The organism is Bradyrhizobium sp. BLXBL-01, from assembly GCF_051853025.1.
Classification (GTDB): domain Bacteria; phylum Pseudomonadota; class Alphaproteobacteria; order Rhizobiales; family Xanthobacteraceae; genus Bradyrhizobium.
This window is the reverse complement of record NZ_CP182471.1, coordinates 1468285-1523331: the sequence shown is the minus strand read 5'-3', so window position 1 is coordinate 1523331 and position 55047 is coordinate 1468285. Positions and strand designations below refer to the sequence as shown.

Here is a 55047-nt window from a genome sequence, read left to right as displayed (position 1 = left end):
CATGTTCAGCGGCGCCACGATCCACGCGATCAGCGCCAGCGCGCTCAAGCCGATCACCCCGCCGTCAAATCGTCCGAACGGCACCGGCAGGCGGCCGGGATTGAACTTGACCAGCCAGTTTCGGGTGAAGCTCGGAATGATGCGGCCGCCGATAAGGCCGATCAGCAGAATGACCACGCCGATGCCGACGCGGATGCTGACGTCGGCCGCGCCTTCGTAATGCGTTTCGACGTGGAAGGCGACGTTGCCGGCGAGCAGAACCAGCACCAGCCCCACCACGGGCAGGTTGCGCCAGTTGCCGCCCGCGATGATCTCGCGCGTCGCGGCCGCAACGACCAATGCCAGGAACGCCGCATCAACGACCAGCGCAAACGCCCAGCCGGTATTCGCCGACACCGTCACCACGACGCGCCCGGCAAGCCAGACCGTCAGCAAGGCCGCCAGCGGCCCGCCCTGGATCGGCAGGCGCCCGGTCCAGTTCGGGATTGCGGTGAACAGGAACCCGGTGATGACAGCCGGCAGGAAGCCGTAGAGCATCTCGTGGATGTGCCAGTCGCGCGGCGCGAACGCGGAGCTCACCGACAATTCGCCGTAGAACATCGGCAGCCAGGCCAGGATCGAGAGCGATGCCTGGATTGCGGCGAGCAGGAAAAACGGGCGAAAGCTGTTCGCAAACAGCGGCCAGCCCGCAAAGTTGCGGGATCGGGCGCCAGCCATGGGGTCAACTCCAATCGATTCAGACCGTTACCTTGAAAAATACTGCCGCCGGGCCGCCTCGTTTTGCGCTAACGCAAACTCGTTGACGATTGCAGGTGCCATCACACTCCCTGATGCCAAGGAGGCAGAATGGCCAAGGTCGACACATCGCTGGTTGCGCATTTACCCCTGTTTGCGGGGATGACGCCGGAAGCTCTCGACGAGATCCTGCGTGAGGCCCGCTCGGCGCGCTATCCCAAGAACAGCGCGATCTTCGAGCAGGGGGCGGACGCGCAGTCCTTCTTCCTGCTGCTGCACGGCCATGTCCGCGCGGCCAAGACCACGCCGGCGGGCGAGCAGATCGTGGTGCGCTATGTCGCGCCCGGTGAGACGTTCGGGCTCGCGATGGCGATCGGAGCCGCGCGGTATCCGGCGACGGCGATGGCGGTCGACGACAGCGTGGTGCTGATCTGGCCAAATTCGGCCTGGCCACGCCTGGTCGAGCGTTTTCCGGCGCTTGCCGCCAACACGCTGCAGACCGTCGGCACGCGGCTGCAGGAAAGTCACACCCGCATCCTGGAAATGTCGACGCAGCAGGTCGAGCAACGCATCGCGCACGCGCTGCTGCGCCTCGCCAAGCAGTCCGGCAAGAAGCTCGACCACGGCATCGAGATCGACTTCCCGATCAGCCGCCAGGACATCGCGCAGATGACCGGCACCACGCTGCACACCGTCAGCCGCATCCTGAGCGGCTGGGAGAGCCAGGGCCTCGTCGAGAGCGGCCGCCAGCGCATCATCCTGCGCGAGCCGCACAAGATCGTGGTGCTGGCGGAGCGGAGCGCCGACAGCGGCGCGGCGTGAGAACTGACACCTCTTCCCTGAAGATAGGGATGAGGCGCGCTTCCGCTTACGGCGAAAGCGCGCCCTCATCCGGGAATCAGCGCACACCTGCGCGATTCCTGACCGTTTCACGCCGGCACGCACTCGCTCAGCGCGGCGAGGAACTTCTCACGGTCGATGCCATGCTCGCGGCAGGCGTCATCGACCGTGTGGAAGGTCGCGATCGGACAGCCGACGCAAGCCATCCTGAAGGCGAGAAACACGCGGATCGTGTGCGGCGCCGATTGCATGATGTCGTCGACCAGATCGTTGGATCGGAAAGGCATGGACAACTCCATTCCGATTGACGATAGCGGCGCGGGCGGAAGTCTCTTTGTTGAAGCGCAAGCTGGTGCCAGTTCCTCCGCCGTCATTCCGGGGCGCGCCGCTTGGCGCGAGCCCGGAATCCATTGTGCAGCGGATTACGTGGAAGGATGGATTCCGGGCTCGCGCTTCGCGCGCCCCGGAATGACGGGAGGAGAGACCTCACACCGCCCGACTGTGCAGCTGCTTGCCCGGATCCAGATGCGCATCGAACGCGGCGGCGACGCTGCGGACCAGGAAGCGCGAATCCCCGGCGACGGCGAGCCGCTCGCCGTCCAGCCTCACGACGCCGTCGGAGATCAGCGGCTTCAGACGAGACGCCGCTTTCAGCATGGCGCCGGCCTCCGCGCCATGGCGCGCGCAGATGTCGCCGAGATCGGCACCGAACTCGCACATGATGCGTTCGATGATGTCGGCGCGCAGCCGGTCGTCATCGGTGAGGCCATAACCCTTCGCGGTGGCGAGGCGGCCGGCCGCGATGCTCTGCGCATATGCGCCGATCTGCACCTCGTTCTGGACATAGCCCTGCGGCAGGTGCCCGATCGCGCTGGCGCCGAAGCCGAGCAGGACTTCACTCCGGTCGGTGGTGTAGCCCTGAAAGTTGCGCCGCAGCGTGCCCTGCTCGAACGCCACGGCCATGGCATCGTCGGGCCGGGCGAAATGGTCGAGCCCGATCTGCACGTAACCGGCTTCCTTCAGCGCATTGGCGATGGCGCAGGCCTGGTCGTGGCGCGCAAGGCCATCGGGCAAGACGGCCTCATTGATCATGCGCTGGTGCTTCTTGAACTGTGGCACGTGAGCATAGCCGAACACCGAGAAGCGGCTGGGCGCGAGCGCGAGGCTGCGCCGTACCGTCTCCAGGCACGAGGCCACTGTCTGGTGCGGCAGCCCGTAGATCAGGTCGAAATTGATGCCCTCGATTCCGGCGCCGCGGAGCATCTCGACCACGGACGCCGTCTGCTCGAAGCTCTGCACGCGGTTGATCGCCCGCTGCACCACGGGATCAAAGCTCTGCACGCCGAGGCTTGCGCGGTTGACGCCCGAGAGCCGCATCGCCTCGACCATGTCTGCGGTCAACGTGCGGGGATCGATCTCAACCGCGATTTCGGCCGACGGCAGCACGAAGAATTCCTGGCGCATCGTCGCCATCAGTTCGGCAAAGGCGTCCGGCGCCATGATCGTCGGCGTACCGCCGCCGAAATGGATGTGCTCGACCTTGATGCGGTGGCCGATGGCTTCGGCGGTCAACGCGATCTCGCTGCGCAGCATCCGCTGGTAGCCGGCGACGAGATCGTCGCGGCGGACGATCTGGGTATGGCAGCCGCAATACCAGCACATCTCGCGGCAGAACGGCACGTGCAGATAAAGCGAGGCGCTGGCGGCCACCGGCAGCTCCGCCAGCCAGCGGGCATAGGTGTCCGGACCGATCGCGGGCGTGAAATGCGGTGCGGTCGGATAGCTGGTGTAGCGTGGCAGGCGTTCCTCGCCGTAGATCGCCGCAAGATCAGCTCTCATGAGTTACCCATTCGTAAACGTCCGCCGCGCAAGACAATCGCGGCAAATCACGGAATGAATTCAGATAACCCGGATCCGCGGCAGCGACTTTGCGCTCGCGCAAAGCGCGAGGGCCCCGTCTCGGCCATGGTGAGCGATATTCGCGGCCATCCGGAGCGTTTGCCATGGGGCTTTTCGCACTCGAACTCATTCTCTCCCTGCTCGACGTCCGCGGCCATATCCCGCGTTTCGACGACTTCCGGCCCGCGCCGGCCGCGCCTGCCCCGGTCGGCGTGGTGCGCGCCCTGGCTGCCGCAATCGCCGTCTTCGTCGCGCTGGCGCTGGCGATCTGGGGATTGGTCTGGCTCGCCGTGAATCTGCTCTGACCGGCCGTCCGCCAAGCCTCCTTCGCGATCTCACCCACGCGCGCATGAGCCGGGGCGAGATCGCATCCAACTTGAACATGCAAACGAATTGCCGCTGACGTCGATGCGGTTGCGATGACGCTCGGCCTGGATCGGCATCGCCCCTGCGGACGCGGTCAGCCGGTATCGCCGATTCGCTATTCGAGAACCCAAGTCCTGTTGCGGCGGTGAATCCGGCGGAAGCTTGTCGCAGCGCAAACACGCTTGCCGTAACAGGCGCACACTGCACTCCGTCATCAAAACCATTTCAGATGAAGGATGCTTCCGATGTTCACCCGCAGAGCCGCATTGATCAGCGCCGCCGCGACCGCCTTGATGTTGGCGACGCCGGCTTTCGCTGCCAGCGATCTCAAGCTGCCGCGTCAGAAGGTGGAGCTGGTCGCTCCGCCCTTCGTGCACGCGCACGAGCAGGCCACGACACAGGGGCCCAAGATCGTCGAGTTCAGGATGACGGTCGAGGAGAAGAAGGTCGTCATCGACGACAAGGGCACCACCTTCCAGGCCATGACGTTCAACGGCTCGATGCCGGGCCCGCTCATGGTCGTGCACGAGGGTGACTATGTCGAGCTGACGCTGGTCAATCCCGCGACCAACACCATGCCGCACAACATCGACTTCCATTCCGCGACCGGCGCGCTCGGCGGCGGCGAGCTGACGCTCATCAATCCCGGCGAGCAGGTCGTGCTGCGCTGGAAGGCGACCAAGACCGGCGTGTTCGTCTATCACTGCGCACCGGGCGGCCCGATGATCCCCTGGCACGTCGTCTCCGGCATGAACGGTGCCGTGATGGTGCTGCCGCGCGAGGGACTGAACGACGGCAAGGGCCACGCGCTGAAGTACGACAAGGTCTACTATATCGGCGAGCAGGACATGTACGTGCCGCGCGACGAGAAGGGCAATTTCAAGTCCTACGAATCGCCGGGCGAAGCCTTCACCGACACCGAAGAGGTGATGAAGAAGCTGATCCCGACCCACGTCGTGTTCAACGGCAAGGTCGGCGCACTCACCGGCAAGAACGCGCTGACCGCCAAGGTCGGCGAGAACGTGCTGATCGTGCATTCGCAGGCCAATCGCGACAGCCGCCCGCATCTGATCGGCGGCCACGGCGACTATGTCTGGGAAACCGGCAAGTTCGGCAACGCGCCCGAGGTCGGGCTCGAGACCTGGTTCATCCGCGGCGGATCGGCGGGAGCTGCGCTGTACAAATTCCAGCAGCCCGGCATCTACGCCTATGTCACGCATAACCTGATCGAGGCGGCCGATCTCGGCGCCACCGCGCACTTCAAGGTCGAAGGCAAGTGGAACGACGATCTGATGATGCAAGTGAAGGCACCTGCGGAAATACCGGCCGCCACCAACTAGACGCGACAAGGGGCCGGTCATCACCGGCCCCTTTTTTCCTTCTGCGGAGGATCGACCGTGCTGATCGCGTTCAAGCTCAAACTGGCACTCGCCTGCGCGGCCGGGCTTGCGGGGCCGCTGGCCGTTACGCCTCTGGTCTCTGGAATGACGACGCGCCATGCGGGAGGTGAGCCGGCCTTGGTCGAGGTTGCCGCCGGCAGCTTCTCCTATCGCGAAGCCGGCGATTTCACCCGCGACGGACTGCAGGCGGAAGCGCCGCTGCGCCTCATGCGGATGAACCGGCCGCTGCGCATCATGCGAAATCAGGTCGCCTCATCCGACTATCAGCTCTGCGTGCTGGACGGCGCCTGCCGTTCGCTCGACCGCGACGTCGTGGTCGCGCCCGATCGTCCCGCAGTGCAGGTGAGCTTTCACGATGCCGAAGCCTATGCAGGCTGGCTGTCGCGCAAGACCGGCCACCATTACCGCCTGCCGAGCGACGACGAATGGGCCTTTGCCGCCGGCTCCAGATTCCGGGATGACGGTGTACCGGTCGATGCAAGCGACCCTTCGAAGCGTTGGATCAGCCGCTACGAGCGCGAATCCGAGCGCGACCTCTCCGACACCACGGCCTATCGCTTCGGCAAGTTCGGCCCGAACGAGCACGGCGTCGAAGACCTCGCCGGCAATGTCTGGGAGTGGACTTCGACCTGCTTCGTGCGCTCCCGCGTCGACGTTTCAGGCAATCCCGGCCGCGCGACCGTGAATTGCGGCGTGCGTGTCGCCGAGGGCGCGCACCGCGCCTATGTCACCGACTTCATCCGCGACGCCCGCGCCGGCGGCTGCGCCCAGGGCGTACCGCCCGCCAATCTCGGCTTCCGCCTGGTGCGCGAGGAAACGTCGTGGCTGGCTAGTGTCTCGCAGCGCGCGAGCAAGACGAGGCCGCCAAGATCGTAGGGCGCCAATCGTTTCCGATGACCTTCTGGTATTAGAATGAGTCTAAAAGATACTTTGGAATTGCTCTAAGCTCATGCCGTCGCGACATCGCGTCGCTGACTTTGTTCCAACGCCTGCGCTACTCAATCGGCGTTCAATCGCGCGCCTGGGAGCAGCCCTTATGATCTATCTTCGCGTCCTCGCCGCGTCTGCGGCGGTGTTGAGCCTGACCACGTCTTTCGTGTCGGAGGCAGCCGCCAATGGCGAGGTCAACGTCTATACCTACCGCGAGACCAAGCTGATCCAGCCGCTGTTCGATGCGTTCACCAAGGACACGGGCATCAAGGTCAACGTCGTCTCCGCAAGCTCCGGTCTGGAGCAGCGCATGAAGGCGGAAGGGGCCAACAGTCCGGCCGACGTGCTGCTGACGGTGGACATCGGCCGCATCGACGAGGCCGTGCAGGCCGGCGTCACCCAGCCGATCAAGTCGGAGGCGGTCGACAAGGTCGTCCCGGCGCAGTATCGCGATCCGGACGGACACTGGGCCGGCATCTCCATGCGCGCGCGCGTGATCTATGCCTCGAAGGATCGTGTCAAGCAGGACAAGATCACCTATGAGGAGCTCGCCGATCCCAAGTGGAAGGGCAAGATCTGCATTCGCTCGGGCCAGCACATCTATAACAATGCGCTGTTCGCGGCCTACACGGCCAAGTACGGCGAGGCCAAGGCCGAGGAATGGCTGCGCGGCGTGAAGGCCAACCTCGCGCAGAAGCCGTCGGGCGGCGATCGCGAAGCCGCGCGTGACGTCGCCGCTGGCAAATGCGACATCGGTATCGGCAACACCTATTACTGGGCGCTGATGATGAACAACGATCCCGAGAAGAAGCCGTGGGCGGAGGCGACCCGCGTCATCCTGCCGACCTTCGAGGGCGGCGGCACTCACGTCAACCTCTCCGGCGTGCTGCTCGCCAAGAACGCGCCCAACAAGGCAAACGGCATCAAGCTGATCGAGTGGCTCGTGAGCGAGCAGGCGCAGCAGATGTATGCCGACCAGAACTACGAATATCCGGTTCGGAGCGGTGTCGCCGTCAACGCGACCATCGCGGGCTACGGCAAGCTCGGCCCAGATCCGTTGCCGATCGCAAAGATCGCCGCCAACCGCAAGGCTGCGGCCTCGCTGGTGGACAAGGTCGGCTTTGACAACTGATCTCTGGCGGCCCACGTCTCTTACACTGGGAGAAACTTCGGACGCACGGCCTCGCTCGAGACGTCGTGCCTACGCCGGGCGCGCCGCGACCGCAATCGCGATCGCAACCGCGATCATGGTCGCGGCGCCCGTGATCTCGATCGTTTCGCTGGCTCTGCAGCCGGCGCCCGATGTGTGGCACGACCTGATCAGCTACGTGCTGCCGGCCGCCCTGCTGGATACCGCGCTTCTGCTCGTCGGGGTCGGCGCGGTCACATTACTGATCGGCGCCGGCACTGCATGGGTGATATCGCGCCACGATTTTGCCGGCCGGGGCATGCTCCTGTGGCTGATGCCGCTGCCGCTGGCGATTCCGACCTATCTTGCGGCTTACGTCTATGCCGACCTGTTCGAGCCGCTTGGCCTCGTGCATCGCACCCTGGCGATCTGGCTGCCGCTGCGCGATGCACTCGGCCATCTGCCCAACCTGCGCTCGCTGCCGGGCGCCATCTTCGTGATCGGGCTCGTGCTCTATCCTTACGTCTATCTGTCGGCCCGCGCGACGTTCCAGGTTCAGTCTGCCGAATTCGCCGAAGCGGCTAAGACGCTGGGCGCCGGCCGATGGACCGTTTTCTGGCGCGTTTCACTGCCAATGGCGCGGCCGGCGCTCGCGGTCGGCGTGGCGCTGGTCGCGCTGGAAACACTCAACGACATCGGAGCCAGCGAATATCTCGGCATCCGCACGCTGACGGTCTCGATCTTCACCACCTGGCTCAACCGCGGCAGCCTTGCCGGTGCGGCACAACTGGCATGCCTGATGCTTGCGATCGTCGCCGGCCTGATCGCGATGGAGCGTTACGGCCGTCGCAACGCCAGCACCGAGTTCTCGGCCGAAAGCCCGCATGTGAGGCAGCGAACCCCGCTGTCGGGTGCAAGAGCGTCGATCGCGTTCGCGGTCTGCGCGCTGCCGGTGCTGATCGGCTTCGTGGTACCGCTGCTCTATCTGGCGCATCAGGCTCTCGGTCGCGGGCTGCTTGCAAATTTCGACCCGCTGCTGTGGCGCCACACCTTCCATTCGTTTGCCTTTGCAGGGCTCGCGACGCTCATGGCGCTGATGCTTGCGCTCGCTACGACGATCGCGCACCGCTTGCGGCCGGATCCTCTGCGATATGTCGCGCTGAGCATCGCGCAGGCCGGATACGCGCTGCCGGGTCTCGTCATCGCTCTCGGCCTGCTCACCCCGGTCCTGGCGGTCGACAATGCGCTGAGCGCGGTCGCGACCTGGACCGGACGTTCCCTTCCCGGGCTGGTCCTGGTCGGCTCCGGGATGGCCGTCGTGATCGCCTACACGATTCGTTTTCTGGCTGTGCCGGTCGGCATGATCAAGGCCGGATTCGACAGCATTCCGAGCGACTATGACGAGAGCGCGCGCGCGGCCGGCGCAGGCCAGGCAGTCATCTTGAGGCAGATCTATCTGCCGTTGCTCCGGCCCGCGATGCTGGGCGCCGTCATCATCATGTTCGTCGACTGTCTGAAGGAGCTCCCGGCAACGCTGCTCTTGCGGCCCCTCAACGTCGAAACACTGTCGACGTCGATCTACCAATACGCCAGCCGCGGCAATTTCGAGGACGGCGCGCTGGCGGCGCTCCTGATCATCGTCGCCAGCATCGGCCCGGTTGCGTGGCTGACCCGGTTCTCCGAAGTGCCGAGCGGCCCCGCTTGATGGGGCACATCGTCCGCACATTCATGGCGCCTCGACCAATTAGGTCGACGCCTGCTCAAATCTTCCGCGCGAACATGCGAAAACCGGGCGCGCCGATGATTGCCTCGAAATTCGGATCGCGCTTCTCTTCCGCGAAGACAAAACCCGCCTTCGAGTAGGCGCGCTCGGCCGGCTCGTTGCCGATCAGGAACGATATCGTCGCCCGGGCAAACCCAGCTGCCCGCCCTTTGTCCAGCGCATGCGCGATCAACGCCTGCATCAAGCCGCGGCCACGATAGGCAAGGTCAGTCGCGACATGCTCGATCATCCAGTCGCCCTCGCCGCCCTGGACCCAGCAAGCTCGCGAATAGGCACCGCGCTGGCGGATGGCGTCGAGCTCTGACGCCGTGAGCCCAATTGAGAGACCGACCTCTTCGAGCGCGCGCCATGCCGCAGGTCCGGTGCCGGCCGCCGGCACGGCGCAAAGTGCAGCAACTGGCTTGCCATCGATCTCGGCGACCAGGAACTGCGAAACGTGCCACATCGACACCGTTGGGGCGACGGCGACGCGCGCGACGAAAGCGAGGCACTCCGCTTCCGGCCAGCCGAGCGCCACGTCGAACCAGCCGCGCGGCCGGTAGCCGCGCATCGAATTCAGGATGGTTTGTGCGATGAATTCGGCATCTTCGGGACGCGCGGACCGTAACGTCATGCGCGCCCCTTACGACGACCTTAGGTGTTCTTCAGCGCGACGCGGAATTCGGCTTCGGTCTTGGCCTTGACCTCGTCGAGCGAAACGCCGTCGGCGAGCTCGATCAGCGCCATGCCACCGGTGCCATGCTTGTCGATGGTGAAGACGGCGAGATCGGTGACGACCATGTCGACCACGCGTTCGCCGGTCAGCGGCAGGTTGCATGTCTTCAGGAGCTTCGGGCCGTCCTTGGCCGAATGCTCCATCACCACGACGACGCGCTTGACGCCGGCGACGAGATCCATCGCGCCGCCCATGCCCTTGACCATCTTGCCGGGGATCATCCAGTTGGCGAGATCGCCGTTCTGGGCCACCTGCATGGCGCCGAGGATCGACAGATCCATGTGGCCGCCGCGGATCATGCCGAAGGAATCGGCGCTCGAGAAATACGAGGTCGAGGGCAGCTCGCTCACGGTCTGCTTGCCGGCGTTGATGAGATCGGCGTCTTCCTCGCCCTCATAGGGGAACGGCCCCATGCCGAGCATGCCGTTCTCGCTCTGCAAGGAGACGTCCATGCCGTCGGGGATGTAGTTCGAGACCAGCGTCGGGATGCCGATGCCGAGATTGACGTAATAGCCGTCGCGCAATTCCTTCGCTGCGCGCGCGGCCATCTGTTCACGGGTCCAGGCCATGTGAGTCTCCTGTTGCGCTTAGGCGGCGGTACGCGGGCGGGTGTTGCGGAATTCGATGCGCTTCTTGGCCGTGCCGACCTCGACGATGCGCTTCACGAAGATACCGGGCGTGTGGATGTGGTCGGGATTGAGTTCACCGGCGGGAACCAGGTGCTCGACCTCGGCCACCGTGATCTTCGCGGCGGTCGCCATCATCGGGTTAAAGTTGCGCGCGGTCTTGCGGTAGATCAGGTTGCCGGCGGTGTCGCCCTTCCAGGCATGCACGATGGCGAGGTCGGCGAACAGGCCGCGCTCCATCAGGTACTTCTCGCCGTCGAATTCCTTCACTTCCTTGCCTTCGGCGATCAGGGTGCCGACGCCGGTCTTGGTGTAGAAGGCCGGGATGCCGGCGCCACCAGCGCGGATGCGCTCGGCCAGCGTGCCCTGCGGATTGAATTCGAGTTCCAGCTCGCCGGCGAGGTATTGCTGGGCGAACAGCTTGTTCTCGCCGACATAGGACGAGATCATCTTCTTGATCTGGCGGGTTTCGAGCAGGCGGCTGAGGCCGATCCCGTCGACGCCGGCATTGTTGGAGACCACGGTCAGGCCCTTGACGCCGGAGTCCCGGATCGCGTCCGACAGCTCCTCGGCGATGCCGCAGAGGCCGAAGCCGCCCGACATGATCATCATGTTGTCCTTGAGAATGCCTGACAGCGCCGACTTGGCGTCGGGATAGACCTTGTTCATGCAAAAAACCTCGACTGAACCTTCGGCTGGCGGGCGTCGCGCCTCATTGGCGGCGATTATTAGGCGAAATCGTCCGAAGCCGTCAATGATACGGGGTTCTCCGCTCCGCCCCCGGGTGATAGAAGCTGCCCATGCCGTGGGCATAACCGTGCAGCGGCCTTGAAAGCGTCAAGAAAACCCATCAAGTTGCGGCACTTAACACCATAGGATCTGGGCGTCGGCACGCAAGCTTTCGCGGCCCGCCCTTCTGGCTCCAACGACCAACCCGATCAGGACATGCCATTGACCATGGCCCAAGGAATGAAGCGCCTCGGGACGCCGATCGCGGCGCTGCTCGGCATCGCGCTGATCGCCCTGATCGCGACCTCCTGGCTCATCAACCGCGACGCGCTGCGCAAGGCGGTCGAGGCGCAGATCCGCGACGTCACCGGGCTCGAGCTCAATGTCGCCGGCAGCATCGACATCTCGGTGCTTCCGGCGAGCTACATCTCCTTCCGCGACGTCGGCCTCAAGGGCGGCGGCACCAGCGCTCCCGCGCTCCAGGTCGACGTGCTCACCGCGAATTTGCGGCTGCTGCCGCTCTTGCTGCAACGTTTCGAGATCGCCGACCTGACCCTGCTGCGGCCGCGCATCCACGTCAGCCTGCAGCCGGACGGCGAGAGCAACTGGACGCCCTTCATCCAGACCATCGCGCGCACCATGAAGCCCGGAGCCGAGAACCAGGTCTCGTTCTCCGAAATCCGGATCCAGGACGGCGTGCTCGATTACGAGGACGTTGCCACGCATGCCACCGAGAAGCTCGAGGACATCGACCTGTCGCTGGCCTGGCCTTCGATCTCGCGCTCCTTTGCCGCGACCGGACAGTTCGACTGGCGCGGCGAGCGCGTCGACGGCTCGATCAGCTTTTCCGACTTCGTCGCCGCCCTCTCCGGGGACCGCTCCGGCCTGAAGGCGCGCATCGCCAGCGCGCCGCTCAAGCTCGCCTTCGACGGCAGCGTCGCCAACCGCACCAGCCCGATGATGGAGGGCACGCTCACCGTGGACAGCCCGTCCTTGCGCAACGCGCTGCGCTGGACCGGACAGCCGCAGCCCGGCAGCGGCGGCTTCGGCCGCTTCGTGCTGAAGGCGCGCGCCAACGTCGTCGGCGCCTCGATCGCGCTCACCAATGTCAATGTCGAGCTCGACGGCAATGCCGCCGAGGGCGTCATGACCTACGCCAATAACGGCCGGCAGACCCTGCAGGCGACGCTCGCCGCCGACGCGCTCGACTTCACGCCTTATATCTCGACGTTCCGCCTGCTCGCGAGCGGCGCGCGCGACTGGAACAGGCAACTGTTCGATCTCAACGGGTTGTCGACCACCGACCTCGACATGCGCCTGTCGGCGGCAAAGCTGACGGTCGGGCCGACCAAGCTCGGCCGCACCGCGATCGGCGCCAATGTGCGCAATGGCACGCTGGCGCTCTCGGTCGGCGAGGCGCAGGTCTATGGCGGGATCGCAAAGGGCTCGTTCGGCATCGCGCGGTCCGATACGGTCGCCGACATCAAGGCGCAATTCCAGTTCACCGACGTCGATCTGCAGGCCTGCGCCACCGAGCTGTTCGGCCTCAACAAGCTGTCCGGCCGCGGCAACATCAACGTCTCGCTCTTCGCCTCGGGCTCGAGCCCGTTCGGCCTCGTGCAGTCCCTCGACGGCAGCGCCACCGTGACCGGGCACAACGGCGCGATCTCGGGCTTCAATGCCGAGCAGCTGCTGAAGCGGCTGGAGCGACGGCCGCTGTCGGGTGGCGGCAATTTCCGCAACGGCTCGACGCCGTACGACAACCTCACCATCTCGGTGAAATTCTCCGACGGCATCGCCACCGCCGAGGACATCCGCATCGAGGGCCCGGCGGCCAAGATCACGCTGACCGGCACCGCCTCGGTGCCGGCGCGCGAATACGACATGAAGGGCGTGGCGAGCCTCAACACGGCGTCCGGCTTTCAATTGCCCTTCATGGTGCAGGGCCCCTGGGACGACCCGCTGATCTTTCCCGATCCCGAAAGCCTGATCCGGCAGTCGCCTGCAGCGTCTCCCTTCCTCGATCTCCTCAAGCAGCGCATCACGGGAGGCGGAAAGCGCCCCGACGGATCGCCGACGGCGGAGAATGCCAAGGAAAACGCCAAGGAAAATGCCAAGTCCAACTGAGGCATGATCCGGCGCGGCCTCACGCGGCCGATTGGGTCGTCGAAATCCAGCTCTTCTCCTCCCGCACCAGCGGCGCTGCAGCGATCGTCGGCGCGGCCGCGGGCGTGCTGCCCTGGCCGAGCTACCTCGCCTGCTCCGTGTTCGCGAGGTCGATTTCGGCATCAATTTCATCGGGGCTTCGCATGCCGAGATCGAGTTCGAGAAACTGGTGGAGGACCCTTTCGTCCTCGCCTGCCGTCACGACCATTCGCTAGCGTCGCGCAAGCAGGTCAGCTGGCCGGAGATCGTGCCGCACCGGGTCATCACCGTCGGCCGCAACAGCGGCAATCGTGCGCTGATCGACAATGCGCTGGCGCGGCACGGCTTGCAGCTGAACTGGTCCTATGAAGTGGCTCACCTCTCCGGTTCGCTTGGCCTGGTCGAAGCGGGTCTTGGCATCGCCGTGCTACCGAAGCTCGCGATGCCCGCGGCCGGCCATCCGATCATTCAGACCATTCGCCTGATCGAGCCGGAAGTGTCGCGGACGATCGGCATCGTGCGCAGGCGCGGAGCGACTCTGTCCCCTCATGCCAGCCAGTTTCTCAAGATGTTGCTCGAGGCATGGCGCTCTCCTGCTCGCACGAGCGGGCAAGGCAAGCCGCGCGCGCGATCGGCTGACACGAGCCCGACTGCCGCTTCGGCCGGCATCAAGGGGAAGCGCTGACGAGGCCAGACACCACGAGCCGAATTGATTGGCATGTATTGATGCGGCCTTTGGATCGATGCGCGAATTCGCATCGTCGCAGCCTCGCTCCAACCGCGACATAGGTCTGACAAGAAGCCGCTAGATCGGATGACGGCCATGCGCTAGTGTTTTATACGACCGGTTAAAACACCGGCCGTTTGAGGGAGAAAAACGTGAAATCCAAGGTTATTCGCGCAGTTTCATTGGCGGTCGCTGCGGCTGGGCTATTTGCCGCCACCGCACCCGCCTTTGCGCAGCAAAAGACGATTACGGTTTGGTGGGTCAAGGGCTTTTACAAGTCCGAGGACGAAGCGCTCGCCGAGACGATCAAGAAATTCGAAGCCAAGACCGGCATCAAGGTCGAATTGTCGCAGTACGCGATCCAGGACATGATCCCGAAGACCGTCGCGGCGCTCGATGCAGGCACCGTGCCCGACGTCGCCTATTCCGACAGCTACGACGTGCAGGTACAGGGCAAGTGGGCCTATGAGGGCAAGCTCGAGGACCTCTCCGACGTCATGGAGCCGATCAAGGGCCGGTTCGTGCAGAACACGCTCGACGCCTCGATTCTCTACAACGACGTCACCAAGAAGAAGGCCTATTACGGCTTTCCGCTGAAGCAGCAGAGCATGCACGTTCAGATCTGGAACGACCTGCTGGAGAAGGCCGGCTTCAAGCTGAGCGACATTCCGAACGATTGGGCGGGCTACTGGACCTTCTGGTGCGACAAGGTGCAGCCGGCGATCCGCAAGGCGACCGGCCAGCGCCTCTACGCCGTCGGCCAGCCGATGGGCGTGGAATCCACCGACGCCTTCCAGTCGTTCTACACCTTCATGGACGCCTATCACGTCAAGCTGGTCGACGACGACGGCAAGCTCCTGGTCGACGACCCCAAGGTTCGCGAGAACCTGATCCTTGCGATGAAGGACTACACCGACACCTACATCAAGGGCTGCACCCCGCCGTCCTCGACCACCTGGAAGGATCCCGACAATAACGTCGCGTTCCACAACAAGACCATCGTGATGACCCATAACTTCACGATCTCGATCGCGGCGAAATGGTTCGAGGATTCCCAGAACCAGAACCTCACGCCGGAACAGCGCGAGGCCGGCAAGAAGGCCTATGAACAGGACATCATCACGGCCTCGTTCCCGAAGGCGCCTGATGGTTCGACCATCCGCTACCGCTCCGACGTCAAGACAGGACTGATGTTCACCGCGGCCAAGAACAAGACCGAGGGCAAGCAGTTCATCAGCTTCCTGCTGCAGGAAGAGAACATCCGCCCCTACATCGAGGGCGCGCTCGGCCGCTGGTTCCCGGTGACGAAGGAAAGCCAGGAAAGCCCGTTCTGGCAGGCTGACAAGCACCGCAAGGCCGTCTACGCCCAGTTCAAGGGCGGCACCGCAGCGTTCGACTTCACCAAGAACTGGAAGTTCACGATTCTCAACAACGAGAACGTGTGGGCGAAGGCGATGAACCGCGTCGTCAGCGAGAAGGTTCCGGTCGACAAGGCCGTGGACGAGCTGATCGCCCGGATCAAGCAGGTCGCGGGCTGAGGTCCATCCCTCTCTCCCCGTGGCTCGCAGGGAGTGGTAAACGACAAACACCGGCCGCCTCGTGCGGCCGGAAGTCCTTTCAAAGAGTTTCGAAAGAATGGCGATCACGCTCTCTGGCGATCAGGCAATCCCCGGCCCGCCCCTGTCGTCGCGGCTGACCCCGGCGCAGGTCTGGGGCATCATCCTGCTCGCGCCCTATCTGCTCGTCTTCCTTGCCTTCGTCGTCTATCCCGTTTGCTACGGGCTCTGGCTGGCGCGGGCGCCGTCGAATTACGTGGCGCTGTACAACGACCCGATATTCGCGCGCGCCGCGATCAACACGCTGATCTTCCTGGTCATCGGCATCAACATCAAGATGCTGATCGCGTTGTTCCTGTCCGGCTTCTTCGCGCAGCAGCGCCCCTGGATCAGATGGCTTTCGGTGATCTTCATCCTGCCCTGGGCGGTGCCGTCGATCCCGACCATCCTGTCGGTGCGCTTCATGCTCAATCCCGAATGGGGCGTGATCAACCACCTCATCTTCTCTTTCACCGGCGACGACGGTCCGAACTGGCTGAACGACCCGACCGTGGCGCTCAGCATGGCGATCGGCGTTCACATCTGGAAGTCGCTGCCGTTCTGGACCCTGATCCTGATCACCGGCCGTCTCGCGATCCCGCACGATCTGTTCGAGGCCGCGGAGGTCGACGGCGCGAGCTGGTGGCAGAAATTCCGCTACATCACTTGGCCGTCGATGCAGACGCTGTACGTCACCTGCACGCTGCTCTCGATGATCTGGACGCTGGGCGACTTCAACAGCGTCTACCTGCTCACCGGCGGTGGACCTGCCGACCTCACGCACGTGCTGGCGACGCTCGGTATCCGCTATCTCCGGCTCGACCAGCTCTCGCTCGCGATGGCATCCATCGTCTGCGCGATGCCGTTCGTCCTGCCGCTCGTTTACTTCATGATGAAACGGTTGTCGCGATGAAGCTCCCCTCTCTCCGTGACGTCGCGACGGAAGCGCGGCTGCTGCTGATCGGCATTCCCGTTTTCCTGTGGACGATGATCCCGATCTACCACATGTTCCTGTTCGCGATCTCCCCGAAGGAGGACGCGTTCTCGGGCAAGCTGTGGCCGGACCATCCGACGCTGCACAACTTCGAGATCGTGTTCAAGCAGCAGCATTATTTCCTGCGCGACTTCTACGTCCAGTTCTGGAATTCGACGCTGATCGCGGCTTCCGTCGGCGCGCTGACGCTGGTCATCGCGACCGCAGCCGCGTTCTCGATCTCGCGGCTGAAGGTGCCGGGCGGACGCGCGGTGCTGAACCTCGCGCTCTTCACCTATTTCATTCCGGCGGCGTTCCTCGCGGTGCCCATGTATCGCACCATGGGCAATTACGGTCTGCTCAACAATCACTGGTCGCTGATCCTGGCCATGGTGACGATCGCGAGCCCCTACGCCATCTGGGTGCTCAAGCAGGCCTCCGACAAGCTGCCGGTCGAGCTGGACGAGGCCGCGGTGATGGACGGCGCCACCACCCTGCAGATCTTCCGCCTGGTCTACGTGCCGCTGATGATGCCCTCGCTGGTCGCGATCGGCACCTATGCGGTGCTGCTGGCCTGGAACGAATATCTCTACGCGTTCCTGCTGCTGTCGAACGACCGCGAGATCACCCTCCCCGTCGCGCTCGGCAACTTCCTCGCCGCCGACGACTCGCCGTGGGAGCTGCTGATGACCACCGGCTTCATCTACGCGCTGCCGCCGGCCGCGGTCTATTACGCCTTCCGCCGCTACATGGTGGGCGGGCTCACGGCGGGCGCGGTGAAGTCCTGACGCAACAGGACGCAAGGGGTCGCCGCAAGCAAAGCGGTCGAGCAACGGCGTGGGCAATTGAAGATTGTCCACGCCTCATCTAACCTCCGGGTTCCCAAAGGCGGGGCCCGGCATCATGCGAAGCAACGACGCGATCCATCTCGGCCTGATGCTGCTGGCGCTCGCGGCCGCCTATCTGGTGCCGTTCGAGCTGTTGCTGCTGGCCTATGTCGTCCTCGGCCCGGCGCATTATTTCACCGAGATCTCGTGGCTGCATGACCGCAGCTACTACCTGCCCCATCGCGGCATTGCGGCGGTCCTCGCCATCGTCGCCGTGGTCGCGGCGCTGATCGACAACGCCTCGTGGTTCGGTTTTGCGATGTGGGCCGCGCTGGTCGTCTGCGCCATGCTGGCGGCGACCGCCACCGCGATCGAGAGCATGCTGCTGTTCATGGTGGCGCTTGCGCTGTCCGCGATCATGTATTCGAGCGGCTCCTCGCTCGCCGTGATCGGCATCCTGATTCCGACACTGATCCACGTCTCGCTGTTCACGCTGATCTTCATGGTGCTCGGCGCCTACCGGTCCGGCAGCCGCGTGCAGGCCGCGCTGGTGGTGGTCTATCTCGCCGCAATCGCCGCGATCCTGCTGCTGCCGCCCGCCGCCGAAATCCGCATCGCAAGCTTTGCCCGGGTCGGGCAGGACTATTTCGGCAATGTCGGCCCGGCGCTCGGCCGGCTGTTCGGCGTGCCGGGGCTCGTGCTCGACACCAGGCTGACCAGCCTGCTCGCCTTCGTCTACACCTATCACTACCTCAACTGGTTCATCAAAGCCGACGTGATCCGCTGGGCCGAGGTGCCGAAGGCACGGCTCGCGGCAATGGCCGCGGCCAGCGCGGCGGCGACCGCGCTCTATTTTTACGACTATGCTTTCGGGTTCACCTTCCTGCTGGCGCTCAGCCTCATTCACATCCTGCTGGAGTTTCCGCTCAATGCGCTGGCGCTGCGCCAGCTCGGCGCGGCCATGCAGGACGCGGCCCGCGTGCGGTTCGCCGCACGACCAGCTACAGCGGCGCCGCGCTCTCGCCCTGCGAGCTCGACAGCTTCGAAGCGAGCGAGGCGATGACGATGACGACCGCGATCAGGGCGATCACCAGCGTGCAGATCGCGTTGATCTCGGGCTTCACGCCGAGCCGCACCTCCGAATAGATGCGGATCGGCAGCGTCGCCGAGCCCGGGCCGGTGGTGAAGCTCGCGATCACGAGGTCGTCGAGCGACAGCGTGAAGGCCAGCATCCAGCCGGCGACGATCGCCGGCGCGATCAGCGGCAGCGTCACGGCGACGAACGCCCGCACCGGGTCGCAGCCGAGATCCATCGCCGCCTCCTCCAGCGAGCGATCGAGCGATCCGAGGCGCGACTGCACGACCACCGCGACGAAGCACATGGTCAGCGTGGTATGGGCGATCGTCACCGTCCAGAAGCCGCGCTCGGCGTTCAGCGCGACAAACAGCAAGAGCAGCGACAATCCGGTGATCACTTCCGGCATCACCAGCGGGGCATAGAGCATGCCGGAGAACAGGGTGCGGCCGCGGAACCTCTCCCCGCGCGACAGCGCCACTGCCGCCAGCGTGCCCAGCAGTGTCGCGATGGTCGCGGAGGCGACCGCAACCCGCAGGCTCATCCAGGCCGCCTCGATCATGGCGCGATCGTTGAAGAACTCGTGATACCAGCGCAGCGACCAGCCGCCCCACACCGTCACCAGGCGCGAGGCGTTGAAGGAGTAGAGAACGAGGATCAGGATCGGCAGATAGAGGAAGGCCAGCCCGAGTGCCAGCGAGGCGATGTTGAAGCGGGACAGGCGGGCGACCTTGCGCATCGTCTCAACGCCCCTGTTCCAGCTGCCGCTTCTGCAGCCGCTCGTACAGCAAAAGCGGCAGCAGCAGCACGACCAGCAGCACGATCGCAGCAGCGGAGGCGACCGGCCAGTCCTTGTTGGTGAAGAATTCGAGCCACAGGGTTTGGCCGATCATCAGCGAATTGGATCCGGCCAGAAGATCGGGAATCACGAACTCGCCGACGATCGGGATGAAGCACAAGAGCACGCCGGCACCGACGCCGGGCAGCGACAGCGGGAAGGTGACGAGCCAGAACACCTGCCAGGGCGGCGCGCCGAGATCGGAGGCCGCCTCCTCCAGCGCCGGCTCCATCTTGGCGAGCGTGGCATAGAGCGGCAGGATCATGAACGGCAGATAGGAATAGACGATGCCGATATACATCGCAGTGTCGGTGGAGAGCCACACCACGGGCCGGCTGACCAGATGCAGCGCGAGCAGGACCTGGTTCAGCAGGCCGTCGTGCTGGAGGATGTTGATCCAGGCGTAGATGCGGATCAGGAACGAGGTCCAGAACGGCACGATCACCAGCACCATCGCCACCGCCTGCCGGCGTTTCGGCAGCCGCGCCATGCCGTAGGCGATCGGATAGCCGATCAGGAGCAGCAGCGCGGTGGCGGTGATGGCGACGGTGAGGCTGCGCACATAGGCGAAGACGTAGATGTCGTCGGAGCCAAGCAGCTTGAAATTGTCGACCGAGAGCGCTGCGAACGCCGCCTTGAGAGCGTCCCATCCCGCCGTCACGTCGAACACCGGCGCGTAAGGCGGCTGCGCGATCGCGGTCTGCGACAGGCTGATCTTGAGCACGAAGGCGAACGGCACCAGGAAGAACAGCACCATCCAGACATAGGGCGCGATCGCGGCGAAGCGCGCCGGCCTTGCGAAGATGCGGCGCGAGCTCATGATTGCAGCACCACGCAATCATCAGGCGTGAACCAGGCGACGACATGCTGGTTCAGGCTGTAGGCGTCGACGTCGAGCCGCGCGCTGTTGGCGACCGACGCCTGCAACATTCCGCCAGTGTCGAGCTTCACCTTGTAGGTGGTGGTGCCGCCGAGATAGCAGATGTCGGCGATCACGCCGTCGAGAGTGTTGATCGCCGTCTCACGACCGGCCTCGCTGACCGGGGCGCGGCGCGACAGCTTGACCTTCTCGGGACGGATCGCGACCGCCAGTTTTCCGGTGCCGACGGCTTCGCGCGGCTCGGCCACCACCAGCGCCCCCGCATCACGCGTGCCGATGACCAGACGACGACCGTCGCGCAACTTGGACTCGCCGTCGAACAGATTGATGTCGCCGACGAACTCGGCGATCCAGCGCGAACGCGGCGCCTCGTAGAGCTCGCGGGGGCTCGCGACCTGGGCGAGCTTGCCTGATTTCATCACACCGATCCGGCTCGCCATCGTCATCGCCTCCTCCTGGTCGTGGGTGACGATGATGAAGGTCATGCCGAGCCGCCGCTGCAGCTCCATCAGCTCGGCTTGCGTGCTCTCGCGCAGCTTCTTGTCGAGGGCCGCGAGCGGCTCGTCGAGCAGCAGCAGTTGTGGGCGGCGCGCCAGGGCGCGGGCCAGCGCCACGCGCTGGCGCTGACCGCCGGACAGCTGGTCCGGCTTGCGCTTTTCCAACCCTTCGAGCTTGACCAGCGCGACCATCTCCGCCACGCGCGTCGCGATCTCGGCACCCGGCATGCCGGCGCGCTTCAGGCCGAAGGCGATGTTGTCGCGCACCGACAGATGTGGGAACAGCGCATAGTTCTGGAACATCATGTTGATCGGCCGCTCATGCGGCAGCGCCTGCGCGATATCCTTGCCGCCGAGGAGGATGCGCCCCTCGTCCGGCGCCTCGAAGCCCGCGAGCATGCGCAAGAGCGTGGTCTTGCCGCAGCCGCTCGGGCCGAGCAGCGCGAAGAACTCGCCGGCGTTGATATCGAGCGACACCCCGTCGACGGCGCGGAATGTGCCGAAGGTCTTGGCAACGCCGTCGATGCGCAGCAGCGGCTGGCCTGCGGCCGGAAATGATTCTCCGCCAGCCGGTTCAGCCGCAACGTTCGTTTCGGGCAATTCTTCCGCCATGGTCCCTGCCAACCCCGATTCCGCCGCACGCTAGCGGCCGATCGTGTTTAGCTCAACCGGTTCGGGATGAAACGCTCTCGCCCGCCATGAACACCGCCAGCGCGTCACGATCCGCGGCGGGCATGGTCAGGCCGAGCTTGGAACGGCGCCACAGAACATCATCCGGAAATCGCGCCCATTCACGGCTCATGAGATAGCGCGCTTCGGCGCCGGTCAGTTCGGGGCCGAAGGCCGGGCCAAGCTCCTCGCGTGTCCTTGCTTCACCGAGCATGGCCGACAATCGCGAGCCATAGGCGGCAACCAGGCGCTGGGCTTCCGGCTCCGACAGAAAGCGCCAGCGCTCGCGTGCGAGGTCGACCTCGGTGTCAAAACGGTCCCAGGCGAAATCTCCGCCGGGCAGCGCTGCGCCGGCGGTCCAGGGCGGCGACATCGGGTAGAACGGCGTCAGCTTCGTCACCGCCCGCTCGGCGCGCCGGCGCGAGGTGGTGACGTCGCCGCCGAACATCGTGATCAGCGGCGCCTTGCGCCGACGCGCATGGAACAGGGTCGTACCCTCGCGTTGCCGCGCGGACGCCGGCCTCAAATTGACGCCGGAGACCGTCCGGACCACGTCGGTCGGGACGATGCGCTCGCGAAAGTAGCGGCTCGCCGCTTCGCAGAGATAATCGACGTCGGCACCGCGCATCGCCACGATGGCGGGGTCGCCGGTGAAATCATGCGCGACCGTGCCGATCAGCGTGAACGCGCGCTCGAACGGGCTTGCGAAGATCAGGCGGCCGTCGCTGTTCTGGAACACGTAGACGTTGTCAGAATCGAACAGCCTGGGCACGATGATCTGGCTCATCTGCATCGCCGTCACGGCGGGCTGTGGCTGGCGCAGGATCGTCTCCGCGACGATCGAGGTCCAGCCGCCACTGGTATTGGCCAGCGCCCTGGCTGTGATGGAGCGGCGGTGGCCGCGATCGACCACGGCGAGCCGCCAGATGTCGGTTCGGTCGGCACGCACGCAGCGTGCGCCGGTCCGGATCGCCGCACCACGCTCGGCGGCGTCCAGCGCCGTGAGCACGACAAGGCGCGAATCGTCGACGATGCAGTCCGAATATTCGAACGCCGTGCCGAACGGGCGCTTCAGCGCGTTGCCGACCGGGTGATGGGTGATGTCGAGGGTCGCCGACGCGGGCAGGCCGCTCCTGCCGGCGAGGCCGTCATAGAGAAACAGGCCGGCCCGCAGCAACCAGGGTGGACGCTCGTCCACATGCGCGGGAATCACGAAACGCATCGGCCGGACCAGATGCGGCGCGATCCGGAGCCAGATCCGGCGCTCGGCCAGAGCCCGGCGCACCCGCCAGAAGCCGCGGCGCTCCAGCACTGAGAGATCGCCGTGGATCAGCCGCGGTGTGGCCGACGACGACGCGCCGCCGAGATCGCCCTGCTCGAACAGGATTACCCGCAGGCCGCGGCCCGCCGCATCGCGGGCGAGGCTGACGCCGTTCAGGCCGCCGCCGATGATCGCGAGATCGTAATCCGCCATGAAGCCGTCGAATGGGAGCGAAGCGCTCCCATCACTAACCGGTCTTCAGCGCAAGCTCCATGGCTTCGTCGCGGCCGACGAGGCCGGCATATTTGCCGATCGGCAAGGGCTTGCCGAGCAGGTAGCCCTGCACGCCGTCGCAGCCCTCCTTGGCGAGGAAGGCGAGCTGGTCGACCGTCTCGACGCCCTCGGCGATGATCGACATTTCGAGGCCGTGGCCGAGGTCGATGACGGCGCGCACGATCGCCGCCGATTGCGGGTTGCGGCCGAGATTGATGATGAAGGCGCGGTCGATCTTGATCTTGTCGAACGGAAACGCCTGGAGATAGCTCAGCGAGGAATAGCCGCTGCCGAAATCGTCCATGGAGATGCGCACGCCGAGCGCCTTCAGGCGGCGCAGCAGCGCGAGACCGCGGTCGAAATCCTCGATCAGAACACCCTCGGTGATCTCGAGCTCGAGCCGGCCGGGTGCAAGGCCCGTCTCGAGCAGGATCGAATGGACGAGGCCGACCACGTCGCCGTGCATGAACTGCGCCGGGGACAGATTGACCGCGACCTGCAGCGGCTTCGGCCAGGACGCCGCCTCGCGGCAGGCCTCGCGCAGGATCCACTCGCCCATCTCGACGATGAGGCCGCTTTCCTCGGCGATGGGAATGAACTCGGCCGGCGAAACCTGGCCGCGCACCGGATGCTGCCAGCGCGCCAGCGCCTCGAAGCCGATGATCTCGCTCTCGGCGACGCTGTGGCCCGCGGCCCCCTGCGGCTGGAAGGCGAGTGCGAGTTCGCCGTTCTTGACCGCCATGGACAGGTCCTGGTGCAGCACGCGGCGGTCGCGAATCTGCTGGTCCATCTCGGGCTGGTAAAGGCTGATCGTGCCGCGCGACTTCTGCTTGGCGCGGAACAGCGTGGCACCGGCATTGGCGAGCAGCGAGGCGCCATCGGTGCCATTGTGGGGGAACACCGACATGCCCGTGGTGATGCCGGCGCGGACCGGACGGCCGTCGATCTGAAAATCCTTCGCGACGGCTTCAGCGATCTGCTGCGCCAGCGCGAGGCCGGCCTCGGGCTGCTTGCCGTCGATGATCAGCCCGAACTCGTCCCCGGACAGGCGCGCCACCACGCCGCCGCGCGCGGAATCCTGGAGCCGATGGGCGACCTCGATCAGGAGCTTGTCGCCGAGCGCATGGCCGAAGACGTCGTTGACCTCCTTGAGGCCGTCGAGGTCGACGCAGAGCACGGCGAACTCCTCGCCGGTGCCCTCGCAGGCCTCGATCATCTGGGTCAGCGCCTGCAGGAAGGCGGCGCGGTTCGGCAGATCGGTGAGGCCGTCGTGATAGGCCATGTGCGCCATGCGCGACTCGGTCTGCCGGCGGTCGGTGACGTCCTCGTGGGTCTTGATCAGATATTGCGGCTCGCCGGCCTCGCTGAGCACGGTGGCGCGGCGGGTGAGGAACAGCCGCAGGCCGTCCTTGGTCGAGATCGGATGCTCCTCGGTGATCATCCCGCGTTTCTTGATCGCGGCCTCGTCGCGCGCGACGATCAGCTTGGCTTCCTTGGCGTTGAAGATGTCGGTCGCGGTCAGGCCGGTGGCTTCTTCGCGGCTGCGGTTGAGGATCGTCTCGGCGCTGCGGTTGGCGAGAAGATAGCGGCCGTCCTTGACCTGCTCCACGATCAGCGCAACCGGGATGTTGTCGACCACGAGCTCGAGGAACTTCTTGGTGCTCTCCAGCTCCTCCGACAGCGAGCGGCGGTCAGTGATGTCCTCGAACACGATGAGCAGAAATTCGGGCTTATTGCTCTCGTTGCGGACCACGATCCGGATCGAGGCGACCGTGCGCTGCGCGCCGGCACGATCCACGTCGAACTCGTTGCGGTACTGGCCATCCGGCGAATTGAGTGCCGCCTCGTCGGCCGCCTCGATGCTCGCGGCCGAGGCCGATGCAAACAGCTCCCGCGCATTCCTGCCGACGGCGAAGTCCCGCGACAATCCCCAGAACTTCTCATAGGCGCTGTTGGCGAAGATGTAGCAGCCGTCCTCGATGTTCTTGGCCGCCACGCAGGCCGGCACATGGTCCAGCACCGTCTCCAGGAACTGCTTGGTGGAGGCGAGCTGCCGCGACAGCCTGCGCTCCTCGCTGACGTCGAGATGGGTCGCCACCGAGCCACCGTTCGGCAGCACGAAATATTTCACCAGGATGGCCCGTCCGTCGGGCAGCTCCGTGATCAGGCCGTTGACGCTCGATGCCTTGTCGTAGAACTCGGCGTCGGAGGCGGCATTCAGCACCCCGCGCCTGCGACGAAGCTCGAGAAGGTCGTGGCCATTCATGCCAGGCCGGACTTCCGACCGCGTCAGGCCATAGATCTCGAGATAGCGGTCGTTGCAGAAGATGATGCGGCGCTGCGCATCCGTCATCACCACGCCCTGGTTGAGATTGTTCATGGCGGAGGAGATGAAGGCGTTGCGCCGCAGCTGCAAACGCCTGGACCGGCGCAATGAGGAATGGATCCACAGCCCGATCGCGGCGAGGAACGCGCAGACCACGATGCCGGCGATCAGGGCTTCCCAGATCACGCCCGGATCAAGCCCGGTGAGATCTCCCGCCACGGCAAGGCTGTCCGATGCCGCAAAGGCGCGCGCAGGCGCGCCCGTGCCGGCCAGGCATAGGAGGGCCTGCACAGCAATCGAAAGCGTGCTGCCCACGTGCCAGTTCTTCTCAGCCATCAGCCACCCGCGATTTCAACGTCGGATTGTCTGGCCTCGCGGGTTTGGATCGGGTAAACGCCTGAGGGAACAACAGAATAATGTCACGTGAAATACGGCAATTGCCCTGACATGATAAACGCCTTCTTAACGGAAGCCCCGCCTGCGCGCCCCTGCCCGGGCCATACGCCACCGGTGCTTCCAACTGGTATCCTGCACAACCATGGATAGGGTCGACTGCGTCGTCATCGGAGCCGGCGTGATCGGTCTCGCGGTGGCCCGAAAGCTCGCCCAGGCCGGGCGCGAGGTGATCGTGCTCGAGGAAGCCGAGGCGATCGGCACCGTCACCTCCTCGCGCAACAGCGAGGTGATCCATGCCGGCATCTACTACCGCGCCGGGAGCTGGATGGCGCGCATGTGCGTGGCCGGCAAGCACGCGCTCTACCGCTACTGCGACGAGCGCGGCATCCCGCACAAGAATTGCGGCAAGCTGATCGTCGCGACCAGCCCGAAAGAGACCGAGAAGCTGCAATCGATCAAGGCCCATGCCGAGGCCAACGGCGTACTCGACATGCAGCTGCTCTCGGGGGAGGCCGCACGCGCGCTGGAACCTGCGCTCGCCTGCGACGCCGCGCTGCTGTCACCGTCGACGGGCATCATCGACAGCCACGCCTACATGCTCTCGCTGCGCGGCGAAGCCGAGGACGCCGGCGCGGCTTTCGCGTTTCACACTCCACTGATCCGTGCCAAGGCGGCGGCCGGATTCATCGAGATCGATGCCGGCGGCGAGGCACCGATGACGCTGCAATGCAGCCTCCTCGTCAACGCCGCGGGGCTGTCGGCGACGCATGTGGCGCGCAGCATCGACGGCATGCCGCTGGACCGGATTCCAGCGGCCTATCTCGCCAAGGGAAACTATTTCAGCTGCAACGCCAAGGCGCCGTTCTCGCGCCTGATCTATCCGGTGCCCGAGCCCGGCGGATTGGGGGTGCACCTGACGCTGGACATGGCAGGACAGGCGCGCTTCGGGCCTGACGTCGAATGGATCGAGACGATCGATTACGAGGTCGACCCCTCACGCGCCGAGCGGTTCTATCCCGCGATCCGCAAATACTGGCCGACGCTGCCTGACGGCGCGCTGATGCCGAGCTATTCCGGCATCCGCCCGAAGATCGTGCCCCCGGCCGTGGCCACGCAGGATTTCTTGATGCAGGGCCCGCGCGATCACGGCGTTGCAGGCCTGATCAATCTGTTCGGCATCGAATCGCCGGGATTGACGTCCTCGCTCGCGATCGCCGATCACGTCGCCGAGCTCGCAGACATCGAGAGCGCTTCGAGAAGCGGATAAGTGTTGGTGTCGAGACCACGCGTCCAAACAAGAGTGAGCGCCGCGCAAACCTGTTGCACGGTGCACACCTTGCAGCAGGGATGAGCACGAATGCTCTCATCCCTGCGTGAAGGATGTGATCAACTCTACACTGTCACGGGGGTTACTAGTGGAGCGTGTCGCCTTGCTTCAGACGCTCGATCTGGTCCTTGACCATCAACTTCCGGCGCTTCAACTCAACAATTTGCAGGTCGTCTGTTGAAAGGTGCACGAGAGCTTCGTGCAATTCGTTTTCGAGAAGTTTGTGCTTCCGTTCCAATTCAACGAGATGTGCCTGAATTGTCATTCGAAACCTCCTCGGTAGGGTTGAACCTCAGGATTCGATCCGGACGCCTAAGTCTACATCACCGATTCGTCCTGTCGATGGGTAACCGTCGTCGCGGCGTCATTTTTGAAAGTTCATATGTAACGAAGCGTGACTAGGGGAACCACGCCGGAAAAATCCATGATATCAATGCGCCGGCGCCACGCCGCAGCTCCTCGCAGAAATATCTTGCGGGAGATCGGCGATGCGGGATCGCAGATCGCTTGCGATCACGCGGCGCAAGGACGATAATTTCCACAGGGCATCCACAGCCCAGATCTCACGCCTATCGGTTTTCGGCCACCGCAGACATGACCAATGAAGATGAGCGTGAGCTCGAAGCCGAGCTCACCCGGTTGCAGCAGGAACACCGAGATCTCGATGCGGCGATCGATGCGTTGCATCAATCGCCCGCCCCCGACCTGTTGCGGTTACAGCGCCTGAAAAAGCGCAAGCTGTTGTTGCGCGACCGCATCGCTTTCATCGAAGACCAGATTACGCCCGACATCATCGCCTGAGCCGGTCTCGCGCGGCGCCCGCCGCTTCCGAATCCGCTTGACTCAATAAGAACAAAATAGGAACATTCGCGGGCGCCCCAACACCTCAGAGAACGCTCAAGACAACACACGAGGACAACGCAGATGTCGGCGACCGCCCTTCTCGACAACAGCCATTATGAGCAGGCCTGCGATCAGGCGATCGCGATGTGCGACGGCAATCTGCGCAGCACCATCAAGGCGCTGATCATGGCCAACGAATATCTGGAAGCCGAGCTGGAGGAATTGCAGGCGGCGATTTCCGCGGGCTGCATTCCGGAGACTTCGCGCAGCAAGATGCGGAGCAAGAGCAGCGCCGCCTGATTTTCAAAGCGCGAAGAGACCGCGCTTTGTTTTAAGCATGATCTTGTCGGAAAACCGCTTCACACTTTTCCGGATCATGCTCCATCGGAGCAACGCCATGTCGGATGTGACCTATTACGTTGCAATGCCCTTTTTGATCGATGATGACGGATCCCCCGTCGCAGGCGCGGCAGAGGAGTGTCAGTCCTCGACGGCGGCGCTGCGACGCGCAGAGATTCTGGCGCGCGGCGCCGGCCATATCGGCGCGGTCGCATTCAGCCGCAGCGGCGATCCCATGACCGGCGAGTTCGGGGATGCGACGCTGCTGCGCAAGTTCGGCAACGTGCCGGAAGATCTTGCAACCCTCTAGACGAGCGCTCGCTGCGGAGCCTGATCCGCCGCCTCGTGCCGGCGGTGCGCCTTGCGCACGTACATGGCGGCATCCGCTTCCTCCAGGGCGCGAGCTGCCGCGGACTGCGGACCGAGCAGGGCGACGCCCGCCGAGGCGCCCGCGGTCACGTGCTGGCCGCGAAAGACGAAGGACAATTCGTCGATCGCCTGCTCCAGGGCGGCGGCCTTCGCCTTGGCATCGGTCTCGCTGAGATTCCAGAGCAGCAGCGCGAACTCATCGCCGCCGAGGCGGCCGACCACGTCGGAGGCGCGGACCTGTCGCGTCAGCGTGGCGACAATCGCCTTGAGCACCTCATCGCCGGCGGCATGACCGAAGGAATCATTGATCGGCTTCAGCCGATCGACGTCGAGCACGATCAGCGCCCCGCTGGCGCGGTAGCGCTTCATGTAGGCGATGGCGCGCGCGAGCTCGCGCTCGAAACCGCGCCGGTTGGGGATATCGAGCAGGAAATCGGTGTCGGCGGCCGCCTCGAGTTCCGAGATCCGCAGCAGGGCTGCCTTGAGCTTGCTCCTGAGGCCGCGAATGGCCGCCTTGCTGTCGTCGGCAGCAGGCGCTCCGCGCAAGGCCGGTTTGGCCGCGCGGCTCGAAGCGGCTTTGGATCGGCCGGCGCTGATGGTCCGGCCCTTTCCGGCCTTCGCAGAGCTCGCCCTTTTTGGTTTCTTCATGGGCATCCTGCTCAATGAAGGCTTGCGGGGATTCACCAAGACAGGATAGTGGATTCCCTTCTCCTTGCCACCGCCTTGCGAGCCGCCGGCCGGAAACATTAATCTGGCCTATCTTTCTGTTTTTCTGGGCACAATTGACCTCATGACCGCGCCAATCGCCATCATCATGGGAAGCCAGTCGGACTGGGACACGATGCGGCACGCCGCCGACACGCTTGACGCGCTCGGCATTGCTGCCGACAGCCGCATCGTCTCGGCCCACCGCACACCCGACCGGTTGTTCGCCTTCGCCAAGGGCGCCAAGGCCGCGGGTTACAAAGTCATCATCGCCGGGGCCGGTGGCGCGGCACATCTGCCCGGCATGGCGGCAGCGCTGACGGAACTCCCGGTGTTCGGCGTTCCCGTCGAATCCAGGACGCTCAAGGGCGTCGATTCGCTCTATTCGATCGTCCAGATGCCCGCGGGCATCCCGGTCGGCACCCTCGCCATCGGCAAGGCCGGCGCGATCAATGCCGCGCTGCTGGCGGCCGCCGTGCTGGCGTTGTCGGACCCGGCCCTGTCGGATCGCCTCGCCGCCTGGCGCAAGGCGCAGACGGAGGCGGTCGCCGAGCGCCCGGAGGACCAGGCGTGACGGACACCAGGCACGTGAAGCTGAAGCCCGGAGACACCATCGGAATCCTCGGCGGCGGACAATTGGGCCGGATGCTGGCCATGGCCGCGGCGCGGCTCGGCCTGCGCTGCCAGGTGTTCTCGCCCGATCCGGATTCGCCGGCCTTCGACGTCGTGCTGAACGCGACCTGCGCCGAATATGCCGACGTCGAGGCGCTCGAATTGTTCGCGCACGATGTCGACGTCATCACCTATGAATTCGAGAACGTGCCGGCGGCAGCCGCGCTGGTGCTGGACGCGCGCCGCCCGGTGCTGCCCAACCGCAAGATCCTCGAGACCACCCAGGACCGGCTCGCCGAAAAGGATTTCGTGACGAAGCTCGGCATCGGCACTGCCGCCTATGCCGACGTCACCTCCGTCTCCTCGCTGCGCGAGGCGATCGCCAGGATCGGCCTTCCGGCGGTGCTGAAAACCCGCCGCTTCGGCTATGACGGCAAGGGCCAGGCCATCATCCGCGAGGGCGACGACATCGCGAAAGTGTGGACCAGCCTCGCCACCAAATCGGCGATCCTGGAGGCCTTCGTGCCCTACGAGCGCGAGATCTCCGTGATCGCCGCGCGCTCCGCCACCGGCGAGGTCGAGTGCTTCGACGTCACCGAGAACGAGCACCGCGACCACATCCTGAAGATATCGCGTGCACCCGCGCCGATCCCGGATGCGCTCGCCGAGGAGGCGCGCAGCATCGCCGGCAAGATCGCAACCGCGCTCGACTATGTCGGCGTGCTCGCGGTCGAGATGTTCGTGCTCGCCAACGGCACCGGGCCGAAGGTGCTGGTCAACGAGATCGCGCCGCGCGTGCACAATTCCGGACACTGGACGCTCGACGGCGCCTCCATCTCGCAGTTCGAGCAGCACATCCGCGCCATCGCCGGCTGGCCGCTCGGCAAGCCGGTGCGCCACGGCGACGTCGTCACCATGACCAACCTGATCGGGGACGAGATCAAGGACTACGAAAAGTGGCTGAGCGTGCCGGGCGCGACCGTGCACATCTACGGCAAGGGCACGCCGCGCCCCGGCCGCAAGATGGGCCACGTCACCGAAATCAGGCCGCCCCGGGACGAGTGACGGGATCGCAGCAAAGGCTGCAATCCCGCCGGGTGCTTTTCGATTACGCCGTCTTCACGCCCGCAACGACGCCGGTGGGCTCCTCGCTGAGCCAGCGATAGATCACCCCGCCGAGCGCGCCGCCGATCAGCGGCGCGATCCAGAACAGCCAGAGCTGCGACAGCGCCCAGCCTCCGACGAACAGCGCCGGGCCGGTGCTGCGCGCCGGGTTCACCGAGGTGTTGGTGACGGGAATGCTGACGAGATGGATCATCACCAGCGCGAGCCCGATCGCCAGCGGTGCGAAACCCGCCGGCGCGCGGCCATGGGTGGCCCCCATGATGATGAACAGGAACATCATGGTCATCACCACCTCGGTGAGGAAGCACACGATCATGCTGTACTGGCCGGGCGAATGCGCGTCATAGCCGTTGGAGGCAAAGCCCTTGCCGACGTCGAAGCCGGGCGCCCCGCTGGCAATGACATAGAGCAGCCAGGCGGCAATGATCGCCCCCGCCACCTGGGCGACGATGTAAGGCAGGACCCGCCCCGCCGGAAAACGGCCACCGGCGGTAAGACCGACCGTGACGGCCGGGTTGAGATGGCAGCCGGAGATGTGGCCGATCGCATAGGCCATGGTGACGACGCTCAATCCGAAGGCCAGGGACACGCCGACCAGCCCGATTCCCACCTGCGGGAAGCCGGCCGCAATCACCGCGCTTCCGCAGCCCGCGAATGTGAGCCAGAAGGTGCCGATGGCTTCGGCAGCATATTTTTTGATGTCCATTGTGGTCCCCTCATTGCAAGATTCCGGAACAAAGCTCCGGCGCGGCCCCGTCCTCGGCGCCAAACCGCCCAAATCGGGGCCGCATGGAGGTATTTTCGCCGCATTTAATGGCCGAACTTGGCCCGAAAATCCGCTTGGCCGGTGGACATCTGCTGTTTTGTCTGATACATCCGCGCGCTCAAGGTTAAGGGCTTGCGCGTTTCGCCATCCCCTTTGACTTACCAGAATTCAAATCCGATCCACTTGAAGAGGATGCCGCGTGCAGGTTCTCGTTCGCGATAACAATGTTGATCAAGCCCTCAAGGCGCTGAAGAAGAAGATGCAGCGCGAGGGAATTTTCCGCGAGATGAAGCTCCGCGGTCATTACGAGAAGCCCTCCGAGAAGAAGGCCCGCGAAAAGGCCGAAGCCGTGCGCCGTGCGCGCAAGCTCGCCCGCAAGAAGCTGCAGCGCGAAGGCCTGCTGCCGATGAAGCCGAAGCCGGTGTTCGGCGCCGGCCCGGGCGGCGATCGCGGCGGTCGTGGCGGCCCCGGTGCAGGTCCGCGCGGACCGCGCTGATCCGATTCAGCAAGACTTCAGTTTTCGATGACGCGGGCCCCAGGCCCGCGTTATTGTTTTGAGGACTTGTCGGATCAAGCTCTAGCGCGAGCGAACCGTAGATGGCCTCCCCTTTCCCTCAGCGCGGCTTTGCGCGACGGCGTCGGATCTGGCAGCCGCCGCTCGCGGTGGCGTTGACGGGAATCGCGCTGTGCGGCTGCTCGTTCGATCTGGGATCGCTGATGCCGGAGAAGGACAAGCCGCAGGAAGCGCCCAAGGCCGCCACGCCGGCCGAGAGCGCGGTAAGCGCCGGCAACGTCACCGAAGCCCAGGCCCATACCGCGAAGGCCCAGTCCCTGGCGAAGTCAGGCGAGACCGCGGCAGCGCTCGACGAGTTCAACCGCGCGGTCGGCCTCGATCCCTATAATGCGCAGGCGCTCTATGGCCGCGCCCTGATCTACCAGAGCAACAACCAGCACGACTTCGCGATCGCCGATTTCAGCGCCGCCAGCGGCCTCAACCCGCAAAAGGCCGAGCCGCTGCTCGGCCGCGCCATCAGCTATCTCGCGCTCGGCAAGGTCAAGGAGGCCGCAGCCGATCTCGATGAAGCCTCCGAGGCGGATCCGCACAATGCCCAGGTCTGGACCGCGCGCGGTCAGGCCTATGAGCGGCTGGGCGACAAGGCAAAAGCGGCGGCGTCCTACACCAGGGCGGTCGCGCTTCGTCCACGCGACGAACCCGCCCGCAGCGGTCTCGCCCGCGTCGGCGGCTGACCGTTTGGTGTAGCCTGAGCGTAGTTCTAGTCGGGCGTAGCGCTCTTGGGCAGAACGGCGTTGAACATCGACTTCATGCCCGACAGCATCTCGTCGGCGACATTGGTCTTCTTCGGCCGCGGCATGGAGGCGCCCGCATCGGCACGCAGGTCGAGCGGGGGCGCGATCACCGGCACGGGAATGTCGGCCGGCGGCGTCACCCGATTCGGATCGTCGTTGCCGACCGAGGCCGTGTAGGGCGGATTGGAGCCCGCATTGCCATAGGCCTCGGGCGAAGGCGTCGAGACATTGATCGGCGGCGGCAGCGGACGGACCGGGGACGGCTCCACATTCACGACCCGCGGGGCCTCCGGCGTGCGGGCAGCGTCCCGCACCGCAGGCTCGGCCGGCTTGGTCTCCGAAGCGCGAGCCTCGGCAGGCCTGGTTTCCGACGATTTGGCCTCGGCAGCCTTGCCCTCGGGCGATTTGCGCAGGCGCTCGATCGCAGCACGTGCCAGATCGTTGGCGTCGGGAGCCGGGGAAGCCGCCGCCGGGGCTGAATTGGCCTCGACCACCGGAGCAGAGGCAGCCGGTGCGGATTTCGCCGCGGCCTTGTCGCGGGTAGAGGGTCGGCCGCGCGGGGCGGCGTCAGCGGGAGCCACGTCTGCGGCCTTGGTCTCGGCGGCCGGCGGCCGATCGGCCGGCTTCTCGGCTGCCGCCTTGTCCGTCACGCTCTTCTCGGGAATGCCCTTGGCCTTGACGCCAGGCGCGGGAAGGTTGGCGCTATCGGTCGGCTTGCCGTCGGCGCCGGTCTGGGCAGGCGCGGTCACGGCGGCTGGGGTGTCGGCGGCCGGCTTGGCGTTGATGTAATGATTGACGATGTAGGCCCCGATGATCGTCGCGAGCACCGAGGGGAAGATATCCATCGAAATTTTTGCGAGGTATTTCAGCATTCCGACCACTCCCCGCGCGACCTGATGCGGGAACTTTAGGGCATTGTGAGGGATCAACTGCGACGGATCGATGGCAAAGGGTGGCGCGCCCCTAGCGTTTCAGCTCAATTTCAAGGAACACGATCTCAGTTGAGGTTTCGTTAAGTACGTCATGCTGGACGCCGGCCTTGCGGAAATAGGATTTACCGGCGGAAAGCTGCGCCTTGGACCGTTCGCCATTGGGCGCCACGATGGTCATCTCGCCGGCGGCGACCGGAACGATCACATAGTCCATCCCATGGGTGTGATGGCCGGTGGCGCTGCCGGGGGCAAGCCGCCATTCGGTCACCCGGACCTCTTCGTTGTCGATCTGGACGTCGGACTTGGCGGCAAGCACCGGGAGCTCCTTCTACGGCACGAAAACCATGAACACGTAGACGGCAAATACCACCATATGCACCAGGCCGAACAGGACATTGGTTCTGCCCGTGCCGAAGGTCAGCATGCTCAGGAAGAAGGTCAGCAGCAAAAGGACGCTGCCCTGGGCGCTGAGGCCGAGCTCGAGCTCCTTGTCGAGCGCATAGGTCGCGACGCCGACGGCAGGAATGGTCAGGCCGATGGTCGCCAGCGAAGAACCGAGGGCGAGATTGATGCTCTTCTGGAGGTCGTTCCTGCGCGCCGCCGCGACGGCCGCAACGCCCTCGGGCATCAGGATCAGCAGCGCGACCAGAAGGCCGGCGAAGGCCGGTGGCGCGCCGATCCTGGCGCCCACGGCATCGACCACCAGCGAGAATTTCTTGGCGAGCAGCACGACCGCCAGAAGCGAGACCAGGAGCAGCACCACGGTGAGCGCGAGTGCCCCTGCAGACACGTGCGCCGCCCCGCCCTCGCCGTCGGCACGTTCGTGCACGAAGTAATCCTTGTGCAGGACGGTCTGGGTGTAGAGAAACACCGCATAGAGCGCCAGCGTGACCACGTCGACGAAGCCGAGCTGGACCGCGGAATAGACCGGCCCCGGCGTGGTGGTGGTGTAGTTCGGCATGATCAGCGTGATGGTCGCGAGCGCGAACAGGACGCTGAGGTAGACGTTGGCGCCGGAGAGCTGAAAGCCCTGCTCGCGATAGCGCAGGCCGCCGATGAAGATGCAGAGCCCGACCAGGCCGTTGCAGACGATCATGACCACGGCGAACACGGTGTCGCGGGCCAGTGCCGGGGCAGGCTTGTCGCCCAGCATGATCGTGGTGATCAACGCGACCTCGATGATGGTCACCGAGAGCGTCAGCACCAGCGTGCCATAGGGTTCGCCGACCCGCTCCGCGATCACCTCGGCATGATGAACCGCAGCGAACACCGTGCCGAACAGGATGACCAGGAGGACGATTGCGAAGAGCAGTCCGCCAAACGACAGCGTGAACACGTAACCCGTCGCGCTGACGGCCGCGAACAACAGCACGGCCAGCGCCGGAAAGACCCAGGCCGACCGGGGCATCGGATCATGCGCGCTCATCCACCGGCTCCAATCTCAGCATGATCCGGAAAAGTGTGTTGCGGTTTTCCGATATGATCATGCGCAATCGAAAAACCGAGGTGCGATGAAATTCATCGCAGCTCGGCCGAGCAGTAGCAAATCGGCCGGCAGATTCAATGCCAGTGCAGGATCGGCGCGACCGGCAGGAACGTCAGCAACAGGAACAGCGGGATCAGCACGGCGCCCGCGCGCAGGAGATAACCGAAGAAGCTCGGCATCTCGATGCCGTTCTCGCGGGCGATGCTGCTCACCATGAAGTTCGGCGCGTTGCCGATATAGGTGAGCGCTCCCATGTAGACGGCTCCCATCGAGATCGAGGCGAGCGTGCCCGAGAGCTCATGCATCAGCACCTGCGGGGCGCCGCCGGCGAGCTCGAAGAACAACAGATAAGTCGGCGCATTGTCGAGGAATGCCGACATCAGTCCGGTGAACCAGAAATAGGCGACCTCGCGCGGGGTGCCGTCCGGCGCCGTCACGGCCGACAGCAGCCAGGCGAACGCGCCGTGATGGCCGGCATTGAGCATGGCAATGACCGGGATGATGGCGACGAAGATGCCCGCGAACAGCTTTGCGACCTCGCGGATCGGCTCCCAGGTGAAGCCGTTGGCCTGCCTGTGCTCGTCGGGCGTCAGCCATACCGACAGCGCCGCGATGGCCAGCAGCACCAGATTGCGAACGAGGTCCTCCAGGTCCAGCCTGGTGCCGAGAACATCGAACGCGATGCCGGGCCTCCACATCGCGGAGGCGAGCAGGCTGGCGACGATGGCTGCGATCAGCACCAGATTGACGAGGCCGCGGATGCGCAACGGCTCGCCACGGCTTGTGTCAGTCGGAGGCGGCTCGCTGCGAAAGCGCCAGACGTCGATGACGGCGAAGATCGCGAGCAACAGACCGGCAACCAGCGCGGTCTGCAACCAGATGGTCCGCGTGGTCCAGAAGAAGTCGACACCGTGGAGGAAGCCGACGAAGAGCGGGGGATCGCCGAGCGGGCTCAGCGCGCCGCCGACATTGGCCACCAGGATGATGAAGAAGATGACGACATGGGCGTTGTGGCGCCGCAGCCGATTGGCGCGGATCAAGGGGCGGATCAGGATCATCGCGGCACCCGTGGTGCCGACGATGCTCGCCCCCAACGTGCCGAGCGCGAGGATGCCGACATTCGCCGCCGGCGTGCCCTTGATGTCGCCCGTGATGAGAATGCCGCCGGCAACGACATAGAGCGCGAACAGCAGCACGATGAAGCCGAGATATTCGGCGAGGATGGCATGGACCAGCGCCGCCAGCATCGCCATGCCGCCGGCGAAGACGACGAGCGCGGCGAGCGCCAGCAGCGACCAGGCAGCTGTGATCTTGCCGTAATGGTGATGCCAGATCTTCGGCAACAGCAGCGGCCCCAGTGCGATCGACAGCAACAAGCCGGCAAAGGGCAGCGCATGGGGCCAGCGCATCGCCGCGCCGTCGAGCCCGGTCGCGGCAAGCGCATTCTGCGGCAGAAACGTCAAGCAGGAGACGGCGAGCGCGGGAACGTAACGTTGAGCCAAGCCGTCAGTCGCCAATGAAGCCTCTCGCCGTTTCGATCGCGCCATATTGATCGAGATTGTCGTGCCCGCCGCCCTCCATGCGAACGAACCGCTTGGGCTCGCGGGCGAGTGCGAACAGACGCTCTCCGAAGACGATCGAAATGACAAGGTCATTGGTGCCATGCATCACCAGGAGCGGCACCGTGACGCGCGAGATGCGCTCGTCGGAGGGAAACGGGTCGCGCATCAGCAGGCGCACCGGCACGAACCGGAACGACGAAGCTGCAATGTCGGCCGTCGACGTATAGGGGGCTTCCAGGATGAGCTTTCCAATGCGCTGCTCCGAGGCGAGCGCGACCGCCACGCCGGTCCCGAGCGAAAAGCCCCAGGCGACGATTCGTTCCGCCGCGTAGCGCGCGGTCGTGAAGGCGTAGGCGGCCGCGGCATCGCGCAACAGGCCCTCCTCGCTGGGCGCGCCGCTGGAGCCGGCATAGCCGCGATAGGACAGCGCGACGAGGCCGGTACCGTCTGCGGTCATCGCCTTGAAGCGGCCGACAGGACCGGCGAGAAAATCACCATTGCCTGGAAAATACAGGATCACGGGACGACCGGGTTTCGCCGGCACGTGCCAGACGATGACCTTCTCGCCGTCCGAGGTAGTCAGGACATGCTCTTCCGCCTCGGGAAGGCCCGCAGCATCGGGTGCGGTGCGACCGACGGGCGGGATCGGAAACAGCATCTCGCGCTGGCGGAGATACAGCACGACGAGACCGGCAAGATAGACGGCCACGAGCAGGATGACGGTCCATTTGACGATGGTGATCATTGCGCGGCCGGCCCCGATCCAGACTAGGGCTTGCGACGGCTCCGCAGCAATTTCATGACGTCGGGCCGGAGACTCGCCGGAACGTCGCGGCAGCCGCACGCCGCCTTGTGGGCAGCGTGCCAGGCGATGCGCTGCTCGCGCGTCGCCTTGGGCGGCATGCGATGGGACCGGTGCCATTCCTTGTTGATGGCCACGGTCCCTCCCTCGCTACATCGCCTTGACGATGTTCTCGGTGACCTTCTTGGCGTCGCCGAGGAGCATCATGGTGTTGTCCCGGTAGAACAGCGGATTATCGATGCCCGCGTAACCCGAGGCCAGCGAGCGCTTGATGAACATCACCGTGCCGGCCTTCCAGACCTGGAGCACCGGCATGCCGTAGATCGGCGAGGACTTGTCCTCTTCGGCCGCCGGGTTGGTGACGTCGTTGGCGCCGATCACGAAGGCGATGTCGGCCTGCGCGAATTCGGAGTTGATGTCCTCGAGCTCGAACACCTCGTCATAGGGCACGTTGGCCTCGGCGAGCAACACGTTCATGTGGCCGGGCATGCGGCCCGCGACCGGGTGAATGGCGTATTTCACCTCGACGCCTTCCTTCTTCAGGATGTCGGCCATCTCGCGCAGCGCGTGCTGCGCCTGCGCCACCGCCATGCCGTAGCCGGGCACGATGATGACCTTGGAGGCGTTCTTCATGATGAAGGCGGCATCGTCGGCCGAGCCGAGCTTTGCCGGCTTCTGCTCGCCCGTGCCGCCGCCGGCCGCAGCGGTCTCGCCGCCGAAGCCGCCGAGGATGACCGAGATGAAGGACCGGTTCATCGCGTGGCACATGATGTAGGACAGGATCGCGCCCGAGGAGCCGACCAGCGCGCCGGTAATGATCAGCGCGGAATTGCCGAGCGTGAAGCCGATGCCGGCCGCGGCCCACCCCGAATAGGAGTTCAGCATCGAGATCACGACCGGCATGTCGGCGCCCCCGATCGGGATGATCATGAGCACGCCGAGCAGAAGCGCCAGGATGACGTTCAGCCAGAAGAACACGGGGCTGCCGGTGACGACGAGACCGACGATGCAGGCGACCAGCGCCACCGCGAGCGCGATGTTGATCACGTGGCGGGCCGGCAGGATGATCGGAGCGCCGCTCATCCGTGCCGAAAGCTTGAGGAAGGCGATCACCGAGCCGGTGAAGGTCAAAGCGCCGATGGCGACACCGAGCGACATTTCGACCAGGCTCTGGGTGTGAATATTGCCCGGCGTGCCGATGTCGAACGCCTCGGGCGCATAGAACGCGCCGGCGGCGACCAGCACCGCGGCCATGCCGACCAGCGAGTGGAAGGCCGCGACGAGCTCCGGCATCGACGTCATGGGCACGCGCCGCGCGATCACCGCGCCGATCGCGGCGCCAATCGCGATGCCGACGATCACCAGCACCCACGCGAGACCGTCAGCCGGCGGATGGTTGGCAAGCGTGGTGGCGACCGCGATCGCCATGCCGATCATGCCGAACAGATTGCCCTGGCGCGACGAAGCCGGGCTGGATAGCCCACGCAGCGACAGGATGAACAGCACTCCCGCCACGAGATACAGAAATGCAGAGAGGTTGGCGCTCATCTCAGGTCCCCATTGATCCCATCAGCCCGAGGTGGCCGCTCACTTCGACTTCTTCTTGTACATCGCCAGCATGCGCTGGGTGACAAGGAAGCCGCCGAAGATGTTGATGCAGGCAAAGATCAGCGCGACGAAGCCGAAGGCTCGCGCCCAGCCGGAGCCGCTCGAAACATTGGCGACGCCGCCGGCAAGCAGCGCACCGACCACGATCACCGAGGAGATCGCGTTGGTCACGCTCATCAGCGGCGTGTGCAGCGCGGGTGTCACCGACCACACCACGAAATAGCCGACGAAGACGGCGAGGACGAAGATCGACAGCCGGAAGATGAAGGGGTCGACGACCTGTGCAGCGTGCTCCATAACGGGTCTCCTTAAGCCTTCGGCTGGAAGTTCGGGTGGATCACGGCGCCGTCCTTGGTGAGCGCGGTGGCCTTGACGAGCTCGTCGTCCCAGTTCACGGCGAGCTTCTTCTCGTTCTTGTCGACCATGGTCTCGATGAAGGAGAACAGATTGCGGGCATAGAGGCTGGAGGCCGAGGCTGCGACGCGGCCGGCGACGTTGGTGTAGCCCACGATCTTGATGCCATCGAGGTCGACGACCTCGCCGGCCTTGGCGCCCTCGACATTGCCGCCGCGCTCGACGGCGAGATCGACCAGCACCGAGCCGGGCTTCATCGATCTCACCATGTCGGCACTGACGAGCTTCGGCGCCGGCCGGCCCGGAATCAGCGCGGTGGTGATGACGATGTCCTGCTTCTTGATGTGCTCGGCAGTGAGCGCGGCCTGCTTGGCCTGGTACTCTTTGGACATTTCCTTGGCGTAGCCGCCGGCGGTCTGTGCGTTCTTGAACTCCTCGTCCTCGACGGCGAGGAACTTTGCGCCGAGCGACTCGACCTGTTCCTTGGTTGCGGGTCGGACGTCGGTCGCGGTCACCACGGCGCCGAGACGGCGGGCGGTCGCGATCGCCTGGAGGCCGGCGACGCCGACGCCCATCACGAACACCTTTGCGGCGGGCACGGTGCCGGCCGCGGTCATCATCATCGGAAAGGCGCGGCCGAAGGCCTCGGCGCCCTCGATCACGGCACGGTAGCCGGCGAGGTTGGCCTGCGAGGACAGCACGTCCATCACCTGCGCGCGGGTGATGCGCGGCATCAATTCCATCGCGAAGGCCGCGACGCCCGCATCCGCGATCGTCTTCAGCGCGGCCTCGTTGCCGTAAGGGTCCATGATGGCGATGACGAGGGCGCCGCGCTTGTACTGCGCAAGCTCGGAGGCCTCGGGACGCTTCACCTTGATGATGATGTCGGCGTCCTTGAGCGCGTCTGTGCTGACGATGGCGCCCACGGCGGTGAATTCGGAATCCGGAAGGCCCGACTTGATGCCGGCACCCGGCTCGACGGCGATCTCGGCGCCGAGCGCCTTGAATTTTTTCACCGTATCAGGCGAAGCGGCGACGCGCGGCTCCGACGGATCGATTTCCTTGGCAACGGCGATCTTCATAGGCCCTCCGGCGACGCGGGACAAAGCGCGCACGCGAACTTAGCGTTACTCCCGCAACGTTGGATACCGGTTTTAGAACCGGCTTGAATGCAAATTTTATGGGCACCGACAGCGCTGGCGGTGCGGCAACGGACGGATCAGGTGAGGAAGATCGCCATCAGGATCACGATGAGCGCGACCGAGGCCGTGCCGTATTTCACCAGTTTGATGAAACCCTCATAGGTCTGCTCGTGGGCAACGTAGTCGTTGCCGTCGGCAGTGGTGTACGCCACTTCGCTATGATCAGCCATGGATTGTCCCCAGTCGAACGTCGAATTCTCGGGCTGGGATACCTGAAAGATTTAGACAGGGCAACGGCACCGAAGCGGGGTTTTCCCGCAAATCGGGTCATTTGGAATTCCAATTGTCGCGAATCCAGCGCGTCAGGCTCTGCTCGCTGACTTCGCCGGCGGCGAGCGAGAGGATGATCGTCGTCGCCTCCGCAGGATCGGGACTGAAGGCCACGCCGTTCTTATGAAGGAAGACCATCATCACCATGAAGGCGATGCGCTTGTTTCCGTCGACGAATGCATGGTTCTTCGCGAGGCCGAATGCATAGGCTGCAGCGAGTTCGTCCATCGGCGCCCGTTCATAGCGCCGTTTATTGAGCGGGCGCTCCAGCGCGGAGCGCAGCATGCCCTCGTCGCGCAATCCCGGCGCACCACCGAAGTGCCGGAGTTGGCGGCCGTGAATTGCGACAGCCTGCTCGTAGGTCACCCAGAGCGGCTCCTGAGGATCGCTCATGCGCGTCGCCGACTTATTTTGCGAGAGCGGCGAGCGTGTCGCGATACTTGTCCATCACCTCGTCGGCGATTTCCATCGTCCGCTCGAAGTCGGGATCGTAGGGCAGCAATTGAAAACCACCGCCAGGCAATTCCACGACATGCAATTGCTGCCCCCGCTTGAGATCGAGGCGCTGCATGAGCTCGCGGGGCAGTAGCAATCCGTCCGAATTGCCAATCTTCTTGATCTCGATTTTCATGACATGGGCTCCAGCACGTTATACATATGTATAACATCGCCGAAGCCCTAGTTCAACAGATGTTTTACGCGCGCCCATCGCCAAAAGCGCCGCGCGCCTCAGCCCATCGCCTCGAGTTCGTCGATCATCCCCGCGATGACGCTGAGCCCGCGGTCCCAGAACTTCGGGTCCTTCGCATCGAGCCCGAACGGGCGCAGCAGCTCGGAATAGTGCTTGGTGCCGCCGGCGGCGAGCATGTCGAGATAGCGCTCGGCAAAACCCTCGGCCGCGTTCTCATAGACCGCATAGAGCGAGTTCACGAGACAGTCGCCGAATGCGTAGGCGTAGACGTAGAACGGCGAGTGGATGAAGTGCGGGATGTACATCCAGTAGTTCTCGTAGCCCGCCTTGATCTCGATCGCCGGCCCGAGGCTCTCGCCCTGCACCGACAGCCAGATCTCGCCGAGCCGCGTCGCGGTGAGCTCGCCGTTCTTGCGCTCGGTGTGGACCGCGCGCTCGAAGGAATAGAACGCGATCTGCCGAACCACGGTGTTGATCATGTCCTCGACCTTGCCGGCGAGCAGCGCCTGGCGCTGCTTTGCGTTCTTGGTCTGGGCCAGCAGTCGCTTGAAGGTGAGCATTTCGCCAAACACGCTCGCGGTCTCCGCCAGCGTCAGCGGCGTCGGCGCCATCAGCGCACCGTTCTTTGCCGCGAGCACCTGATGGACGCCATGGCCGAGCTCATGCGCGAGGGTCATCACGTCGCGCGGCTTGCCCTGGTAGTTCATCAGCACGTAAGGATGAGCCGATGGCGTGGTCGGATGCGAGAACGCCCCCGGCACCTTGCCCGGCCGCACCGGCGCGTCGATCCAGCGGTCGGTGAAGAAGCGCTCGGCGATATCGGCCATTTTGGGCGAGAAGCCGCGATAGGCCGTCAGCACCATGCTGCGCGCCTCCGGCCAGGCGATGACGTCAGTCGCCGCAAAAGGCAGCGGCGCGTTGCGGTCCCAATAGGCCAGCCGCTTCTTGCCGAACCATTTCGCCTTCAATGCGTAATAGCGATGCGACAGCTTCGGATAGGCTGCGCGCACCGAGGCGACCAGCGCGTCGACGACCTCGCGCTCGACGCGGTTGTTCAGATGGCGGGAATCGGCAACGTCCTTGAAGCCGCGCCAGCGGTCGGAGATGTCCTTGTCCTTGGCGAGCGTGTTGGTGATCAGCGCAAAGGTGCGCTCATTGGCCTTGAAGGTCTTCGCCAGCGCCTCCGCCGCGCTCTTGCGCTTGGAGCCGTCGCGGTCCTGCAACAGGTTGAGAGTCGGCTCGATCGCGAGCTCCTTGGTGCCGAGCTTGAAGCGCAGGCTGGAGATGGTCTGGTCGAACAGCCGGTTGAAGGCCGAATAGCCGGTTTGCGCCTTCTCCAGGAAAAGCTGCTCGAGCTTGTCGTCGAGCTGGTACGGCTTCTCCTTGCGCAGATCCTCGATCCAGGGACGGTAGTGCGCGAGCTCGGCGGCCTGCATCGCGCGATTCAAAATATCGTCATCGATCCGGTTGAGCTCGAGCGCGAAGAACAACAGATGCGTGGACGCCGCCGTCAGCCGTTCGGACACATCGCCGTAAAACTTTGAAATCGCAGGGTCCACGCTGTCGCCGGCATGGACGAGGCCGGCATAGGAGCCGAGACGGCCGGCGAGATCGTCGATCGCCTCATAGCGTCGCACCGCTTCGGCGAGCCATTTTCCGCCATCTTCGTTTGCTGTCCCTGTCGCCAGCTTGCCCTTGTAGTCCGTCTCGAAGGCGACGCAGTCGGCATCCATCTTTTCGAGATCGCGCGCCACTTCCGGCGCGTCGATCCCGGAGTAGAGGTCGGCCAGGTTCCACTCGGGAAGCTTGCCGGTCTTGCTCGCAGCTTTGGAGGGTCTTGCCTTGGCGACGGATTGTTTGGCGCTTGGCTTACGGAGAGCGGGCTTGCTGGAAGCGGACTTCTTGAGAGCGGTCTTCTTAAGAGCGGGCTTGTTCGAGGCAGACTTGGAGCGCGAATTCATTGTGTGGGAAACCTGTGTTCAACAATCGCGGCGGCGGGCGGGGGCATCAAGGATTAAGCGTGCGTTAATCGGCTTCGGCCAGAGTGCCCCGATTCGAGACAGATAGTAGTAGCGTGCGGGGAACACCATGGCTGCCAGTATTTTGATCGCCGACGACGACGCTGTAGCCCGCCGGCTGGTCGAGAACATGGTGCAGAAATGCGGCTATGAGACGGTCGTCGTGGACTCCGGCGACGCCGCAATCGCCGCCCTCACCGCTCCCGACGGACCGGCCATCGACGCCGTCATCCTCGATCTCGTGATGCCCGGCCTCGACGGCATGGGCGTATTGGCCAAGATCCGCGAAGCCGGCCTGAGCGTCCCCGTCATCGTGCAGACCGCCCATGGCGGCATCGACAACGTGATCTCCGCGATGCGCGCGGGCGCGGCCGATTTCGTCGTCAAGCCGGTCGGCGTCGAGCGGCTCCAGGTCTCGCTGCGCAACGCGCTCAACACGTCCGCGCTCAAGGGCGAATTGCAGCGCATCCGTCACAGCCGCGAAGGACGGCTCACCTTCTCCGACATCATCACCCGCTCCGAAGCGATGGCGGGCGTGATGCGTGCCGCCCAGAAGGCGGCAAACTCCGCGATCCCCGTGCTGATCGAGGGCGAGTCCGGCGTCGGCAAGGAGATGTTCGCGCGCGCCATCCATGGCAGCGGCGAGCGCAAGGCCAAGCCGTTCGTCGCGGTCAATTGCGGCGCGATTCCAGACAACCTCGTCGAGTCCATCCTGTTCGGGCATGAGAAGGGCGCCTTCACCGGCGCCACCGAGCGGCACACCGGCAAGTTCGTCGAGGCTCATGGCGGCACGCTGTTTCTGGACGAGGTCAGCGAGCTGCCGCTGACGGCGCAAGTGAAGCTGCTGCGCGCGCTCCAGGAAGGCGCCGTGGAATCGGTCGGCGGCCGCAAGCCGCTCAAGGTCGACGTCCGCATCATCTCGGCCACCAATCGCAAGCTGCTGGAGCGGGTCAAGCAGGGACATTTCCGCGAAGACCTGTTCTATCGGCTGCACGTGTTGCCGCTGACGATCCCCTCGCTGCGCGCGCGGCGCGAGGATATCCCGCATCTGCTCAGGCATTTCATCGCGCGCTTCGCCGCCGAGGAGAACCGCCCGATCACCGGGATCAGCGGCGAGGCGGTGGCCCACCTTGCCCAGCTCGACTGGCCCGGCAACATCCGCCAGCTCGAGAACGCGGTCTACCGCGCCGTGGTGATGAGCGACGGAGACCAGCTCGCTCTCGGCGACTTCCCGCTGCTCGCCTCGCAGCCGCATCCCGCCACAGAAATTCCGACCGCCCCGCTGATGCTCGAGCCGGCGGCGACGCCCTCCCTGGTGTCGGGTAACGAAATACCAATCGCTCCGCTCCCCCTGGTGGGAACGCTCTCCATGCTCACTGCGACCGGGGATGTCCGCCCGCTGGAAGACATGGAGAACGAGATCATCCGTTTCGCGATCTCGCACTATCGCGGCCAGATGTCCGAAGTGGCTCGCCGCCTCAAGATCGGCCGCTCGACGCTCTACCGCAAACTCGACGAGGCCGGGGTTCCCAGCCATGGCGGCAAAAGCGGTGAGGAGACGCACTGAGCCCAGCGTGAATGGGGGTTCGCGCCGCGGTGCGAGACCGCTCTAAGCCGTTCGCGTGCCGACGGAATTCGTCTGCGATTTGAACCGTGACTTGGAAGTGACAGACAGAGGGAAAAGCGCGTGGCAGAAGCGTACAATCCGTTGCCAAGAGGCTCCCTTGAAGTCAGTTTGTCGTGAGTCGTCCCGGGTAGCGCTGGCTGCAAAATCGGGGCCTGTATATCGTCTGCGTCAGAATCGTTGCGTGCAGGCGTGCAACTTTCGAGAGGCCGGCGCGGTTTTAGCCGTAACTCATCACTAGGCGATAACGAAGCTGTTCCACGAAGGAACAGCTCACCCGAGGGGTGCGACACAATGCGTGACTGTTTGAACCATCGTGTGGGCTTTGACCGTGTCTTGATGACGGTCGCGGCAACCTTCCTCACGGTGTCGGCCAGCTCGGCCCTGGCGCAGGATCAGGTGCGCAGCAGCGCCGCCGAGCTCGCGATCGAAGCTGCGATCCCGCGCCCCGAGCCCGCAAACGTCCCGCCCCCGACTGCAGCCGACATCAAGCTCGACACCACCGCCACGGTGCAGGATTCGACGAAGGACGCCGCGAGGGACTCCGCCAAGACGGACGTCGCGCCAGCGCCGGACAAGGTCGAGACCAAGCCGTCCGACGTCGCCACCACACCCGCGCCAGAAGCGCCGAAGGGCGAGACTGCGAAGACCGAGCCGGCAAAGACCGAGCCTGCCAAGGCCGACACCGCGACCGCCACGCCGGCGGCTCCCGCCGCACCGGCCGCCGAGCCGGTGAAGGCCGCAAGCACCGTGCCCGCCGCCGACCAGCCGGTCGCGGACAGGCTCAAGGACATGATCGGCGCCAAGACCTCGCGCCATTTCGACCGCAAGAACGAGCGGGCGGCCGTCGAGAAGTTTTACGGCGCGCGCGACTTCGCGCCGGTCTGGACGCAAGGCGGCAGCCTGACTGCTGCGGCCAAGGGCGTGATCGCGCGGCTCAAGGACGCGGCCTCCGACGGTCTCAATCCCGCCGACTATCCGGTGCCGGATTTCGCCGCCGCCACGACGCCCGATGCGCTGGCCGATGCCGAGCTCAAGCTCACCGCCGGGATGTTCGACTACGCCCGCCACGCCCAGAGCGGCCGCATGCATTGGTCGCAGGTCAGCGGCGACATCCTCTATCCCGAGCACCCGGTCGACCCCGGCGAGGTGCTCGCCAAGGTCACGACCGCGAGCGATGCCTCCGCGGCGCTCGACAGCTACAACCCGCCGCACAGGCTCTACAAGGAGCTGAAGGCCAAGCTCGCCGAGCTGCGCGGCCAGGGCAGCGGTCCGGTGATCGAGATCGCCGACGGTCCGGCGCTGAAATATACCCCGGCCGGCAAGAAACAGGCTGAGATCGTCGTGGAAGATCCGCGCGTGCCGCAACTGCGTGCCAAGCTCGGCCTCGCCGAGAATGCCAGCGACACCCGCTACGACGCCGCGGTCGCCGAAGCCGTGCGCAAATTCCAGACCAGCGCCGAGCTGAAGCCGACCGGCATCCTCGACGACAAGACGGTCAAGGCGCTCAACACCCCCAAGCGCGACAAGCAGATCGACGTGGTGCTGGTGAACATGGAGCGCTGGCGCTGGCTGCCGCGCGACCTCGGCACGCCGGCGCTGGGCGATGCCTATGTCATCCTCAACATTCCGGACTTCACGCTGAAGGTGATGCAGCGCGGCCAGCAGGTCTGGACCACCCGCGTCGTGACCGGCAAGCCGGGTTCGCATGCGACCCCGCTGCTCACCGAGACGATGAAGTACATCACGGTCAATCCGACCTGGAACGTGCCGCCGTCGATCGTCTACAACGAATACCTGCCGGCCCTGCAGCAGGACCCGACCGTGCTTCAGCGCATGGGCCTCAGGCTGGAGCAGAACCGCGACGGTTCGGTGCACATCTCGCAGCCACCCGGCGAGGCCAACGCGCTCGGCCGCATCCGCTTCAACTTCCCGAACAAGTTCCTGGTCTATCAGCACGACACGCCGGACAAGCATTTGTTCGCCCGGGACGAGCGCGCCTTCAGCCATGGCTGCATGCGCGTGCAGAATCCGGATCAGTACGCCTCCGTGCTGCTCAACATCGCCATGCCGAACGAGAAGTACACGCCGGAGCGCGTGCGCAGCATGTACGGCAAGAGCGAGATCGACCTGAAATTTCCGACCCCGATCCCGGTCAACATCACCTATCAGACCGCGTTCGTGGACGACGCCGGCAAGTTGCAATTCCGCAAGGACGTCTATGGCCGCGACGCGACCATGATCAACATCCTGAAGAACAACCGCGGCAAGGACCTCGAGGCCGTCGTGGCGCATTCCCAGCCGAGCTATTCGCGTCCGGCGACGACGCTGCCCTCTGGGGTGGCCGTGGCTAACAGCGGCTTCGGCTCGTCCGGGCCCAACTTCTTCGAGCGGCTGTTCGGGGCGCCCACCCAGGCCGCGCCGCCGGTGCCGGTCGGCCGCCGTCCGCAGCGGGTGTTTACCCGCTGAGCCTCGCTCGGCACCCTTGGCTTACAGGAATTATGTAATGAAATCAGCGGCCTCATCCCTCGGATGGGGCCGCTTAACGTTAACCATGCTGCGACCCGCCCTGGGGCGGCGGGCGTTTTTTTGCCACAGTCAACGGCTTAGGATCGTATTCTGACTTGGTTTGGGGGCGGGAAGGTCAACGTCAAATTAACCTTCTCGCTTTAAGAAAGCGTTCATCCTCTTTCGCGCTGCTAACGGGGTTGGCGGGAGAGTCCATTTGAACGCTCGTCGACTGGGTGGGCTCATACGTGCTGACTGGTCTCGCACGCCAACTTGCTGTGCTGTCGTTGTCCCATGCGGGCGTGAAGGCCGGATCCCGGATCGGCCTCGCGGCTGCATTGCTGCTTGCGGCCGCCGGTTCGGTTCATGACGCCGCCGCGCTGAACGAGACCAAGACGCTCTCGTTCCACCACACCCATTCCGGCGAAGACCTCACCGTCACCTTCAAGCGTGACGGGCGCTATGACGAGGCGGCGCTGAAGCAGCTCAACCATTTCCTGCGCGACTGGCGCACCCAGGACGAGACGGTGATGGACCGCCGCCTGTTCGACATCCTCTGGGAAGTCTATCGGGACGTCGACGGCAAGCAGCCCATCCAGATCATCTCCTCCTATCGCTCTCCCGCCACCAACGCCATGCTCCGCCGCCGCTCCTCCGGCGTGGCGCGCGCCAGCCAGCACATGCTGGGACATGCGATGGACTTCTACATCCCGGGTGTGCCGCTGGAGCAGATCCGCTTCGCCGGCCTGCGCCTGCAGCGCGGCGGCGTTGGCTTCTATCCGACCTCCGGCTCGCCCTTCGTGCACCTCGACACCGGCAGCGTCCGGCACTGGCCGCGCATGACGCATGACCAGCTCGCGCGCGTGTTCCCGGACGGCAAGACGGTGCATCTGCCGACCGATGGCGTGCCGCTGAAGAACTATGAGCTCGCCAAGGCCGAGATCGAGCGACGCGGCAGCGGCGACGATGCCGGCAGCAAGCCGAATTTCTTCGCCGCGCTGTTCAAGAGCAAGTCGGCAGCTCCGGCCGGCAGCGACGAGGATGACGAGGGCGCGCCCGCTCCGGCCGCGAAGCCGGCGGCAGCGACCGTCGTCGCAGCCGCCGCCAAGCCCGCAGAGCCGGTGCCGACGCCGCGCGCCAAGCCGCAGATCGCCACAGCGATCCAGCTCGCCTCGGCCGATGCGCAGATCGTCGCGCCGCCCAAGCCGAAGCCGGCGCCCCTGGCTGACAAGCCCGCTTCCGGCAAGCCGGAGACCCCGGCCGACATCATCAATGCGCGCGGCTTCTGGGATGACGTTCCTGCGACGCCGCAGCAGGCGACGCCGGCGCAGGTCGCAGCGCTGAAGGCGCGCCAGGCGCTGGCTGCGGCTACCGATCCGCAACCAACCGCGAGCGTGCCCAACGCGGCCCTCCAGGCCCTGGCTTTCGCGCCGGCGGCCTCGCCGGTCGACCGCGCCAATGTCGTCGCCGCCTCCGCGCCGATCCCGCGCACCACCCGTCCCCGCAGCGTGGCCCAGGCAGCGGAGATCAACACGGTGGTCGGCAAGAGCATCGACGGCAGGATCGCAACCGCGACCCGCCTCTCCGCGGCCAAGGGCGAGAGCATCTGGCTCAAGATCGTGATGCTGTCGCCGAGCGCCAGTCGCGCGATGTCGGTGACGCTGATGGGCGAACTCGATACCGCGGCGCTGCGCGGCTATTTCGTCAAGCCGAAGGCCGTGATCGCGATGGGCTTCTCCGACGATCCGATGCTGGGCCTGTCCTGCGACAATTTCTCGGGCAGCGCGACCGCAAAGCTCGAGACGACGTCGTTCGTCGTGCGCACCGCCGCGCTGCGCTGAGGCGCATAGCGACCTCCACGAATTCAGTCTCGTAGCCCATCTTGCGATGATCGTAGGCAGTCTCCGCCGTGCGCCAGATCAAGCCGGCAGGCCTGCCCGAAGGAGGCCTGCCTCATAGCGCTGACGATCGACCTCCCGCTTATAATGCTGGGTGGAAAGATGATTGGCGACGGAAAATGCCGGCTCACGCTTGAGAACTTCGGCCGCGTGCGCGCCAGCAGCCACTGCATTGCCCATCTGCGCGAAGATCCCGGCGAGGAACGCATGATGGGTGTGATCGGGGCGTGAGATCCGCGAGAGGGCTTCGGCGGCTTCGGCGTATTTCTCGGCACAGTAATAGGCACGCCCGAGATGGCTCCAGAAACGTTCCGGATGATATGGGTTGAGCCGCATCGCCTTCTTGATCCAGTCGATGCCTTCCTCCGGCCTCCCCAGCCAGGTCAGCAGCTCGCCCTGCTGCACCACCACGAGGTCATAATTCGGGTTGAGCGCGAGCGCGCGTTCCTGATGGTAAGTGGCCTTATCATGGTCGTCGCGATTCAGATTGAGTGCCGCGAGGATGCGATGGACGTCGCTGTCGTTGTCGTCGAGGACCAGCGCGGTTTCCAGCTCTGCAGCCACCTGCTGGAAGGTGGCGTCGCGATCCGCGCACCAGTTATAGACCCAGGTCTGGCCGAGGACGCACGCCTTCCACGCATGCGCGTGCGCATAGCTCGCGTCGAGTTCGAGCGCCCGGTCGAGCAGAAGTTGCGCCCGCGCATTGTCTTCGCGATTGGAGCGATGGTGCAAGACCTTCGCGGCCAGCACGCATTCGTAGGCCGCCATGTTGTCCGTCGGCTTGCGGTTCGCGCGATCGTGCGTCGCCGCCTCGACGCGGCCGGGCAATGTGGCGGCGATCGCCCGGGTCATCTCGTCCTGGATGGCGAAGATGTCCTTGAGCTCGCCGTCGTAACGCTCGGCCCAAATGTGCCGATCCGTCTCCGCATCGATCAGCTGCACGGTGACGCGGACGCGATCCCCGGCCTTTCGCACGCTTCCCTCGATGACGTAGTCGACACCGAATTCGCGGCCAACATCCTGTACCTTGACCGACTTTCCCTTGTACACGAAGGTCGAGTTGCGCGAGATCACCAGCAGGTCGTGGAAGCGTGAAAGCTCGGTGATGATGTCCTCGGTGAGACCGTCGGCGAAGAACTCCTGTTCCGGATCGCCGCTCATGTTGGCGAAGGGCAGCACGGCGATTGACGGCTTCTTCGACTTGCCAATCGGCTTTGCGGCGGCCGTCGCACCGGCTGGCGTGCTTGCCGGCGCATCCTCCAATCGGATCCGGTAGACGCGGATGGCGCGCGCGATGTTCTTGACGTTCTGCTCGCCGATGTCCTCGAATGCGACGCCATCGAGGCGCTCGCCCAGTTGGTCGCGAACCGCGCTGGAGATGCAGATGCCTCCAGGCTCGGCCAGCGTCTCCAGCCGTGCCGCGACGTTGACGCCATCGCCAAAAATGTCGTTCTGATCGACGATGACGTCGCCGAGATTGATGCCGATGCGGAATTGGATCCACCGCGGCGGCGCGACATCGGCATTACGCCGCGCCATGCGGCGCTGAACCTCGGCCGCACATAGCACGGCATCGACGACGCTGTGGAATTCCGCGAGCATGCCGTCGCCGGTCGTCTTGATGATACGGCCGCGATTTTTCGCAATGGCGGGATCGATGAGTTCGACCCGATGGGTCTTGAGGCGCGCGAGGGTGCCGGCCTCGTCGACCTCCATCAGCCGGCTGAAGCCGACCATGTCGGCGGCAAGAACCGCGGCAAGCCTGCGCTCTGGTCCCGGCACATCCATCGCTCGGTCCCTTCACCGAGCAATCTAGCAGATGCCGAGATTTTGCCCAAGCTTGGTGCGCTGCAACGCCGACCGGGCGAGGCGCCTCAGAGCATCCCCAGCGCCTGCATGTAGGTCTCGAGAATGGTCTCGGCCTCGGCGCGCTCGTTGGGGTCCTGCTTGCGCAGGCGCACGATGGTGCGCAGCGCCTTGACGTCGTAGCCGTTGCCTTTGCTCTCGGCATAGACGTCGCGGATGTCGTCGGAGATCGCCTTCTTCTCTTCCTCCAGCCGCTCGATGCGCTCGATGATGGATTTGAGCTGGTCCTTGGCAAATTTCGTCGCGGGCTCGTCGTCGCGGACGGCGGCGGAGGTGGCCATCTTGGTACTCCCAATGGAACTGGCAAAACGAGGTGACGCCGGCATCCCTCACCGCGCGTGCTGGGTAGACCCTTAGGGTCGGCGCTCCCAGCGTTCAAGCAAGCATCACGCTCGTCCACAGCGCGCCCACACCTTCCTGCACTGATGCAAAGAAAGCTGTTGTGTGGTGCGACTCAGGGCACCGCGATGTTCCGTTCAATGCCCGTGGGGATGGACCTTCTTCATCGCCTCGATCTGCTCGGGCGTGGCCGTGCCCTGGTGCTTCGCCTTCCAGGTCTCGTAGGGCATGCCGTAGACGGCCTCCCGGCTCTCGTCCTTGCTCAAGGCGACGCCCTGGGCGTCCGCGGCGTCCTTGAGCCAGTTCGAGAGGCAGTTGCGGCAGAAACCGGCCAGATTCATCAAGTCGATGTTCTGGACGTCCGTCCGGCTCCGCAGATGCTCGACCAGGCGCCGGAAAGCGGCCGCCTCGAGCTCCGTTCTGGTTTTGTCGTCGATTGCCATGGCTGTCGTCCTTAACCGTGCCGGTGGAGGTTAGCGTTAGGGGATCAGGTGGGTGTTGTCACAGATTTTGCCATATCGCGGCGCAAAGGGACCACGGCCCGGCTGGCCCCGGCCCAACGCCAAATCGTCAATGATCTGGTATAGCTTCCGCGACAATGACGACCGAATCTCCCCGCTCCCCGCTTTACCTGCTCGCCCGGTTGGTCCCGGTGCTGGTGGTCGCCCTGCTGTGCCTTGCCGCCAGCCCCGCCTCCGCCGATTTCCGCCTCTGCAACAACACCTCGAGCCGGGTCGGGATTGCGCTCGGCTACAAGGATGCCGAGGGCTGGACCACCGAGGGCTGGTGGAACATCTCGTCCCGCTCCTGCGAGACGTTGCTGCGGGGCACGCTGGTCGCCCGCTATTACTACATCTACGCCATCGACTACGACCGCGGCGGCGAATGGTCGGGCCAGGCCTTCATGTGCTCGCGCGACAAGGAGTTCACCATCCGCGGCACCGAGGATTGCCTGGCGCGCGGCTATGACCGCACGGGCTATTTCGAGGTCGACACCGGCGAGCAGCGGGCCTGGACGGTGCAGCTGACCGACGCCAACGAACAGCCGGCGCAGCAACGCGTGCCTGGCCTGCCCGGTCCGGTGGGCCCGGGCGGGGTTCCGGGTTTGCCCAATAGCCCGCCCGGTGCTACGCCCCCGGGCTCGCCCGGCCTGCCACCCCCGCCTGGAAATAAGCCATGAGGCGTCTTCGCCGTATCAAGATTCTCGCGACCCTGGGACCGGCCTCTTCAGACCTCGCGATGATCCGCCGCCTGTTCGAGGCCGGCGCTGACCTGTTCCGCATCAACATGAGCCACACCCCGCATGACAAGATGCGGGAGCTGGTGGCGACGATCCGCAACGTCGAGTCTAGCTACGGTCGGCCGATCGGCATCCTAGTCGACCTGCAGGGCCCGAAGCTGAGACTGGGCTCCTTTGCCGAGGGGGCGATCCAGCTCCAGAACGGCCAGACCTTCACGCTGGATTCCGACAAGGCGCCGGGCGATGCCACGCGCGTCAATCTCCCGCATCCGGAGATCCTGGCCGCGCTCAGGCCCGGCCATGCGCTGCTGCTCGACGACGGCAAGGTGCGGCTGATCGCGGAGGAGACCTCGAAAGAGCATGCGGTGACCCGTGTCGTGGTCGGCGGCAAGATGAGCGACCGCAAGGGCGTCAGCCTGCCCGACACCGATTTGCCGGTCTCGGCGATGACGCCCAAGGACCGCGCCGACCTCGAGGCCGCCCTCGTCACCGGCGTCGACTGGATCGCGCTGTCCTTCGTGCAGCGCGCCGACGACGTGATCGAGGCCAAGAAGATGATCCGCGGCCGCGCCGCCGTGATGGCCAAGATCGAGAAGCCGCAGGCGATCGACCGCCTCGCCGACATCATCGAGGCTTCCGATGCGCTGATGGTGGCCCGCGGCGACCTCGGCGTCGAGCTGCCGCTGGAGCGGGTGCCGAGCCTGCAGAAGCAGATGACGCGGATGGCGCGCCGCGCCGGCAAGCCGGTGGTGATCGCGACCCAGATGCTGGAATCGATGATCCAGTCGCCGGTGCCGACCCGCGCCGAAGTCTCCGACGTCGCCACCGCGGTCTATGAGGGTGCCGACGCCATCATGCTGTCCGCGGAATCGGCCGCCGGCAAATTCCCGGTCGAGGCGGTCTCGACCATGAACCGGATCGGCGAGGAGGTCGAGCGCGACCCGACCTACCGTTCGGTGATCATGGCCCAGCGCCCGGCACCGGAATCCACCGCGGGCGATGCCATCGCCGACGCCGCCCGGCAGATCGCCGAGACGCTCGACCTGCCGGCCTTGATCTGCTGGACCTCGTCGGGCTCGACCGCCGTGCGCGTGGCGCGCGAGCGGCCGAAGCCGCCGATCGTGGCGATCACGCCGAACATCACCGCCGGCCGCCGGCTCGCGGTTGCCTGGGGCGTGCATTGCGTGGTGGCGGAAGACGCGCGCGACCAGGACGACATGGTCAGCCGCGCCGGCCAGATCGCGTTCCGGGACGGCTTCGTCCGCGCCGGCCAGCGCGTGATCATCGTCGCCGGCGTGCCGCTCGGCATCCCCGGCACCACCAACATGGTACGGATCGCCTCGGTCGGCCCCGAAGGCGACGCCAACCTGTAAGCCTCGCCAGAGGCCGCCAAACACAAAGTCGAAAAACAACCCCATGCACAGTAGCCGGCTGCTTGGCCGGATTTGCCGGGGTTTTGCGAAAAGGATGCTCAGGCAAAGGCCTGAGCGCGATCACCTCGCCACCGCACGCGCGGCGCGATTTCTACGCGCCGACCAGCGCCTTGGTCGTCGGCAGCAGCGTCTGCTGGACCACGAGGCCGCGGGCGCGGGCGTCCATGACGCCGACGGCGCGCAGCG

At 65.1% G+C, this 55047-nt stretch carries 56 protein-coding genes (2 of these 56 cut by a window edge); 25 read left to right on the top strand and 31 right to left on the bottom strand.

Features of this window, described 5'->3' with window-relative positions; genetic code table 11:
* Window positions 1–717, bottom strand: partial view of an NnrS family protein gene (locus ACNJYA_RS07175; RefSeq protein ID WP_212254303.1) — the 5' portion only. It extends 495 nt beyond the left edge of the window; the window shows 717 of its 1212 coding nt (coding positions 1–717); its start codon is at window positions 715–717; the stop codon falls past the left edge of the window.
* Window positions 718–846: 129 nt separating this feature from the next.
* Between ACNJYA_RS07175 and ACNJYA_RS07170 the strand changes: the two genes are divergently transcribed.
* Window positions 847–1557, top strand: a complete 711-nt coding sequence (locus ACNJYA_RS07170) for a Crp/Fnr family transcriptional regulator (protein ID WP_172784722.1) — start codon at window positions 847–849, stop codon at window positions 1555–1557.
* Window positions 1558–1664: 107 nt separating this feature from the next.
* Here ACNJYA_RS07170 and ACNJYA_RS07165 read toward each other — a convergent pair whose 3' ends face one another.
* A complete protein-coding gene (locus ACNJYA_RS07165) occupies window positions 1665–1862 on the bottom strand; it encodes a DUF1858 domain-containing protein (protein ID WP_172784723.1) in 198 nt (65 codons plus the stop codon).
* 199 nt (window positions 1863–2061) lie between these two features.
* On the bottom strand, window positions 2062–3414 hold the full coding sequence (gene hemN, locus ACNJYA_RS07160) for an oxygen-independent coproporphyrinogen III oxidase (protein WP_439365768.1): 1353 nt from the start codon (window positions 3412–3414) through the stop codon (window positions 2062–2064).
* A gap of 164 nt (window positions 3415–3578) precedes the next feature.
* Between hemN and ACNJYA_RS07155 the strand changes: the two genes are divergently transcribed.
* The 5 genes from ACNJYA_RS07155 to ACNJYA_RS07135 all read left to right on the top strand — a co-directional run bounded on the left by ACNJYA_RS07155 (window position 3579) and on the right by ACNJYA_RS07135 (window position 9004).
* Window positions 3579–3779: a hypothetical protein gene (locus tag ACNJYA_RS07155; RefSeq protein ID WP_172784725.1), complete on the top strand. Its 201-nt coding sequence runs from the start codon at window positions 3579–3581 to the stop codon at window positions 3777–3779.
* A 306-nt stretch (window positions 3780–4085) separates the two neighbouring features.
* A complete protein-coding gene (gene nirK / locus ACNJYA_RS07150) occupies window positions 4086–5180 on the top strand; it encodes a copper-containing nitrite reductase (protein ID WP_172784726.1) in 1095 nt (364 codons plus the stop codon).
* Window positions 5181–5237: 57 nt separating this feature from the next.
* Complete coding sequence (locus ACNJYA_RS07145; RefSeq protein ID WP_212254300.1) at window positions 5238–6116, top strand: SUMF1/EgtB/PvdO family nonheme iron enzyme; 879 nt, start codon at window positions 5238–5240, stop codon at window positions 6114–6116.
* 160 nt (window positions 6117–6276) lie between these two features.
* Complete coding sequence (locus ACNJYA_RS07140; RefSeq protein WP_260382158.1) at window positions 6277–7302, top strand: Fe(3+) ABC transporter substrate-binding protein; 1026 nt, start codon at window positions 6277–6279, stop codon at window positions 7300–7302.
* Window positions 7303–7417: 115 nt separating this feature from the next.
* Window positions 7418–9004, top strand: a complete 1587-nt coding sequence (locus ACNJYA_RS07135) for an ABC transporter permease (protein WP_212254298.1) — start codon at window positions 7418–7420, stop codon at window positions 9002–9004.
* A gap of 55 nt (window positions 9005–9059) precedes the next feature.
* Here ACNJYA_RS07135 and ACNJYA_RS07130 read toward each other — a convergent pair whose 3' ends face one another.
* The 3 genes from ACNJYA_RS07130 to ACNJYA_RS07120 are packed head-to-tail and all read right to left on the bottom strand — an operon-like array spanning window position 9060 to window position 11092.
* A complete protein-coding gene (locus tag ACNJYA_RS07130) occupies window positions 9060–9695 on the bottom strand; it encodes a GNAT family N-acetyltransferase (protein WP_439365767.1) in 636 nt (211 codons plus the stop codon).
* 20 nt (window positions 9696–9715) lie between these two features.
* A complete protein-coding gene (locus ACNJYA_RS07125) occupies window positions 9716–10366 on the bottom strand; it encodes a 3-oxoacid CoA-transferase subunit B (protein WP_172784730.1) in 651 nt (216 codons plus the stop codon).
* A gap of 18 nt (window positions 10367–10384) precedes the next feature.
* Window positions 10385–11092, bottom strand: coding sequence for a CoA transferase subunit A (locus tag ACNJYA_RS07120; RefSeq protein ID WP_035998773.1), 708 nt, complete (start codon window positions 11090–11092; stop codon window positions 10385–10387).
* A 288-nt stretch (window positions 11093–11380) separates the two neighbouring features.
* Between ACNJYA_RS07120 and ACNJYA_RS07115 the strand changes: the two genes are divergently transcribed.
* From ACNJYA_RS07115 to ACNJYA_RS07090, 6 genes are all read left to right on the top strand, one after another.
* Complete coding sequence (locus ACNJYA_RS07115) at window positions 11381–13279, top strand: AsmA family protein (RefSeq protein WP_212254884.1); 1899 nt, start codon at window positions 11381–11383, stop codon at window positions 13277–13279.
* A gap of 31 nt (window positions 13280–13310) precedes the next feature.
* Window positions 13311–13982: a LysR substrate-binding domain-containing protein gene (locus tag ACNJYA_RS07110; protein ID WP_439365766.1), complete on the top strand. Its 672-nt coding sequence runs from the start codon at window positions 13311–13313 to the stop codon at window positions 13980–13982.
* 194 nt (window positions 13983–14176) lie between these two features.
* Window positions 14177–15562, top strand: coding sequence for an ABC transporter substrate-binding protein (locus tag ACNJYA_RS07105; protein WP_260382155.1), 1386 nt, complete (start codon window positions 14177–14179; stop codon window positions 15560–15562).
* A gap of 97 nt (window positions 15563–15659) precedes the next feature.
* Complete coding sequence (locus ACNJYA_RS07100) at window positions 15660–16532, top strand: carbohydrate ABC transporter permease (protein ID WP_172784733.1); 873 nt, start codon at window positions 15660–15662, stop codon at window positions 16530–16532.
* The gene (locus ACNJYA_RS07095) at window positions 16529–17380 is read left to right on the top strand and encodes a carbohydrate ABC transporter permease (protein WP_172784734.1); all 852 of its coding nucleotides are present in this window, start codon (window positions 16529–16531) and stop codon (window positions 17378–17380) included. The genes ACNJYA_RS07100 and ACNJYA_RS07095 overlap by 4 nt, the downstream gene beginning before the upstream one ends.
* A gap of 115 nt (window positions 17381–17495) precedes the next feature.
* Window positions 17496–18482 carry a hypothetical protein gene (locus tag ACNJYA_RS07090; RefSeq protein WP_439402291.1) on the top strand — a complete coding sequence of 329 codons (987 nt, stop codon included), beginning with the start codon at window positions 17496–17498 and terminating at the stop codon, window positions 18480–18482.
* Here ACNJYA_RS07090 and ACNJYA_RS07085 read toward each other — a convergent pair.
* From ACNJYA_RS07085 to ACNJYA_RS07065, 5 genes are read right to left on the bottom strand one after another with little or no spacing between them, the layout of a single operon-like run.
* Window positions 18421–19233, bottom strand: a complete 813-nt coding sequence (locus ACNJYA_RS07085) for an ABC transporter permease (protein WP_260382152.1) — start codon at window positions 19231–19233, stop codon at window positions 18421–18423. The genes ACNJYA_RS07090 and ACNJYA_RS07085 overlap by 62 nt on opposite strands.
* A 4-nt stretch (window positions 19234–19237) precedes the next feature.
* On the bottom strand, window positions 19238–20152 hold the full coding sequence (locus ACNJYA_RS07080; RefSeq protein ID WP_439402290.1) for an ABC transporter permease: 915 nt from the start codon (window positions 20150–20152) through the stop codon (window positions 19238–19240).
* On the bottom strand, window positions 20149–21321 hold the full coding sequence (locus ACNJYA_RS07075; protein ID WP_439402289.1) for an ABC transporter ATP-binding protein: 1173 nt from the start codon (window positions 21319–21321) through the stop codon (window positions 20149–20151). Before ACNJYA_RS07075 ends, ACNJYA_RS07080 begins: the two co-directional genes overlap by 4 nt.
* Before the next feature lie 52 nt (window positions 21322–21373).
* Complete coding sequence (locus ACNJYA_RS07070; RefSeq protein WP_439402288.1) at window positions 21374–22852, bottom strand: glycerol-3-phosphate dehydrogenase; 1479 nt, start codon at window positions 22850–22852, stop codon at window positions 21374–21376.
* A 34-nt stretch (window positions 22853–22886) separates the two neighbouring features.
* On the bottom strand, window positions 22887–25574 hold the full coding sequence (locus ACNJYA_RS07065) for an EAL domain-containing protein (protein ID WP_439365762.1): 2688 nt from the start codon (window positions 25572–25574) through the stop codon (window positions 22887–22889).
* Window positions 25575–25776: 202 nt separating this feature from the next.
* On the opposite strand from ACNJYA_RS07065, the gene ACNJYA_RS07060 reads away from it, so the two are divergent.
* On the top strand, window positions 25777–26901 hold the full coding sequence (locus ACNJYA_RS07060) for an NAD(P)/FAD-dependent oxidoreductase (protein WP_439365761.1): 1125 nt from the start codon (window positions 25777–25779) through the stop codon (window positions 26899–26901).
* Between the two features lie 145 nt (window positions 26902–27046).
* Here ACNJYA_RS07060 and ACNJYA_RS07055 read toward each other — a convergent pair whose 3' ends face one another.
* Entirely contained in the window at window positions 27047–27226 is a 180-nt protein-coding gene (locus ACNJYA_RS07055; RefSeq protein WP_025034152.1) for a YdcH family protein, read from the bottom strand.
* Window positions 27227–27555: 329 nt separating this feature from the next.
* Between ACNJYA_RS07055 and ACNJYA_RS07050 the strand changes: the two genes are divergently transcribed.
* The 3 genes from ACNJYA_RS07050 (at window position 27556) to ACNJYA_RS07040 (ending at window position 28453) form a co-directional block, all read left to right on the top strand.
* Window positions 27556–27762, top strand: a complete 207-nt coding sequence (locus ACNJYA_RS07050) for a YdcH family protein (protein ID WP_008546179.1) — start codon at window positions 27556–27558, stop codon at window positions 27760–27762.
* A gap of 123 nt (window positions 27763–27885) precedes the next feature.
* Window positions 27886–28104, top strand: coding sequence for a hypothetical protein (locus ACNJYA_RS07045; protein ID WP_007596256.1), 219 nt, complete (start codon window positions 27886–27888; stop codon window positions 28102–28104).
* A gap of 97 nt (window positions 28105–28201) precedes the next feature.
* Window positions 28202–28453 carry a hypothetical protein gene (locus ACNJYA_RS07040; protein ID WP_172784742.1) on the top strand — a complete coding sequence of 84 codons (252 nt, stop codon included), beginning with the start codon at window positions 28202–28204 and terminating at the stop codon, window positions 28451–28453.
* Here ACNJYA_RS07040 and ACNJYA_RS07035 read toward each other — a convergent pair.
* Window positions 28450–29160: a GGDEF domain-containing protein gene (locus ACNJYA_RS07035; RefSeq protein WP_212254285.1), complete on the bottom strand. Its 711-nt coding sequence runs from the start codon at window positions 29158–29160 to the stop codon at window positions 28450–28452. The genes ACNJYA_RS07040 and ACNJYA_RS07035 overlap by 4 nt on opposite strands.
* A 142-nt stretch (window positions 29161–29302) precedes the next feature.
* On the opposite strand from ACNJYA_RS07035, the gene purE reads away from it, so the two are divergent.
* Both purE and ACNJYA_RS07025 read left to right on the top strand, forming a co-directional pair.
* Window positions 29303–29791 (top strand): 5-(carboxyamino)imidazole ribonucleotide mutase, encoded by a 489-nt coding sequence (gene purE, locus ACNJYA_RS07030; protein WP_172784744.1) that lies wholly within the window; start codon window positions 29303–29305, stop codon window positions 29789–29791.
* Entirely contained in the window at window positions 29788–30894 is a 1107-nt protein-coding gene (locus tag ACNJYA_RS07025) for a 5-(carboxyamino)imidazole ribonucleotide synthase (RefSeq protein ID WP_439365760.1), read from the top strand. The genes purE and ACNJYA_RS07025 overlap by 4 nt, the downstream gene beginning before the upstream one ends.
* A 43-nt stretch (window positions 30895–30937) precedes the next feature.
* On the opposite strand, the gene aqpZ is transcribed toward ACNJYA_RS07025, so the two are convergent.
* The gene (gene aqpZ / locus ACNJYA_RS07020; RefSeq protein WP_439365759.1) at window positions 30938–31660 is read right to left on the bottom strand and encodes an aquaporin Z; all 723 of its coding nucleotides are present in this window, start codon (window positions 31658–31660) and stop codon (window positions 30938–30940) included.
* Between the two features lie 259 nt (window positions 31661–31919).
* Between aqpZ and rpsU the strand changes: the two genes are divergently transcribed.
* Both rpsU and ACNJYA_RS07010 read left to right on the top strand, forming a co-directional pair.
* Entirely contained in the window at window positions 31920–32216 is a 297-nt protein-coding gene (gene rpsU, locus ACNJYA_RS07015; RefSeq protein WP_008546194.1) for a 30S ribosomal protein S21, read from the top strand.
* Window positions 32217–32317: 101 nt separating this feature from the next.
* Window positions 32318–32968 (top strand): tetratricopeptide repeat protein, encoded by a 651-nt coding sequence (locus ACNJYA_RS07010; protein ID WP_439365758.1) that lies wholly within the window; start codon window positions 32318–32320, stop codon window positions 32966–32968.
* 26 nt (window positions 32969–32994) lie between these two features.
* Here ACNJYA_RS07010 and ACNJYA_RS07005 read toward each other — a convergent pair whose 3' ends face one another.
* The 13 genes from ACNJYA_RS07005 to ACNJYA_RS06945 all read right to left on the bottom strand — a co-directional run bounded on the left by ACNJYA_RS07005 (window position 32995) and on the right by ACNJYA_RS06945 (window position 43896).
* On the bottom strand, window positions 32995–33900 hold the full coding sequence (locus tag ACNJYA_RS07005) for a hypothetical protein (RefSeq protein ID WP_439365757.1): 906 nt from the start codon (window positions 33898–33900) through the stop codon (window positions 32995–32997).
* A 91-nt stretch (window positions 33901–33991) separates the two neighbouring features.
* Entirely contained in the window at window positions 33992–34276 is a 285-nt protein-coding gene (locus ACNJYA_RS07000; protein ID WP_172784749.1) for a cupin domain-containing protein, read from the bottom strand.
* Window positions 34277–34288: 12 nt separating this feature from the next.
* Entirely contained in the window at window positions 34289–35386 is a 1098-nt protein-coding gene (locus ACNJYA_RS06995; protein WP_172784750.1) for a calcium:proton antiporter, read from the bottom strand.
* A 134-nt stretch (window positions 35387–35520) separates the two neighbouring features.
* Entirely contained in the window at window positions 35521–36993 is a 1473-nt protein-coding gene (locus tag ACNJYA_RS06990) for a sodium:proton antiporter (RefSeq protein ID WP_439365756.1), read from the bottom strand.
* Window positions 36953–37750: an alpha/beta hydrolase gene (locus ACNJYA_RS06985; RefSeq protein WP_260383616.1), complete on the bottom strand. Its 798-nt coding sequence runs from the start codon at window positions 37748–37750 to the stop codon at window positions 36953–36955. The genes ACNJYA_RS06990 and ACNJYA_RS06985 overlap by 41 nt, the downstream gene beginning before the upstream one ends.
* A gap of 26 nt (window positions 37751–37776) precedes the next feature.
* Window positions 37777–37947 (bottom strand): hypothetical protein, encoded by a 171-nt coding sequence (locus tag ACNJYA_RS06980; RefSeq protein WP_271503798.1) that lies wholly within the window; start codon window positions 37945–37947, stop codon window positions 37777–37779.
* 13 nt (window positions 37948–37960) lie between these two features.
* A complete protein-coding gene (locus ACNJYA_RS06975; protein WP_172784751.1) occupies window positions 37961–39358 on the bottom strand; it encodes an NAD(P)(+) transhydrogenase (Re/Si-specific) subunit beta in 1398 nt (465 codons plus the stop codon).
* Window positions 39359–39397: 39 nt separating this feature from the next.
* On the bottom strand, window positions 39398–39715 hold the full coding sequence (locus ACNJYA_RS06970; RefSeq protein WP_014492434.1) for a proton-translocating transhydrogenase family protein: 318 nt from the start codon (window positions 39713–39715) through the stop codon (window positions 39398–39400).
* An 11-nt stretch (window positions 39716–39726) separates the two neighbouring features.
* Window positions 39727–40854 carry a Re/Si-specific NAD(P)(+) transhydrogenase subunit alpha gene (locus ACNJYA_RS06965; protein WP_439365755.1) on the bottom strand — a complete coding sequence of 376 codons (1128 nt, stop codon included), beginning with the start codon at window positions 40852–40854 and terminating at the stop codon, window positions 39727–39729.
* Between the two features lie 137 nt (window positions 40855–40991).
* On the bottom strand, window positions 40992–41144 hold the full coding sequence (locus ACNJYA_RS06960; protein WP_008136857.1) for an aa3-type cytochrome c oxidase subunit IV: 153 nt from the start codon (window positions 41142–41144) through the stop codon (window positions 40992–40994).
* Window positions 41145–41241: 97 nt separating this feature from the next.
* Window positions 41242–41637: a type II toxin-antitoxin system death-on-curing family toxin gene (locus ACNJYA_RS06955; RefSeq protein WP_439365754.1), complete on the bottom strand. Its 396-nt coding sequence runs from the start codon at window positions 41635–41637 to the stop codon at window positions 41242–41244.
* A gap of 13 nt (window positions 41638–41650) precedes the next feature.
* Complete coding sequence (locus tag ACNJYA_RS06950; protein ID WP_124162834.1) at window positions 41651–41875, bottom strand: AbrB family transcriptional regulator; 225 nt, start codon at window positions 41873–41875, stop codon at window positions 41651–41653.
* A 98-nt stretch (window positions 41876–41973) separates the two neighbouring features.
* Window positions 41974–43896, bottom strand: a complete 1923-nt coding sequence (locus ACNJYA_RS06945) for a M3 family oligoendopeptidase (protein ID WP_439365753.1) — start codon at window positions 43894–43896, stop codon at window positions 41974–41976.
* 127 nt (window positions 43897–44023) lie between these two features.
* On the opposite strand from ACNJYA_RS06945, the gene ACNJYA_RS06940 reads away from it, so the two are divergent.
* The 3 genes from ACNJYA_RS06940 to ACNJYA_RS06930 all read left to right on the top strand — a co-directional run bounded on the left by ACNJYA_RS06940 (window position 44024) and on the right by ACNJYA_RS06930 (window position 49926).
* Entirely contained in the window at window positions 44024–45520 is a 1497-nt protein-coding gene (locus ACNJYA_RS06940) for a sigma-54-dependent transcriptional regulator (protein WP_172784755.1), read from the top strand.
* A 351-nt stretch (window positions 45521–45871) separates the two neighbouring features.
* The gene (locus ACNJYA_RS06935; RefSeq protein ID WP_439402287.1) at window positions 45872–48046 is read left to right on the top strand and encodes a L,D-transpeptidase family protein; all 2175 of its coding nucleotides are present in this window, start codon (window positions 45872–45874) and stop codon (window positions 48044–48046) included.
* Window positions 48047–48333: 287 nt separating this feature from the next.
* Window positions 48334–49926 (top strand): DUF882 domain-containing protein, encoded by a 1593-nt coding sequence (locus tag ACNJYA_RS06930; RefSeq protein ID WP_439402286.1) that lies wholly within the window; start codon window positions 48334–48336, stop codon window positions 49924–49926.
* A gap of 78 nt (window positions 49927–50004) precedes the next feature.
* Here the strand turns inward: ACNJYA_RS06930 and ACNJYA_RS06925 are convergent, their stop codons facing one another.
* The 3 genes from ACNJYA_RS06925 to ACNJYA_RS06915 form a co-directional block, all read right to left on the bottom strand.
* On the bottom strand, window positions 50005–51771 hold the full coding sequence (locus ACNJYA_RS06925; protein WP_439402285.1) for an adenylate/guanylate cyclase domain-containing protein: 1767 nt from the start codon (window positions 51769–51771) through the stop codon (window positions 50005–50007).
* 86 nt (window positions 51772–51857) lie between these two features.
* Window positions 51858–52130 carry a DUF2312 domain-containing protein gene (locus ACNJYA_RS06920; RefSeq protein ID WP_018641571.1) on the bottom strand — a complete coding sequence of 91 codons (273 nt, stop codon included), beginning with the start codon at window positions 52128–52130 and terminating at the stop codon, window positions 51858–51860.
* A gap of 195 nt (window positions 52131–52325) precedes the next feature.
* Window positions 52326–52631 (bottom strand): DUF1244 domain-containing protein, encoded by a 306-nt coding sequence (locus ACNJYA_RS06915; protein WP_172784759.1) that lies wholly within the window; start codon window positions 52629–52631, stop codon window positions 52326–52328.
* Between the two features lie 155 nt (window positions 52632–52786).
* Between ACNJYA_RS06915 and ACNJYA_RS06910 the strand changes: the two genes are divergently transcribed.
* On the top strand, window positions 52787–53368 hold the full coding sequence (locus ACNJYA_RS06910) for a DUF1036 domain-containing protein (protein ID WP_271503822.1): 582 nt from the start codon (window positions 52787–52789) through the stop codon (window positions 53366–53368).
* The gene (gene pyk, locus ACNJYA_RS06905) at window positions 53365–54801 is read left to right on the top strand and encodes a pyruvate kinase (protein ID WP_172784761.1); all 1437 of its coding nucleotides are present in this window, start codon (window positions 53365–53367) and stop codon (window positions 54799–54801) included. Before ACNJYA_RS06910 ends, pyk begins: the two co-directional genes overlap by 4 nt.
* A gap of 151 nt (window positions 54802–54952) precedes the next feature.
* Here the strand turns inward: pyk and ACNJYA_RS06900 are convergent, their stop codons facing one another.
* A protein-coding gene (locus ACNJYA_RS06900; RefSeq protein WP_063694085.1) for a TetR/AcrR family transcriptional regulator crosses the window boundary here: on the bottom strand, window positions 54953–55047 show its end. Its footprint extends 586 nt past the window's final position; 95 of the gene's 681 nt are visible here — the last part of the coding sequence; its start codon lies beyond the right edge, outside the window; the stop codon is at window positions 54953–54955.

What these genes read in the sequence shown, in the direction of transcription:
- ACNJYA_RS07155 (WP_172784725.1), top strand. Translation starts at nt 3,579, where the DNA reads ATGGGGCTTTTCGCACTCGAACTCATTCTCTCCCTGCTCGACGTCCGC.
- ACNJYA_RS07115 (WP_212254884.1), top strand. Translation starts at nt 11,381, where the DNA reads ATGGCCCAAGGAATGAAGCGCCTCGGGACGCCGATCGCGGCGCTGCTC.
- ACNJYA_RS06950 (WP_124162834.1), bottom strand. Translation starts at nt 41,875, where the DNA reads ATGAAAATCGAGATCAAGAAGATTGGCAATTCGGACGGATTGCTACTG.
- ACNJYA_RS07170 (WP_172784722.1), top strand. Translation starts at nt 847, where the DNA reads ATGGCCAAGGTCGACACATCGCTGGTTGCGCATTTACCCCTGTTTGCG.
- ACNJYA_RS07010 (WP_439365758.1), top strand. Translation starts at nt 32,318, where the DNA reads ATGGCCTCCCCTTTCCCTCAGCGCGGCTTTGCGCGACGGCGTCGGATC.
- pyk (WP_172784761.1), top strand. Translation starts at nt 53,365, where the DNA reads ATGAGGCGTCTTCGCCGTATCAAGATTCTCGCGACCCTGGGACCGGCC.
- ACNJYA_RS06910 (WP_271503822.1), top strand. Translation starts at nt 52,787, where the DNA reads ATGACGACCGAATCTCCCCGCTCCCCGCTTTACCTGCTCGCCCGGTTG.
- ACNJYA_RS07080 (WP_439402290.1), bottom strand. Translation starts at nt 20,152, where the DNA reads ATGAGCTCGCGCCGCATCTTCGCAAGGCCGGCGCGCTTCGCCGCGATC.
- ACNJYA_RS06965 (WP_439365755.1), bottom strand. Translation starts at nt 40,854, where the DNA reads ATGAAGATCGCCGTTGCCAAGGAAATCGATCCGTCGGAGCCGCGCGTC.
- ACNJYA_RS07055 (WP_025034152.1), bottom strand. Translation starts at nt 27,226, where the DNA reads ATGACAATTCAGGCACATCTCGTTGAATTGGAACGGAAGCACAAACTT.
- ACNJYA_RS07165 (WP_172784723.1), bottom strand. Translation starts at nt 1,862, where the DNA reads ATGCCTTTCCGATCCAACGATCTGGTCGACGACATCATGCAATCGGCG.
- ACNJYA_RS07065 (WP_439365762.1), bottom strand. Translation starts at nt 25,574, where the DNA reads ATGGCTGAGAAGAACTGGCACGTGGGCAGCACGCTTTCGATTGCTGTG.
- ACNJYA_RS07075 (WP_439402289.1), bottom strand. Translation starts at nt 21,321, where the DNA reads ATGGCGGAAGAATTGCCCGAAACGAACGTTGCGGCTGAACCGGCTGGC.
- ACNJYA_RS07090 (WP_439402291.1), top strand. Translation starts at nt 17,496, where the DNA reads ATGCGAAGCAACGACGCGATCCATCTCGGCCTGATGCTGCTGGCGCTC.
- ACNJYA_RS07060 (WP_439365761.1), top strand. Translation starts at nt 25,777, where the DNA reads ATGGATAGGGTCGACTGCGTCGTCATCGGAGCCGGCGTGATCGGTCTC.
- ACNJYA_RS07070 (WP_439402288.1), bottom strand. Translation starts at nt 22,852, where the DNA reads ATGGCGGATTACGATCTCGCGATCATCGGCGGCGGCCTGAACGGCGTC.
- ACNJYA_RS07005 (WP_439365757.1), bottom strand. Translation starts at nt 33,900, where the DNA reads ATGCTGAAATACCTCGCAAAAATTTCGATGGATATCTTCCCCTCGGTG.
- hemN (WP_439365768.1), bottom strand. Translation starts at nt 3,414, where the DNA reads ATGAGAGCTGATCTTGCGGCGATCTACGGCGAGGAACGCCTGCCACGC.
- ACNJYA_RS06995 (WP_172784750.1), bottom strand. Translation starts at nt 35,386, where the DNA reads ATGAGCGCGCATGATCCGATGCCCCGGTCGGCCTGGGTCTTTCCGGCG.
- ACNJYA_RS06975 (WP_172784751.1), bottom strand. Translation starts at nt 39,358, where the DNA reads ATGAGCGCCAACCTCTCTGCATTTCTGTATCTCGTGGCGGGAGTGCTG.
- ACNJYA_RS06925 (WP_439402285.1), bottom strand. Translation starts at nt 51,771, where the DNA reads ATGGATGTGCCGGGACCAGAGCGCAGGCTTGCCGCGGTTCTTGCCGCC.
- ACNJYA_RS07095 (WP_172784734.1), top strand. Translation starts at nt 16,529, where the DNA reads ATGAAGCTCCCCTCTCTCCGTGACGTCGCGACGGAAGCGCGGCTGCTG.
- ACNJYA_RS06990 (WP_439365756.1), bottom strand. Translation starts at nt 36,993, where the DNA reads ATGGCGCGATCGAAACGGCGAGAGGCTTCATTGGCGACTGACGGCTTG.
- ACNJYA_RS06960 (WP_008136857.1), bottom strand. Translation starts at nt 41,144, where the DNA reads ATGGCTGATCATAGCGAAGTGGCGTACACCACTGCCGACGGCAACGAC.
- ACNJYA_RS07040 (WP_172784742.1), top strand. Translation starts at nt 28,202, where the DNA reads ATGTCGGATGTGACCTATTACGTTGCAATGCCCTTTTTGATCGATGAT.
- ACNJYA_RS06915 (WP_172784759.1), bottom strand. Translation starts at nt 52,631, where the DNA reads ATGGCAATCGACGACAAAACCAGAACGGAGCTCGAGGCGGCCGCTTTC.
- ACNJYA_RS07050 (WP_008546179.1), top strand. Translation starts at nt 27,556, where the DNA reads ATGACCAATGAAGATGAGCGTGAGCTCGAAGCCGAGCTCACCCGGTTG.
- ACNJYA_RS07100 (WP_172784733.1), top strand. Translation starts at nt 15,660, where the DNA reads ATGGCGATCACGCTCTCTGGCGATCAGGCAATCCCCGGCCCGCCCCTG.
- ACNJYA_RS07140 (WP_260382158.1), top strand. Translation starts at nt 6,277, where the DNA reads ATGATCTATCTTCGCGTCCTCGCCGCGTCTGCGGCGGTGTTGAGCCTG.
- ACNJYA_RS07035 (WP_212254285.1), bottom strand. Translation starts at nt 29,160, where the DNA reads ATGAAGAAACCAAAAAGGGCGAGCTCTGCGAAGGCCGGAAAGGGCCGG.
- ACNJYA_RS07130 (WP_439365767.1), bottom strand. Translation starts at nt 9,695, where the DNA reads ATGACGTTACGGTCCGCGCGTCCCGAAGATGCCGAATTCATCGCACAA.
- ACNJYA_RS07125 (WP_172784730.1), bottom strand. Translation starts at nt 10,366, where the DNA reads ATGGCCTGGACCCGTGAACAGATGGCCGCGCGCGCAGCGAAGGAATTG.
- ACNJYA_RS07085 (WP_260382152.1), bottom strand. Translation starts at nt 19,233, where the DNA reads ATGCGCAAGGTCGCCCGCCTGTCCCGCTTCAACATCGCCTCGCTGGCA.
- ACNJYA_RS07045 (WP_007596256.1), top strand. Translation starts at nt 27,886, where the DNA reads ATGTCGGCGACCGCCCTTCTCGACAACAGCCATTATGAGCAGGCCTGC.
- nirK (WP_172784726.1), top strand. Translation starts at nt 4,086, where the DNA reads ATGTTCACCCGCAGAGCCGCATTGATCAGCGCCGCCGCGACCGCCTTG.
- aqpZ (WP_439365759.1), bottom strand. Translation starts at nt 31,660, where the DNA reads ATGGACATCAAAAAATATGCTGCCGAAGCCATCGGCACCTTCTGGCTC.
- ACNJYA_RS06935 (WP_439402287.1), top strand. Translation starts at nt 45,872, where the DNA reads ATGCGTGACTGTTTGAACCATCGTGTGGGCTTTGACCGTGTCTTGATG.
- ACNJYA_RS06970 (WP_014492434.1), bottom strand. Translation starts at nt 39,715, where the DNA reads ATGGAGCACGCTGCACAGGTCGTCGACCCCTTCATCTTCCGGCTGTCG.
- ACNJYA_RS06920 (WP_018641571.1), bottom strand. Translation starts at nt 52,130, where the DNA reads ATGGCCACCTCCGCCGCCGTCCGCGACGACGAGCCCGCGACGAAATTT.
- ACNJYA_RS06945 (WP_439365753.1), bottom strand. Translation starts at nt 43,896, where the DNA reads ATGAATTCGCGCTCCAAGTCTGCCTCGAACAAGCCCGCTCTTAAGAAG.
- ACNJYA_RS06955 (WP_439365754.1), bottom strand. Translation starts at nt 41,637, where the DNA reads ATGAGCGATCCTCAGGAGCCGCTCTGGGTGACCTACGAGCAGGCTGTC.
- ACNJYA_RS07135 (WP_212254298.1), top strand. Translation starts at nt 7,418, where the DNA reads ATGGTCGCGGCGCCCGTGATCTCGATCGTTTCGCTGGCTCTGCAGCCG.
- ACNJYA_RS06940 (WP_172784755.1), top strand. Translation starts at nt 44,024, where the DNA reads ATGGCTGCCAGTATTTTGATCGCCGACGACGACGCTGTAGCCCGCCGG.
- ACNJYA_RS07120 (WP_035998773.1), bottom strand. Translation starts at nt 11,092, where the DNA reads ATGAACAAGGTCTATCCCGACGCCAAGTCGGCGCTGTCAGGCATTCTC.
- purE (WP_172784744.1), top strand. Translation starts at nt 29,303, where the DNA reads ATGACCGCGCCAATCGCCATCATCATGGGAAGCCAGTCGGACTGGGAC.